Origin of the sequence: Arthrobacter sp. AOP36-C1-22 (genome assembly GCF_052377515.1) — a bacterium.
GTDB lineage: Bacteria > Actinomycetota > Actinomycetes > Actinomycetales > Micrococcaceae > Arthrobacter_H.
In genome coordinates this window covers 1-57,671 of record NZ_JBQSWW010000017.1, presented here as the reverse complement: position 1 = coordinate 57,671, position 57,671 = coordinate 1, and the positions used below count along the sequence as shown (strand labels likewise).

The window sequence follows — 57,671 nt, the reverse complement described above, 5'->3', positions numbered from 1 at the left end:
GTGTTGGTGATCAGGATCGTGAGGACCTGACCGGACCCCAGACCCACCAACTCTATGTGGCGGACCGTGGCATCGCTAAACTGCGGCACCTGGAGCACGGCGACCTGGTTGGTCAGCTGGGACAGGAGCCGGACCGTGCGATCCAGGACTTCGTCCAGGTCGTTGGTCCCCTCCAGCATGCGGTGGATGGCCCGGCTTTCCGCGGTGGAGAGGGGGCGGACGGCGTCGATCTGGTCCACGAAGTAGCGGTAGCCCTGTTCGGTCGGGATCCGCCCCGAGGAGGTGTGCGGGGCGATGATCAGTCCCTCTTCCTCCAGGGCCGACATGTCGTTGCGGATGGTGGCCGCCGACACGCCCAACCGGTGCCGTTCAACCAGGGCCTTGGAGCCGACCGGTTCCCGGGAATGGACATAGTCCTCGACGATCGCCCGCAGGACCTCGAGGCGCCGTGGTACTGACATTCGATCCTCCTGTGGGTCTCGCGGTGGATGGACGGATTGCGGCCTCGTGGCTTAGCACTCGACACGCCTAAGTGCTAAGTCTAATACGAATGACCGCTTGTTAGCATGGTGGCCGCGCGCATCGGCGCCGGCGGCCCGCTCCTCGCGACCGCCCGACCCAGTGAAAGGCCGTGTCAGCATTGGATATCCACCAGTGGGGAGCCCAGAATCTATCGGCACCGAAAGCCCGCCAGCTGCGCCGGGTGCCCGCCGCCCTGGGCCTGTTGCTCGAAGACGTGCAATCCGGCTGGGTCGGTGAAGTCGTGCGGATCGAACGTTCCGGGGGCCTGCGTCTGGTCGTCCTGGAGGATCGTCGGGGCAAGACCCGGTCCTTCCCCACGGGCTTCGGTTTCCTGATCGAAGGCGAGCCGGTCGAGGTCATCGAACCACAGGCCGTGGCGGCCGCCCCCGGGGCCGGAGGCGGCCGGAGCGCCTCCGGTTCGGTGAAGGTCTCCAACCTCAAGGCCCGTACCGCATTGGCCAGCCGGATCTGGGTCGAGGGCAAGCACGACGCCGAACTGGTCGAAAAGGTCTGGGGCCACGACCTGCGGGTGGAAGGGATCGTCGTCGAACCCCTGCATGGTGTCGATGACCTGGCGGGGGCGATCGCCGAGTTCTCCCCGGGGCCCGAGCGCAAGCTGGGGATCCTGGTGGACCACCTGGTCTCCGGGACCAAGGAGGAGAAGATCGCCGCCGAGGCCATGCGGGTTCCGGGGGCCCGGTCCAATGTCCTGATCGTCGGGCACCCCTATGTCGATGTCTGGCAGGCAATCCGCCCGCAGGTGCTGGGCATCACCGCATGGCCGGTCATCCCGCGGGGAACCGATTGGAAGACAGGTATCCTCAAGGGTCTGGGGTGGGCCCATGCCAGCCAAGCCGATGTGGCCCTGGGATGGCGGCGGCTATTGGGCCAGGTGAACAGTTTCACCGACCTGGAACCGAGCCTGCTCGGGCGGGTCGAAGAGGTCATTGACTTCCTGACCACCGGCCGAAACTGACCTCTCGGCGCGCCGTACGTCCCGCGAAGGGGTACCGGAGGCCCCCGGGGGCGATAAACTAGGCAAAATCGTGTTGGACGGGAGGAACGACTTGGTGATGAACGGATCAGGCAAGAAGCCCGGCGAAGGCTCGGCCGACGCCGGACGCTTCGAGGGTTCGTCATCGGCTCCCCTGCCGCTGACACCTTCGGAAGATCGCCAGTGGGCGACGATTGCGCACTTCGGGGGCATCCTGGGATGCATCCCGTCGGGGATCATCTACCTCGTCTATCGGGACCGCGGGGCCTTCACCGCCCAGGAATCCAAGGAGGCGCTGAACTTCACGCTTCCGTTGACGGTGCTGGCCCTGATCTCCAACCTGCTCATGTTCATCCCGGTGGTCGGTGGGGTCTTCGCCATCATCGCCGTCGCGCTGTGGACCTATATCACCGTCAGCGGCGTGGTCGCCGGGATCGAGGTCAACCGCGGTCGTCCCTACCGCTACCCCTTCAACCTCAGACTCATCGATTAGCACTCGCCCCGGTACGGAGTTCGGGCGGGCCCGGGAACCTGGTTCCCGGGCCCGCTTCCGTTCGGGGCAGGGCCCCTAGAAGTCCAGGAGCCGACGCACGATGGCGTCGGCCAGCAGACGGCCATTCAAGGTGGGGATGATCCGGCCGCCCACGGCGGCCGAGCCCTCGATGAGTCCGTCGGAAATCAGCCCGGCCACGGCGTGGCGTCCCGAGGCAGGCAGCTCCGCGACCGGAAGACCGTCGACGATCCGGGTCAGCAGCATCGTCCGCTCGAGCAGACGCGCCTGCTCATCGGGGCTTTCGCGTCCGGCCGCCGGGGAAGTCCCGGCGTCGATGCGCTGCTGGTAGGCCGCAGGATGCTTGACGTTCCACCAGCGCAGACCTCCGACATGAGAATGCGCTCCGGGTCCGGCGCCCCACCAGTCGGCACCCTTCCAGTAGGCCATGTTGTGGCGGCACCGGGTTGCTTCGCTCCGGCTCCAGTTGCTGACCTCATACCAGGAGAACCCGGCGGCGGTGAGCAGTTCCTCGGCCAGCAGATACTTATCGGCGTGGTCGTCGTCATCGATGTCGGCGACTTCGCCGCGACGAATCTGGGCGGCCAGCCGCGTCCCGTCCTCGATGATCAGGGCGTAGGCGGAAATATGATCGGGGTCATAGGTCAGGGCCGTCTCCAGCGAGGCCCGCCAATCCTCCAGTGACTCCCCCGGAACCCCATAGATCAGATCCACGCTGACGGCCAGTCCGGCTTCGCGGGCCCACGCGACCGCCTGGCCGACCCCTTCGGGGCGGTGGGTGCGGTCCAGGGTCTTCAAGACGTGGGGAACGGCCGATTGCATGCCGAAGGACACCCGGGTGAAGCCGGCCTCGGCCAGGGTGCTGAGCGATTCGAACGTCACCGAGTCCGGGTTGGCTTCGGTGGTGATCTCCGCACCGTCCTGCAACCCCCATGTCCCACGGATCGTCTCCAGGACCGAGGCCAGATCCTCGGCCGGCAACAGGGTCGGGGTTCCCCCGCCGAAGAAGACGGTGGAGACCTTCCGGTCGGGCAACCCGCTGGCTCGCAGGACCCCTCCGCCGAACTCCAGCTCGGCGGAGGCCGCGGCCGCGTAGGTGTCCTGGCTGGATCCGGAGCCTAGTTCATGGGCCGTATAGGTGTTGAAGTCGCAGTATCCGCAGCGCACGGCACAGAACGGGATATGCACATAGACACAGAAGTCGCGTTCGGTAGCGCCGTCGATGGTGCTGGCGGGCAGCAGGCCATCGGCCGGCGCCGGATCCCCGAGGGGCAAGGCAGAAGGCATGAAGGCTACTTCTTGGCCTTGTCCGCGGAGCCCTCGGAGGACAAGGCGGCGATGAAGGCTTCCTGCGGCACCTCGACGCGGCCGACCATCTTCATGCGCTTCTTGCCTTCCTTCTGCTTTTCCAGCAGCTTGCGCTTACGCGAGATATCGCCGCCGTAGCATTTGGCCAGGACGTCCTTGCGGATGGCCCGGACGGATTCACGGGCGATGATCCGCGAGCCGATGGCCGCCTGGATGGGGACCTCGAACTGCTGGCGCGGAATGAGTTCGCGCAGCTTGCGGGTCATCATCACCCCGTAGGGGTAGGCCTTGTCCTTATGGGTGATCGCGCTGAATGCGTCCACCGCCTCGCCTTGGAGCAGGATGTCGACCTTGACCAGATCGGCGACCTGTTCGCCTTCGGCCTTCCAGTCGAAGGAGGCATAACCCCGCGTCTTGGATTTGAGGAAATCGAAGAAATCGAACACGATCTCGGCCAGCGGCAACAAGTACCGCAATTCCACCCGGTCCTCGGAGAGATAGTCCATGCCCAGCATCTGACCGCGGCGGGATTGGCACAATTCCATGACCGAGCCGACGAATTCGTTCGGGGTCAGGATCGTGCCGGCCACCATCGGTTCGCGCACTTCCTGGATCTTGCCGGCAGGGAATTCGCTGGGGTTGGTCACGGTGACCACCGACTTGTCCTCGGTCACCACGTCGTAGATGACGTTGGGGGCCGTGGAAATGAGGTCCAGGTTGAACTCGCTCTCCAGACGTTCCCGCGTGATCTCCAGGTGCAGCAGGCCCAGGAAGCCCACCCGGAACCCGAAGCCCAGGGCCACCGAGGTCTCCGGTTCGAAGGTCAGGGCCGCATCGTTGAGCAACAGCTTGTCCAGGGCATCGCGCAGCACCGGGTAATCCGATCCGTCGATCGGGTACAGCCCGGAGAAGACCATGGGCTTGGGGTCCTCGTACCCGCCGAGGGACTCCGGCGCGGGGTTGGCGAAGGAGGTGATGGTATCGCCGACCTTGGACAGGCGGACGTCCTTCACCCCGGTGATCAGATAGCCGACCTCGCCGACGCCCAGACCCTTGCAGGGGGTCGGTTCGGGGGATGACACCCCGATCTCGAGCACCTCGTGGGCGGTGCGCGTGGACATCATCTGGACCTTCTCGCGCGGGCTCAGCTTCCCGTCGACGACGCGGACGTAGGTGACGACGCCACGGTAGGTGTCGTAGACGGAGTCGAAGATCATCGCCCGGGCCGGGGCCTCGGCATCGCCGACCGGGGGCGGGAGTTCGCGGACGATCTTGTCCAGCAGTGCATCGACGCCTTCACCGGTCTTGCCCGATACCTTCAACACGTCTTCGGGATCGCCGCCGATGAGGCCGGCGATTTCGGCGGCATACTTCTCGGGTTGGGCGGCCGGCAGGTCGATCTTATTGAGCACCGGGATGATCGTCAGATCGTTTTCCATGGCCAGGTAGAGGTTGGCCAGAGTCTGGGCCTCTATCCCCTGGGCGGCATCGACCAGCAGGATCGCCCCCTCGCTGGCTGCCAGGGAGCGGGAGACCTCATAGGTGAAGTCGACGTGGCCCGGAGTGTCGATCATGTTCAGTGCGTAGGAGACGCCATCGACTTCCCACGGCATGCGCACGGCCTGGGATTTGATGGTGATGCCGCGCTCGCGCTCGATATCCATCCGGTCCAGGTACTGTGCCTTCATCTCACGCTGGGAGACGATCCCCGTGGATTGCAGCATCCGGTCGGCCAGGGTGGATTTCCCGTGGTCGATATGGGCGATGATGCAGAAGTTCCTGAGGATCGCCGGATCGGTTGCGGCAGGCACCGGTGCGGTGCGGGCCATGGGTGACACGTAGGTGACCTCACTCTGGGGTTCTTGTTGGGATGGATCGAGGGCGCAGTTGCACCACAGCACCTCATTGTTCCACGATTCGGGCCCGAGTCTGACCCCGCAGTGGGTGTGGCGCAGCGCTGTTACCGTGGGCGCATGCAGATCAGCGCCGGTAACATCAGGAAATTGGTTCGGCTCGGTTCCAAGGCCTTCCGGGCTTTTCGCCGTAGCCAGGGATCGACGCCCGGCCCCTCACGGAGCCCCGGAACTTCCCCGGCCGGTTCATCGGGGCCAGAGGGTGGACGCCCCTATCCCGGCGACTACGAGGGCCGATTCACCCCCCGGTATGCCCCACGGCCGGACGGCCATCCGGATCCGGGGGAAATCGTCTGGACCTGGGTCCCCTATGAAGAGGACCCCTCCCGGGGCAAGGATCGTCCGGTGCTGCTGGTGGGCCGTGACGGGGAGTTCCTCCTGGGGCTGATGCTCACCTCCCAGGACCACAACAACCGCCGGCACCGTGATCGGGACTACGTCGACATCGGGACCGGGGCCTGGGACCGGGCCGGCAGGCCCAGCGAGGTCAAGGTCGATCGGGTCATCCGTGTGGACCCGCAGGGCATTCGTCGCGAAGGGGCCGTGCTGGACCGAGGCGCCTTCGAGCGGGTCGGCCGGGCCCTGGGCGGAGCCTGAGGGCGCAGCGTTCCAGCCTGGAGCGTCCCGACGGGCCGACCCGCCGGAAACTGCGTCGAATCGCGGGCATCGGCCTTAGCTGCTAAGATTGCTTGCTGTGTGTCCGCGCAGGTCGACGGGCACTTCTCCCGGGTCGCCATAGGTATCCCCACGCCGCTCAGTCGATGGCTCGGGAGGGATCCCTCACCGACCATTTTCCGCGAAAGCAAGAGAGTTTAAACTAGTGGCAAACATCAAATCCCAGAAGAAGCGCATCCTCACCAACGAGAAGGCCCGCGCCAACAACGCGGCAGTCCGTTCGGATGTGAAGACCGCCATCCGCGCAGTCAAGCAGGCTGTGACCAAGGCTGATAAGGATGCCGCCACGGCAGCGCTGCGCGTTGCAGGCCGCAAGCTGGACAAGGCCGTCTCCAAGGGTGTCCTGCACAAGAACAATGCAGCCAACCACAAGTCGGCCATCTCCAAGAAGGTCAACGCGCTCTAAAGCCCGTTCAAGGTTTCATCGCAAGAAGCCGCTTCCGGTTCTCCGGAGGCGGCTTCTTCGTTTAATGCCCCCGGCCCCGGGGCCCTGGGTTCAGCGCCGGGCAGCCAGGGCGATCCCGGTGACGGCCCGCTCCACCGCATAGCGCGGATCGCGGGAAGCGCCCTTGACCTGGGCATCCGCCTCGGCCACCAGGCGCAGGCAACGCACCAGGTCATCGGAGGAGAAAAAGCGGGCCTGCTCCTGGGCCTGTTGGATCTGCCACGGTGCCATGCCGAACTCCTGGGCCATGGATCCTGCGGAACGGCGTTGCCCGGAGACCTTGGCCACCTGACGCAGTTTCATGGCCAGTGCCGCGACGATGGGGACCGGGTCGGTACCGGTGGCCAGGGCATGGCGCAGGGCCCCCAACGCCGCGGGGCCACGACCCGACAGGGCGGCATCGGCCACCTTGAAGCCGGTGGCTTCCACCCGCCCGCCGAAGTACCGGTCCACGGTCTCCTGATCGACCTCACCCGTGGTGTCCTGGATCAATTGCGAGCAGGCCGCCGCCAATTCGCCCAGATCGGCGCCGACGGCTGCCACGAGGGCACGGGTGGCCTCGGGAAGGATCCTGCGGCGGGCCTCCTTGAATTCGTGGGAGACGAACTCGACCTTCTCGGAGTCCCTCTTCAACGGCTGGCAGTCGATGACCCGGGCCCCGGCGGCCTTGAGTGCATCAAGGACCTTCTTGCCGCGGTTGCCCCCGGAGTGGTGCAGGATCATGACCACGTCCTGGGCCGGGGAGGCCGCGTAGGCGAGCGCGTCGTCGAGGAAGTCCTCGTTCATGGTCGCCAGCGAGGTGGCCTCGATGATCTTGGCCTCACCGAACAGGGAGGGGCTGGCTGCCAGCAGCAGCTCGCCGCGCTGGTAGGTCGACGCATCGAAGGCCGTCACCTCGGCGTCCCCGTCGCGGTGGCGAACCTGCCGGCGGATCGATTCGATGACCCTTCCGGCAAGGTAGGCCTCGGGTCCCTGGAGAAGGACCAGCGGGGCGGGGGCGGCCTGGCGCCAACCGGTGCGGTCCTGTGCACGCGTTCCCGAGGCCCGGGACGGGCCCGAGGTCTTATTGGCCACCCTGATCCACCTTCCATTGGAGTCTGACATTGCATCCTATCGTCCCGAGGGCCGGACAGGTCGTCCGGTGATCACCAGCTCCCCCGTGGGCGTGACGCGCAAACGGATGGTCCCGTTGAGGTCGGTGCGGAACGTGTGCATGCCGGCTTCATGCAACGCCTTGAGGATCGTCGGGGTGGGATGGCCGTAGCTGTTCCCGTCCCCCACCCCGATCAGGGCCACCCGGGCCCCGGATTGGTCGATGACGGCCGTCCCGCCGTTCTTCGCCCCGTGATGGCTGACCTTCAACACGTCCACCTGCAGCTCGGGGTGGGCCCGGAGCACCGCGTCCATGGCCTGCTCCTCCAGGTCCCCGGTGGCCAGCAGAGTGAAGGGCGGATGACCAGGGGCTGCCATCCGGAAGACCACGACCAGGGAGGCATCGTTTTCCTCTTCCCCCCGCGGATCCCCGATGGGCCCGATGACCTCCCAACTGACCGGGCCGGCGGATCCGGTCTGCCCGACCTCGGGAACCGTGGCCTCCAGCCCCTGTGGAAGTCCCGGTAGTTCGGTGCTGTCCGTTCCCGTGGAGTAGAAGGCCTGTTCCACCGTCCTGCCCCGAACCGCCCCCTCCACTCCGCCGGCGTGATCGGCGTGCAGATGGGTGATGAACAAGGCATCAATGGTGTGGACCCCGAGTTCGTCCAGACAATCATCGACGACGTCGGGGTCCAGCCCCGTGTCGATCACGACGGCATGATCGTGGGCGGAGCGCAGGACAAAGGAATCCCCCTGCCCGACGTCGCAGCCCGCGACCTGCCACAGCCCTGGCGGGTCCGGCCACCAGGCTGTTGCCGGAAGCGTGAGTCCTGCCAATAGGCCCAGGCACCCCAACGCGGCGGCCCCGGCGACGGTCCTGCGTCCTGTTCCGGGGGCGGGCCCGGTCCTCGAGGCCCAGCGGCCGCCGGCGAACGGGCGCAGCCAGGCCCAGCGTCCGGGGTGGGGCCCGGCCTCTGCCGCCGGCGTTGAGGCAAGCCACACCGCGACCAGGGCCATTAAGGCCAACAGAACCGCGGCCCCGCGGCCACCGGATCCTTCCGGCCACGGAAGCAATGCGCCGGGCAGGCCATGGACCAGCCGGCCCAACATCCCGATCCAGTCCGCCGGGATCCCGGCCAGCCAGATCAGTGGCTGCGCCCAGGGTCCCGGCACGGCACAGAGCAGCAGTGCCGACATGCCGGCCACGGTGACCAGCGGGACCAAGGGGGCCGCCAGGACGTTCGCCGGAACCGCATAGAGGCTGAAGGCAGGATTCATGCCCAACAGCACCGGGAGGCAGAAGAGCTGGGCACTGGTGCTGATGGCCACCCCGTCGGCCAGCCATCCCGGCATGATGCGTCGGGCCAGCGCCCCCAGCCGGGCACCCATGAGTACTATCCCGGCGGTGGCAAGGACTGAGAGCTGGAAGGCGGGTTCCCGGGCGAACCAGGGATCCCAGGCCAGCACCCCGCAGACACAGACGCAGAGGGCGGTCAGTGCCTGGCGTCCCCTGCCCAGGTAGACGGCCACCGCACCCACGGCCCCCATCACCGCGGCGCGGATGACGCTGGGTTCGGGATGGACCAGGATGACGAACCCGACCAGGGTCACCAGCGAGGCACCCAGGGCTAACCATCGATTCACCCCGCAGAAGCGGCACAACCACAACACACTGCCCAGGATCATCGCCACGTTGGCCCCGCTCACCGCAGTCAAATGAGCCAGCCCAGCGGTTTTCATGGCGCTGTCCAGTTCGGGGCCCTGGGCCGAACGGTCCCCCATCACCATGCCGGGCAGGAGCGCCGGACCGGTGCCGGGAAGCACCGCCGACTCCAGTACGAAGCGTCGTCGCCATTGCTCGGAGACCGGTTCCGGCGAGGGCGTGTCCCGGGTCTGCATGGAAGCGACGGCCCTGAGCCAGTAGCCCTGGCGTTCCCCGGGCTCCGCCGGGCTGAGACGTGCCAGCCCGGAGACGATCCGACCCGGTAGTGGTTCCGCCCCGGGGCCCGCCCGGCCCGCGTCCAAGACCAGGACCGCCTCGGCGGCCCCGGCATGCCAGTTTCCATGGGCCGAGTATTTGAGGATCCGGACATCGACCATGAGCCTCGCCGTCGGTTCCGGACGTTCCTCGGCGGCGTGTTGTCCGACGATCGGTTCCCCCGTATGGGCCGCTCCTCCCGTTTCGATCCGGCGGGGATCCCCGGTGACCACCGCTTCCACCCGCAGGGTGGACGACGTCGCGGCCAGGGCGGCGAAGGTCGGGTCCATTTGGGCCAGGGAGTGGGTCGAGATCGCGGCCGAGACCAGGAAGACCCCCACTGCGGCGGCAGCCACCGGCGTCCACCAATGACGGGACCAGGCCAGCAGTCCCCGGTTGCGCATCAACACCCCGAAGAGAAAGACCAGGAGGAGCCCCAGGGCCACGGTCAGTATCCGCGCCAGGGCAGGGTCATGTCGGACCAGTTCCGAGGCGGCCGCCCACGCCCCGGCCGCTGCCGCGAGGCTGCGCAGGTCCAGGTAACCGTCGTCGACGGGGCCCGAAGCGGTACCGGCGTCGGGACGGGCCCAGCGGGACAGCAGGCGCTGGAGAAAGCCGGCGCCATCGCGGCTCAACATGGCAGCGCCGCCGGGGCCATCAGTTGAACCGGACCAGCGGTTCGAGCCGTTCCATCATGGCCGGACCGATTCCGGACACGGCATCCAATTCCGTCATCGAGGCAAAGGGGCCGTTCGCCGCCCGGAAGTCGATGATCCTCGCGGAGAGGGCCGGGCCGATGCCCGGCAATTCCTGCAGACCGGCGGCATCGGCACTGTTGATGTTGATCGGGCCCGCCTCCCGCGCGCCGGCACCGGCTGCGCCGCCGGGCCCTGCCCCGGGTCCGGCGCCGTTCGGGGGTCTTTCCGTGCCGCCCGCCCCGGGAAGTTCCTTGGTGGTGGGCAGATACAGTTGTTGGCCGTCCACCAGGGGGGCCGCCAGGTTGATCGCCGCGGGGGCCGCACCGCTGGCCAGTCCCCCGGCGGAACGAACGGCATCCTCGGCCCGGGCCCCGGGGGCGAAATGGTAGACCCCGGGCTTCTTCACCGCTCCGGCCACGTGGACCAGGACCGACGCGGTCCCGGTGGCCGCCGCCCCGGAGGCCTGCCCCGGGTCCGACCCGGTGGGGCTGGATCCCTCGGCTGAGGGAGGGTGGCTCGAGGTGGTGCCCGGGCCGGGGGTGCTGGGCGGGGTCGACGCCGGGCCGGTGGCGGCGCTGGGATCCAGGGCCACGGAGTCCAGTTGTTGTCCCGCGCCTTCGGGCGGATGGAAGAGCAGACTGGCAGCGATCCAGATGACGGCGGTGAACAGCAGGCACATGATGGCCCCGCGCCCCAGCCGAAAACGGAAACGTGTCCGGGGAACAGGGCCCGCTGCCGTAGCGGTGCGCTGTTCCCAACGGTGTCGGACCATGTTCCCAGCCTAGGAACCGCGTTCCTCGGCGGCGCCCCGGGGTGGCCGGATGTGGAGAACCCCGGTGGCCCGACGGCTGTGGAGGACCGGGTCAGGCCGGGACGGTGGATCCTGGGGCGTCGTCTTCGGGGGGATCCTGTTCGGACGGCGCCGCGGCATCGACCGGTTCGTCAGGGTTGTCCGGCGGGGCAAGGGCGGCAATGACCACGGCCAGGACCCCGGCGCCGGCATGGGCTGCCAGCACGGTGGGGAGCGGCTCGCACAGGACATCGCCGACACTGGAGCTTTCCAGCTCGGCACACAGTTCGTGGGCCTGATCGGGGTTGCCGAAGTAGTGCACGGCGATCCGGGCCCCGGCCGGCGCGGCAGCGGCCTCCTCGCGGGAGATCTCCACCAGACGGGACATGGCCCGCGGCATGGTGCGCACCTTCTCGTGCACTCCGATGCGCCCGTTCTCGATGGCCAGCAGGGGCTTGACCGCCAACAGGGTGCCGAACATGCTTGCCGCGGCGCCGATCCGCCCGCCCTTGCGTAGCTGTTCCAAGCTGGGGACCACGAAGTACAGCCCATGGTCCTGCGCCCGCCGGACCCCGGCTTCCAGTTCCTGCGCGCCGGCCCCGGCCTCGGCGGCCAACACGGCGTCCATGACGGCCAGTCCCTGGGCCAACCCCACGGTCCTGGTGTCCATCACGGTGACCTCGACCTCGACCTGCTCCGCCGCCCAACAGGCCGCGTCCACGGTTCCGGAGAGACCTTGGGACAGATGGAGCGAGTAGATCCTCTCGAAGCCGGCGGCGGCCAGGGATTCATAGGTGCGTTGGAAGGCGCCGGGGGCGGGACGGGAGGTCTGCACGGAGGCCCCGGTGGCCAAGGCCATTGCCAGTGCCGTCTCGACGTCGTCCAGTCCTTCCGTGTAGATCTGTCCGTCGATCATCACGGGAAGGGGCAGGACGCGCAGATGTTCGGCGTGCTCCTGGGCCCAGGCGGCGGGGATGGCCGAAGCGGTATCGGTCACCACCGCGGTACGCGGACCGCTCCTCCCCCGCGCCCGGTGGCGCCGATCGCGGGGAAGCAACCGTTCGAGGAAGCCGGGGGAACGACCCGGGGGCTGGGCCGTGGGGTCGCCCCGGCGCGGGGCTGAAGGCATGTCCCTACCCTAGGAGACCGGAACGAGGTTCACGAGCTTCGGGGCCCGCACGATCACGGTCCGCAGTTCGCGCCCGTCCAGGGCCCGTTGGATCGGCTCCGAAGCCAGGGCCAGGGCCCGCAGGTCCTCTTCGCTGATATCCGCCGGGACACTGAGGCGATCGCGCACCTTGCCCTTGATCTGCACGATGGCCACGACCGTGTCCTGGACCAACAGGGCCGGATCGACCGTCGGCCAGCCGGCGTTGGCGACCGAGGGGCCATGGCCCAGCTGCTCCCACATGTCCTCGGCGGTATACGGGGAGAACAAGCTCAGGATCACTGCGACGGCTTCGGCGGCCTCGCGCACTGCCGGATCGGAGGAACCGACCCCGGAATCGATGACCTTGCGGGTGGCGTTCACCATTTCCATCAGCTTCGCCACCACCACGTTGAACTTGCCCGAATCCAGCAGTTCGGCGGCTTCGGCGACGGCGCGGTGGGTGACGGTACGCAACCCCTGGTCGCCGGTGGCCGGATCGGCCCCCGGTTCGCTGTCGACATCCTGGGCCAGGCGCCAGGCACGGGCCAGGAACTTCCCGGCGGCGGCCGGGGAGACATCCGCCCAGTCGACGTCGTCCTCCGGGGGCGAGGCGAAGATCATGGTCAGACGCACGGCGTCGACCCCGTACTTGTCGAGCTGTTCGCCCAGGTCCACCCCGTTGCCCAAGGATTTGCTCATGGCCTTGCCGCCGTTGAGGACCTGGCCCTGGTTCAGCAGGGCGGCGAAGGGCTCGGTGGCCTCGATGAGTCCCAGATCGTGGATGACCTTGGTGAAGAACCGCGCGTAGAGCAGGTGCAGGATCGCATGCTCCACCCCGCCGACGTACTGCCCCACCGGCATCCACGCGTTGGCGGTGTCCGGGTCGAAGGGTCCGGCGGTGTAGTCCGGGGACAGGAAGCGCAGGAAATACCACGAGGAGTCCACGAAGGTGTCCATGGTGTCGGTGTCGCGCATTGCGGCACCACCGCAGGAGGGGCAGGTGGTGTTGACCCAGTCGGTGGCAGCAGCCAGCGGGGAGGTGCCTTGCGGGGCCAGTTGTTCCCCGCGCAGGTCATCCGGCAGACGGACCGGCAGTTGGTCGTCCGGGACCGGGACCTCGCCGCAGTCCGGGCAATGGATGATCGGGATGGGGGTCCCCCAGAAACGCTGGCGTGAGAGCAGCCAGTCGCGCAGCCGGTAGTTCACCGTATGCCGGCCGGTTCCCGCGGCTTCGACGATCTCCACGGCGCGGGCGATCGCTGCGTCCTTCTCCAGCCCGTCGAGCTCCCCGGAGTTGACCAGGGTGCCCTCGCCGGTGGTGGCGACCCCGCTGGAGGCCGGGTCCTCTTCTCCGGTGTCCAGGACGACCCGGATGGGCAGGTCGAAGGTCCGGGCGAAGTCCAGGTCGCGCTGGTCGTGGGCGGGCACCGACATGATGGCCCCGGTTCCGTAGTCGGCCAGGACATAGTCGGCGGCCCAGACCGGCAGGCGTTCGCCATTGAGCGGGTTGATGGCATGGCGTCCGAGGAAGACACCGGTCTTGGTGCGTTCGGTGGACTGGCGTTCGATTTCGCTCAGGGCCTTGACCTGGTCCTGGTAGGTGGCCAGCTCCGCGCGGCGCTCCGGGGCGACCAGATCGGCGGCCAGGTCGGCGTCGGCGGCCACGACGAAGAACGTCGCCCCGTGGAGGGTGTCGGGGCGGGTGGTGAAGACCGTCACCTGGTGGTCGGCCGGATCCTCGGCGGTGGGTTCGATGACGAAATCGACATGGGCGCCCTCGGAGCGCCCGATCCAGTTGCGCTGCATGGCCAGGACGCGTTCGGGCCAGTGGCCCTTGAGCCCTTCCATGTCCTCGAGCAGGCGATCGGCATAGTCGGTGATCTTGAAGTACCACTGGTTCAGCGACTTCTTCGTCACGGCGGTTCCGCAGCGTTCGCAGGTGCCGTTGACGACCTGCTCGTTGGCCAACACCGTCTGGTCCTTGGGGCACCAGTTCACCGGGTGGTCCTTGCGGTAGGCCAGTCCCTTGTCGTAGAAGCGGGTGAACAGCCACTGGGTCCAGCGGTAGTACTCCGGATCGGAGGTGTGGATCCGTCGGGACCAGTCGGCGCTGATGGCATAGCGCTTGAAGGACGCCGCCTGGGTTTCGATGTTCTTATACGTCCACTCCGCGGGGTGGGCGTTGCGCTTGATGGCCGCGTTCTCCGCGGGCAGGCCGAAGGAGTCCCAGCCGATCGGGTGCAGGACGTCATAGCCCTGCTGGCGCCAGTAGCGGGCCACCACGTCGCCCATGGCGAAGGCCTCGGCATGGCCCATATGCAGGTCGCCCGAGGGGTAGGGGAACATGTCCAGGACATACCGGCGTTCGGCGCTGCCGTCGTCCTTCGGGGTGAAGACCCCCAGTTCCTCCCACACGGGTTGCCACCGTGCCTCCAGCTCGCTGAAGCTGTAGGTGGTGCCGGTCTCCGGGGTTCCGGGTGCCTCTGTGCTCACGGTGGGTCGCCTTCTGGTAGTGCAGATTCGGTTGGTCATCCAGTCCCGGCCCGCGCCGGGGTCCCCGCGGGGTTCCCACGAGGACCGAACATGAAAATACCCCTTGGCATCCAAGGGGCAGCCGGACGGTTCGGGCCCGGCTAGGAAGGACGTAGGACTGCTGACATGGTCCCAGTATACAGCACGGCGGGGCCGTGGCACCTGGGGTGTCACGGCCCCGCGCTGCAGGTCGTGGAGGGGTTGGCGGGCCTAGAGGACGTCCTCGTCGACCCAGTCGAAGGTCTTGGTGACGGCCTTCTTCCACAAACGCATCTGACGGTCGCGTTCGGTGGGGTCCATTTCGGGTTCCCACCGCTTGTCCTCGGCCCACTTGGCGCGCAGCTCATCACGGTCGGTCCAGAACCCGACGGCCAGTCCGGCGGCGTAGGCGGCGCCCAGGGCCGTGGTCTCGGTGACCTCGGGGCGGACGACCGGGACGCCGAGCATATCGGCCTGGAACTGCATGAGGGTCTCGTTGGCGACCATGCCGCCGTCGACCCGCAGTTCGGTCAGCGGGACTTCGGCGTCGGCGTTGACCGCGTCCAGGACCTCCCGGGTCTGGAACGCCGTGGCTTCCATGGCGGCCCGGGCGATATGGGAGCGGTTGGCGAAACGCGTGAGCCCGACCATGGCGCCGCGGGCGTCGGGACGCCAGTAGGGGGCGAAGAGGCCCGAGAACGCCGGAACGATGTACACCCCGCCGTTGTCCTCGGCCTGCGCGGCCAGGTCCTCGACCTCTGCGGCGGAGGAGATCATGCCGATGTTGTCACGCAGCCATTGCACCAGGGAGCCGGCCACGGCGATCGAGCCCTCCAGTGCATAGACCGGCTTCTCCCCCTCGAGCTGGTAGGCCACGGTGGTGAGCAGCCCGTTGGAGGACTTCACGATCTCCTCGCCCGTGTTGAAGATCAGGAAGCAACCGGTGCCGTAGGTGTTCTTCGCCTCGCCGGCCTTGAAGGCGGTCTGGCCGAAGGTGGCGGCCTGCTGGTCACCGAGGATGCCCGCCACGGGGACCTCGCGCAACAGCTGGTTGGTGTGCACCGTGCCGTAGACCTCCGAGGAGGACTTGATGGTCGGCATCATCGAGACCGGGACCCCGAAATCGGCCAGGATTCCCTCGTCCCAGGCCAGCGTCTTCAGGTCCATGAACAAGGTGCGGGAGGCGTTGGTGACATCGGTGATGTGGACGCCGCCGTCGGTACCGCCGGTCAGGTTCCAGGTCACCCAGGTATCGGTGTTGCCGAACAGCAGGTCCCCTGCTTCGGCGCGTTCGCGGACCCCGTCGACGTTGTCCAGGATCCACTTGATCTTGGTGCCCGAGAAGTAGGGGGCCAACGGCAGGCCCACCCGGTCCTTGTAGCGGTCCCCGCCGCCGTCGGCAGAGAGCTCGTCGACGGTGTCCTGGGTCCGGGTGTCCTGCCAGACGATGGCATTGTAGACGGGCTTGCCGGTGTTCTTGTCCCAGACCACCGTGGTCTCGCGCTGGTTGGTGATGCCCACCGCGGCGATGTCGTGCCGGGTGAGGTTCGCCTTGGACAGGGCGCTGCCGACGACTTCACGGACGTTGGTCCAGATCTCCTCGGCGTCGTGCTCGACCCATCCCGCCTTGGGGAAGATCTGCTCGTGTTCCTTCTGTCCAACGGAGACGATGGCTCCGTCGTGGTCGAAGATGATGGCACGCGAACTCGTGGTGCCCTGGTCGATGGCGATGATGTTCTTGGTCATGGGTTGCTTCCCTTCGAAGTACCGGTGATGGGGCAGATGATGCCGTGACGCGCACCACACGATCGTGTGCTGGCAGTCTAGGACATGGGTCCTGGCCGCGGGGTCGAGGTGCGCACGGAGGCGTTAGAAGAGCAGGCCTCCGGAGACGCCGCCCAAGGCTCCGCCGACCAGGGGGCCGACGACGGGGATCCAGGAGTAGCTCCAGTCGCTGGGTCCCTTGCCCTTGATCGGAAGGAAGGCGTGGGCGATCCGGGGTCCGAGGTCACGGGCCGGGTTGATCGCGTAGCCGGTCGGTCCACCGAGGGAGGCACCGATGCCCACCACGAGGAAGGCCACGGCCAGCGGGCCGAGTCCGTTGGGGGTCAGTCCGAAACCGGCGATGACGAAGACCAGGACGAAGGTCGCGATGATCTCCGTGAGCAGGTTCCAGCCCTTATGCCGGTAGACGGGGCCGGTGGCGAAGACGCCCAGCTTGGCCGCCGGGTCCTCTTCGGCGTCGAAGTGCTGCTTATAGGAAAGGTAGGCCAGGACGGCACCGATGATGGCGCCGATCATCTGGGCGGCGAAGTAGAGCAGCGTGTTCACCAGCGTGATGGCCACGCCCGGGGCATACTCGTGGACGTTGGGGTTGACCAGCAGGCCGACGGTGACGGCGGGGTTGATGTGTGCGCCGGAGACCGCGGCGACCCAGACACCGGCGAAGACGCCGAGCCCCCAGCCGAAGTTGACCATGAGGAAATTGCCGTTATTGCCCTTGGCGCCCCTCAGGACGGCATTGGCGACGACGCCACAGCCGAGAAGCATCAGCACCATGGTGCCGAGTGCTTCCGCACTGAAGACTTGTAGAGACATCGTTGACTCCTACGTTGTGTGGAATGGGGCGGGGCATCAGTTGATGTCCCGCGGTGATCCGGCTCCCGGCGATCGCCGATGCGGAAAAATGGGGGCCCGACCGTGCCCGGTGGCACGGTCGGGCGAGGGTCCCTAGGCGGCTGCCGGGGAGAAGGTGACGCCGTGCTCTTCGGAGAGTACGCGATGGGTCTCTGCGCGTTCGCTGGCCACGCGTGTGGCGTCCCACCCCAGCACGGGGGCCAGGACCTCGGCGCATTCGTCGATGAGCGCGGTGGTGACCAGGCCGCGGAAGGCCAGCGAGGTCCTGCGGATGAACACGTCGACCAGCCGTCCGACCTGCTCGTGGCGGGCCATGTGGGCCAGTTCGTCGACGCTGAGTTCGTCGCAGCTCAGCAGCAGGGCGTCCTGCTCGCCGCTGGCCTCCAGGACCTCGTCGGCACGGGTACCGTAGCGTTCGAGCAGGACGGCCAGTCGGTCGCGGCTTGCCCGTGAAGTCCTGGCGGAGATCCACTGTTCGCGTTCGACGTCGTTGCGCGGGTAGTCCACGCCGCCGCCGATGGCCAGGGCGCTGGTATCCGGCCCGGAGGGGCGTCCCAGTGCCGTGAGCACTTCGCCTCCCAGGTGTTCGGCCAGGGCCCGGAAGGTGGTCCATTTGCCGCCGACCAGGCTGAGCATCGTGGACCCTTGGCCGCCCGATCGCTTTTCGATGCGGTAGTCACGCGAGACGAAGCCGGGCTGGGTGTCGTCGTGGCGGGGCAGCGGGCGGATGCCTGAGAAGCGGTAGACGATCTCCTGCCGCGAGACGGCGACCTCGGGGAAAACATGGTTGATCAGATCGAAGAAGTAGTCCACTTCCTCTTCGGTGCAGCGTGCCGGCTCGCCCGGGTCCGCGTCGATGTCGGTGGTGCCCACCAGGACCCGGTCCCCCATCGGGTAGATCAACACGATGCGTCCGTCGCTGTGCTCGAAGAAGATCTCCCGGCCGCCGCAGGCGGCGAGCAGTTCGGGGCTGTCCAGGACGATATGCGAGCCCTTGGTCCCTCCCATGAACCGGCTGTCCTGACCCAGGGCGTGGTTGGTCTCATCGACCCAGGCGCCGGTGGCGTTGACGATCACCGGGGCCGTGAACTCGAATTCCTCGCCGGTGAGTTCGTCGCGCAACGTCGCCACGCCGTCGTGCTCGTTGACCAGGGAGACGTAGTTGGAGGCCCGTGAGTCCGGGTTGGCGCGCAGGCCGTCCTGGAGCACATCGAGGGTGAGGCGTTCGGGGTTGTGCACGGAGGCGTCGAAGTAGGTGGCCGCGTACTTCACGTCCTGGCGCAGTGCCGGCAGATCGTGCAGGGCCCGGCGACGGCCGTGGAACCGGTGGCGTTCGGTCAGCCGTCCGGAGCCGGCGAAGGCGTCATACATCATCAGGCCGGCCTTGATCAGCAGGGCCCCGCGTTCCTGCGGCTTGCCGTTGCGGTGGGTCAGGAAGCGGGCCGGGGCGCTGAGGATCCCCGAGAAGGTGGAGAAGATCGGGATGGTGGTGCGCAGCGGCTTGACGTAGTGCGGGGCGATGGCCAGCAGCGTGTTGCGTTCCTGCACCGATTCGTGGACGAGGCGGAACTCGCCGTTTTCCAGGTACCGGATTCCGCCGTGGATCATATGCGAGGAGGCGCCGGAGGCCCCCTGGCAGTAGTCCCCGCGCTCCACCAGCGCGACGTCGATGCCCTGCAGGGCCAGGTAGCGGAAGGTGGCGACGCCATTGATTCCTCCTCCGACGATGAGGACCTGGGCACGGGGCCTCTCCGACAACCGGGAAACGGCAGGACGGGCTGCTTGCGTGGATGACACTTAGATCTGTCCTTTGCTGCGAAATGGAACTGTTGGCCCCTGAACGGGCAACCGCCCAGTAGTCTGTCCAGTGGAGAACGTTGCCGTCAATCGGAATGCACAAACGTGCAGGAAGCGGAGGAATCATGCCGTACGACCCGCTGGAGGAGGATCCGGAGAACGGATCCGGTGACCCGAACGTTCATGGCGTACGACACACGTCCGGTGACCGGCGCGAACGCGATGCGCTGCGGGCGGCCCAGCTGTACTACGTCCAGGAACTGACCATGGAGGCCATTGCCCGGGACCTGGGGGTCTCCCGGTCCACCGTGTCCCGCTTGCTGTCACTGGCCAAGCGCAATGGCCTGGTCAAGATCGAGTTGAATCCCCCGCGCGGCCGGGCCACGTCGTTGGTCAGGGCCCTGGAAACCAGATACGGGGTCAGGGCCCATGTGGTGCCCACCGACGGTTCTCTCAGTGAGGCCGAGGTCCTCGAACGCGTGGCCGCCCACGGGGCCCATGTGGTCCAACCGCTGATCTCTTCGGGAATGACCGTCGGGCTGGCCTGGGGGTCCACGCTGACCGCGTTGAGCCGGCACCTGGTGCATAAACCCACCCATGACACGGTCTTCGTCCAACTCAACGGCGCCGCCAACCCGCAGACCACGGGCATCTCCTATGCCAGCGAGATCCTCTTCAGGTTCGGGGCGGCCTTCACCGCCCGGGTGGAACAGTTCCCGGTCCCCGCCTTCTTCGACCGGGCCGAGACCCGGGCCGCCATGTGGCAGGAACGATCTGTCCGCCGCGTGCTGGACACCCAGTCAGAGTGCCGTTTGGCGGTCTTCGGGCTGGGCTCCATCGACGCCGCGGTCCCCAGCCAGATCTACCGCGGAGGCTATGTCAGCGCCCGGGAAGCCGCCGCCTTGCGTGAACAAGGGGTGGTCGGGGACGTGGCCACCGTCTTCTACCGTCGCGATGGCAGTGACGACTCGATCTCGATGAACGACCGCTCCACCGGTCCCCCGCTCGACGCCCTGCGCCGGGTTCCGCAACGGCTGGCGATCGTCGCCGGCCGGGGCAAGCTCGAAGCCGTCCGCGGCGCACTGGAGGGCCGACTGATGACCGATCTGGTGATCGACGAGGGGACCGCCTGGCGGTTGCTTAAATGAGCACCGGCGGCCGATAGGCTCATCCCATGGACATCCCTTCCGACTACCGCGCCCCCTGGGTCACCCGCCACCGACACCTGGGCTCGGACCTGGCGGTCAGGACCTACCCCTCCCGGGGCCCCTCGCAGGGGATCATCCTGGCGATCCATGGGTTCCGTGGGGACCACCACGGACTGGACCTGCTGGTGCGCAACCTTCCCGGCTACACCGTCATCGTTCCCGACCTGCCCGGGTTCGGTGATTCCACGGCCTACCCCGACGCCCGCCACGACGCGGCCACCCAGGCGGGGGTCATCGAAACCGTGCGCGCCGAGCTGGGGATCCCGGCCTCGGCCGTCCTGCTGGGGCACTCCTTCGGAACGATCGTCGCCTCCCGCTACCTGGCCGAACATCCCGGCAGGTTCGCCTCGCTGGTGCTGATCAACCCCATCTGCGAACCGGCGCTGGAGGGCAGCCAGGCCGTCTTCTCCCGGGTCGCGGCCGGCTACTACGCCGCCGGTCGGATGTTGCCCGAACGCCTGGGCCTGGCGGTGCTGCGCAACCGGCTGATCGTCGATGTCATGTCGGCCGCGATGGGCACCTCCGGGGATCCGCGGACCCAGGCCTATGTGGTGGACCAGCACCGGCGCTATTTCAGCCGCTTCGCCACCCGGGCCAGCCTGCAGGAGGCCTTCGCCTCCTCGATCACCGATACGGTCCGTGACGTCGCCGCCGAGGTGGAGGAGCCGACCCTGCTGATCGTCGGCGCCCTCGACGACCTCGGCTCCATCGAGGGGCAGTATTCCTTGGCGGCCAGGTTCCCGCAGGCCAGGGTCGAGGTCATCGCCGGGGTGGGGCACCTGATCCACTACGAACGCCCGCGGACCGCGGCCAGGATGATCACCGGTTTCCTGACCGGCAAGAACTAGAGCAGGCCCTGCGGGTCGACGCGTACCGCGACCACCGGATCGCGGTTGGCCGAGGACCTGGCCTTGACCCGGCGCAGTTCAGCGCAGAGCGGTCCGCCCTGGCCGTAGGAGAAGAACAGCAGCCACCGGTGGACCCCGTCCTCTTCGATCACCGGTCCGGTGAGCCTGACCGATTCGGGAAGCTCGAGTGCTTCGGCAAAGGCGTCGGCCGCCAGGGCGGGACCCGAGAGGGAGGCCGTGCGCACCGCGGGGGGCAGCTCCAGTTCACGCCGCAGGTTCAGCTCGCGTTCGGCATAGCCGGCGGCATCCCAGCGCACCAGGGCGCGGACCGGATCGGACTCCCCCGCCGCGATGACCACCACGCCACCATCCCGTGATGACCTGCCCAGGGAGGCGGCCGCGAGCCAGCGGTGGAGCACTTCCTCCCCGGTGCGCAGTTCATCGCGGGCGAGCATGCGGTCCCCGTCCAACAGCAGCACCGCGGCGTAGCCGCCCTCGGCCACCGGCTCGGCCCCCGGGGTGGCGACCACCAGCGACGGGGATCCCGGGACACGACGGCGGGGCAGGCCGCCGGTGGCGCTGACGACCGGGACCTTGGGGAAGGCCCGGCCCAGTTCCTCCGCCGTGCGGTCGGCCCCGATGGCCGCGGCCCGCAGACGCCGCCCCCCACAGGTGGGGCAGGTCCAGTTCGGGGCCTGTTCCCCGCACCACCGGCAGCCGGGGACGGCGGAGGAATGATCCAGACCCAGAGGGCCGGAACAGGCGGGGCACCGCACCGGTTCGCGGCAGCGTTCACAGCGCACGGCCGGCAGGAAGCCGGTCCGGGCCACCTGTACCAGCACCGGACCGTGCTCCAGCGCCTTCGACGCCGTCGACCAGGCCAGCTTCGGCAGCCGGGCGGCATGCAGGACCGGGTCACGTTCCTGCTCGAAGGAATCGGAGCTGGCCACCACCCGGGGCGCCTGGGCCCGCAACAGGGCCCGCGGGGCCGTCAGTTCGGCGGCCCACCCGGTCAACACGAGGCGCTGGGCCTCGGCGCTGCGCGAGGTCCCGGCCATCAGCAGGGCGCAGCCGGCCAGTTGGCACCGCAGCAGCAGGGTTTCGCGGGCGTGCTGGTAGGGGGCCCGTGGTTCGGCGTGGCTGGAATCCTGGTCCTCCCACAGCACCACCAGTCCCAGGTCGTGGACCGGGGCGTAGGCCGCCGACCGGGTCCCCACCGCCACCGATGCCTGGCCGCGGGAGATCCGCAGGAATTCCCGGTAGCGCGGGGTGGCCCCGTCCTCGGCGCTGAGCCGGGCGACGACCGCCGGGCCCAGCAGGGCGGTCAAGGTCTCGGCGGCCCGATCCAGGTCGCGGGCATCGGGGACGACGACCAGGGCCCCCCGCCCCGAATCCAGGCAGGCTCCCACCGCTTCGCCGAGCAGGGCAGGCCAGCCCCCCGGCTGGTTGGGCATCACGCTGAGCACGGCCCGGGGGGCGCCGCCGCCGGCCAGCGACTCCAGGAACCCTGCTCCACCGTCGTACTCCGGCACCGACGACGGCGTCACGCGCGGGCCCTCGTCGGTGGGGGCCGCCGGGAGTGCGGCCCGTGGGGCATCGGAGGCGTCGGCGGCACTGGTCTCGGTTTCGACGCGGGCCATCCGCGGGGGGATGGCGGAGCGGACGACATCGGGAAGGGTTCCGGCGTAGCGGTCCGCGACGGCCCGGCATAGCCGCAGGACCTCGGGGCGCAGGACGACCTCGTCGGAGACGATCTTCCCCAGTGGCTGCAAGCTCACCCCGGGGTCGGTTTCGGCCAGTCGTTCCACGAGATATCCGGTCAGTTCCTGCCCGCCGAAACGGGCCCGGATGCGTACCCCGGGGATGGCCCGGGCCTCCAGTTCCGCGGGCACCAGGTAGTCGTAGAGCCGGTCCAGATGCGGGACCTGGGTGTCGAGCAGGACCCGGGCCACGGGCAGCGAGGCCGCCGGGGTGACCCCGGTGGGCAGGGGCCGGCGCACGTCGAAGCCCTGCAGCAGCGTGGGCTGCTCGGGCTCTGCGGCTGACCGGTCCACGAGGCCCTCCTAGAGGTTGAAGTAGTGGCGCAGCGCCTCGACGCGGTTGGTCTGCTCCCAGGTGAAGCCCGGTTCCTCGCGGCCGAAGTGGCCGTGGGCGGCGGTGCGCTGATAGACGGGACGCTTCAGATCCAGATCCTCGATGATCCCCAGCGGGCGCAGATCGAAGACCTCCTCGATGGCGCTGGCGATCTTCAGCGGATCCACGGTTTCGGTGCCGAAGGTCTCCACGTACAGCCCCACGGGCCGGGCCACGCCGATGGCGTAGGCGACCTGGATTTCCGCGCGGCGGGCCAGCCCGGCGGCCACCACGTTCTTGGCGATCCACCGCATCGCGTAGGCGGCCGAACGGTCGACCTTGGAGGGGTCCTTGCCGGAGAAGGCCCCGCCGCCGTGCCGGGCGAAGCCGCCGTAGGTATCGACGATGATCTTGCGTCCGGTCAGCCCGGCATCGCCGACCGGGCCACCGATGATGAATGGGCCGGAGGGGTTGAGGATGATCCGGGTGTTGGAGATGTCCAGATCGGTTCCGGCCAGCACCGGGCGCACCACCAGTTCGTGCAGATCGGTGCGCAGCGCCTCGAGTTCGAGTTCGCGGGCATGCTGGGAGGAGACGACGATGGTCTCCACCGAGACCGGGACGTCCCCGTCGTAGCCGATGGTGACCTGGGTCTTGCCGTCGGGACGCAGAAGCGGCTGGGCCCCGGTCTTGCGGACCTCGGTGAGTTTTTCGGATAGCCGTTGGGCCAGCCAGATGGGGGTGGGCATCAACACGGGGGTCTCGTCGGAGGCATAGCCGAACATGATGCCCTGGTCCCCGGCGCCCTGGGCGTCCCGGGGATCCTGGCCGGTGCCTTCGCGTTGTTCCCAGGAGTTGAACACGCCGTCGGCGATCTCCTGGGATTGCTGGCCGATGGAGACCGAGACGCCGCAGCGGGCCCCGTCGAATCCGTTGGCCGAGGAGTCGTAGCCGATGTCCAGGATGGTCTTGCGCACCAGATGCGGGATCTCGACGTATCCGGCCGTGGTGACTTCACCGGCGACGTGCACCAGACCGGTGGTGACCAGCGTTTCCACGGCGACGCGGGAATTCGGGTCCTGGGCGAGCATCTCATCGAGGATGGCATCGCTGATCTGGTCGCAGATCTTGTCTGGGTGGCCTTCAGTGACGGATTCGGAACTGAACAGGCGCAGGGAGGGGTTCTGGGAAGTCACCCGATCACTCTACCGGTTCAGGAGGGTCCCCACCGTCGCGATGAGTCCGCGGGCCACCTCGTCCTTGCTCCCGTCGATCCGGGTGGGTTCGGCGCCGTCGGAGGCCAGGATGGTGACCGTGTTGTCTTCGGTGCCGAAGCCCAACGTGGCGGAGACCTCATTGACGACCAGCAGGTCACAGCCCTTGCGCACGAGTTTGGCGTGGCCGTATTCCAGCACGGAGTTTTCGGTGTCGCCGGTTTCGGCGGCGAAGCCGACGATCAGGGCCGGGCCCTCCTCGGGGTGGTCCCGGCGGTGTTCGACCAGTGAGGCCAGGATGTCGGGGTTGCGCACCAGCGTCAGGCCGGGGGCCCCGTCCTCGCCGGTCTTCTTGATCTTGGTGCCGGCGTAGTCGGCGGGACGGAAATCGGCGACGGCGGCGGCCATGATGACCGCATCGGCCCCCTGGCAGGCCTCGGCGACGGCGTCCCGTAGTTCCAGCGCGGTGGAGGCGGTGGTCAGCTCGACGCCGGCGGGGACCTCGGTCTCCAGATGGGCGGCGACCAGTCGCACGGTGGCGCCGGCGGCCAGGGCGGCCCGGGCGATGGCCGTACCTTGCCTGCCGGAGGAGCGGTTGCCCAGGAAGCGGACGGGGTCCAGTGGTTCCCGGGTGCCCCCGGCGGTGACGACGACGGTGCGGCCCGCCAGGGGTCCCTCCCCCGTCGTCGGCTCCTCCATGGGGGTCCGTGGGCCCGTGGCCCCGGAGGGGATCAGGAAACGTTGGGCGACGTCGAAGATCTGCGACGCCTCGGGCAGGCGTCCGGCACCGGTGTCCTTGCCGGTCAAACGGCCCACGGCGGGGTCGATGACGGTGATCCCGCGCGAACGCAGGGTGGCGACATTGGTGGTGGTGGCGGGGTTCTCCCACATCCCGGTGTGCATGGCCGGGGCCACCACGATCGGGGCGGTGGAGGCCAGCACCGTATTGGTCAGCAGGTCGTTGGCCATCCCGGCGGCCAGGCAGGCCAGCAGATCGGCCGTCGCCGGGGCGATGACGATCAGATCGGCGTCCTGGCCGAGGAGGACATGGTTCACGTCCTCCACGGCCTCGAACACACTGGTGCGCACCGGGCGCCCCGAGAGGGCCTCCCACGTGGCCTTGCCGACGAACCGGAGCGAGGCTTCGGTGGGGACGACGTCGACCCGGTGGCCCGATTCCGTGAACAGGCGCAGCAGCCCCGCCACCTTATAGGCGGCGATCCCGCCGCCTACTCCGAGGACGATGCGCTGCTGGGCCTTCACGGGGTGGCGCTACTGCGCGTCGTCGGCGTCGAGCGGCTTGACCTGCAGCAGGCCCTCGTTGATTTCGCGCAGGGCGATGGAGAGCGGCTTTTCGTTCAACTGTGTGTCGACCAGCGGGCCGACGTACTCGAAGAGGCCCTCATGCAGCTGCGAGTAGTAGGCGTTGATCTGCCGGGCCCGCTTGGCCGAGTTGATCACCAAGGCGTACTTGGAATCCGTGGTGGTCAGCAGCTCGTCGATCGGCGGATTGATGATGCCTTCGGTGTTCGTAGACACGAAGCCTCCAAATTCTGTGTGGTGTTCGTCGGTGCCGGTCGGCCCCGACTACCGCTGGTGCGGAGTCAGGCCCATCTGGGAAACCAGCTCGTCGGCTGCACGCCGAATATCGTCGTTCACGATGGTGACGTCGAATTCGGATTCGGCAGCGAGTTCCAGTTTAGCGGTATCGAGCCGTCTTTGCTGTTCCTCCTCCGATTCGGTGCCGCGTCCGATGAGCCGGCGGACCAGTTCCTCCCAGCTGGGCGGGGCCAGGAACACGAATTTCGCCTCCGGCAACGACTCCTTCACCTGGCGGGCACCCTGCAGGTCTATCTCCAACAGGACCCGGCGTCCGGCGGCCACGGCTTCGGCGACCTTGGTGCGGATCGTCCCGTAGCGGTTGCGTCCGTGGACCACCGCCCATTCGAGCATGTCCCCGGCCCCGACCAGTTCGTCGAAGGCGTCCGGGCCCACGAAGAAATAGTGGATTCCATCCTGCTCCCCCGGCCGGGGGTCGCGTGTCGTCGCCGAAACGGAGAGCCACACCTCCGGGTAGTGGTCACGGATGTAGGTGGAAACGGTCCCCTTGCCCACTGCTGTGGGGCCGGCGAGGACGGTGACTGGCGGGTGGCTGGAAGCCGGCATGGTGTCCTTTGTTACTTTTTTGCGTGTGGCGGCGTGTCGTCGAAGTGGGACCGCAGCGCCGCCTGCTGTTTACGTCCCAGGCCGCGCAACCGGCGATTCGCCGAGATGCCGATGCGTTCCATCAGCGCCGCGGCCCTGACCGAACCGATCCCGGGAACCGACTCCAACAGATCCGCAACGCGGAGGCGTCCGACCGCCTCATCGCTGCGGGCCAGCTCGAGCAGCTCCGCAATGGGCAACTCGCCGCGGCCGAAGCTGTTCTTCACCTCGGCTCGGCGGGTCCGCGAGACCAGGGCCTTGGCCCTCGCCTTCGCACGGTCTTCCTCCGATAATGACTTCAAAACCATAGCGTAATCCCCTGCCGACTAGGAATCGGTCGTCACCGGGAACCGAACGTGCCTAGTGACGATGTGATCCGAACCTAGCGAACCCTGGGACCAGGCGCAATGGTCGCAGGCCTGCCGACTCAACCGCGCAAGGAGTCCTGGACGTCGATGGCGGCCCTGCGCAGCGTCGCGATATCGGGTCCATGGCGCAGGATGTCGCGGCTGGAGGTGGGCACCAGTTGGTCCCAGACCGCGCCGAACACCGCCCGCAAATCCTCCGGCGTGGCTCCTTGTGCCCCCAGCCCCGGGGCCAGGATCGGGGCCTGGCTGGCCGCCAGATCGATCCCCAGTTCCTCCAGGGCCGGGCCGACGGTCGCCCCGATCACCAACCCGGTGGAGCCCAGCTGCGCCCCCTGGTTCTCCCGGGCCGTGGCCTCGACGATCCCCCGCGCCACCGAGGCGGCCCCGCCGACATGCTGGACGCTGGCCCCCTCGGGGTTGGAGGTCAGCGCCAGGACGAAGATCCCGCGGCCGCTGGCGGCGGCGGCCTCCAGGGCCGGACGCAGCGACCCGAACCCCAGATAGGGGCTCAGCGTCACCGCATCAGCGGCCAGGGGGGACCCATCGCGCAGCCAGGCGTCCGCATAGGCGGCCATGGTGGAGCCGATATCCCCGCGTTTGGCATCGGCCAGGGACAGCAGCCCGGCCTGCGAACATGCAGCCAGGGTCCGTTCCAGGGCGGCCATTCCGGCCGACCCGTGGCGTTCGAACAGGGCGACCTGGGGTTTGACCATGGCGACTTCTCCGGCCAGGGCCTCCACCACCGAGAGGGCAAATCGTTCCACCCCGGCCGCATCGTCGGTCAACGCCCAGTCGGCCAGCAACCCCGGATGCGGGTCGATCCCCACGCAGAGCGGACCGTGCACGGCCATGGCCCGGGCCAGCCGGGAGCCGAAAGGCTCCCGGCCGGCGTCGTGCGGTGCACTCACGGCTCAGGCCCCCTGGCGGGAGTCGTTGAGCCGTTCGGCGTGCTCCTGCAGGGAGGTGACCGACCATTCGAACTGGCGCATCGCCTGGATCGCCTGAATGGCCGCCCCGAAGGAGGCCACCGTGGTGATTACCGGGGTGCCGACCGAGGTCGCGGCCGCCCGGATCTCGTACCCGTCTCCGCGGGCATCGCCTCCCGAGGGGGTGTTCAGGATCATGTCGATCTTGCCGTCGGTGATCAGATCCGCGATCGTGGCTTCCCCGTCCTCGGTGCCTTCGCGGACCTTGCGGACCACGGTGGCGGTGATGCCGTTGCGGCGCAGGACCTCGGCGGTCCCGCCGGTGGAGACGATCTCGAAGCCCAGATCGGCCAGGTGCTTCACCGGCAGCACGATGGAGCGCTTATCCCGGTTGGCCACCGAGACGAAGACCCGTCCGTGGGTGGGCAACGGCGAATTCGCGGCCGCCTGGCTCTTGGCGAAGGCGGTGTCGAAGTACTTGTCGATGCCCATGACCTCGCCGGTGGAGCGCATTTCCGGGCCCAGCAGCGAGTCGACGACCCGGCCTTCGGGGGTGCGGAAGCGGGCGAAGGGCAGTACGGCCTCCTTCACCGAGACCGGGGCGTCGTCGGGAAGATGCGATCCGTCGCCGCTGGCCGGCAGCAGGTGGTGGACCTCGCGCAGGTGCTTGATCGAGACCCCCGTCCCGATCAGGGCGGCCCCCTTGGCCAACTGCACGCCGGTGGCCTTGGAGACGAACGGCACCGTGCGGGAGGCCCGTGGGTTGGCTTCGATGACGTAGAGGACGTCGGAGGCCAGGGCGAACTGGATGTTGATCAGCCCCCGGACCCCCACCCCGCGGGCGATGGCCAGCGTGGCTTCGGCCACCCGGGCCTGGACCTCGGTGCCCAGGGTGATCGGGGGCAGCACGCAGGCGGAGTCACCGGAGTGGATGCCGGCCTCCTCCACGTGTTCCATGATGCCGCCCACGTAGATGTCGGTGCCGTCGTAGAGGGCGTCGACATCGATTTCGATGGCATCCTCCAGGAAACGGTCCACCAGCACCGGGTGGTCGATGGTGATCTCGGTGGCGTGTTCGATGTACCGGGCGAGGTTCGGCTCGTCGTAGACGATTTCCATGCCGCGGCCGCCCAGCACGTAGGAGGGCCTGACCAGGACCGGGTAGCCGATCTCGTCGGCGATGCGCTTGGCATCCTCGAAGGAGACTGCGGTGCCGTTCTTCGGGGCGATGAGCCCTCCGGCGTCCAGGACCTGCTGGAAGGCACCCCGGTGTTCGGCCAGGTCGATCGCCTCCGGCGAGGTGCCCAGGATCGGGACCCCGGCGTCGGCCAGTTCCTGGGCCAGCTTCAGCGGGGTCTGCCCGCCGAGCTGGACGAAGACGCCCAGCACCCCGCCGGTCGCCTCCTCGGCGTGGATGACCTCCAGCACGTCCTCCAGGGTCAGCGGCTCGAAGTACAGCCGCGTGGAGACGTCGTAGTCGGTGGAGACCGTTTCGGGGTTGCAGTTGATCATGACCGTCTCGTGTCCGGCCTCCCGCAACGCCATGGTGGCGTGGACGCAGGAGTAGTCGAACTCGATTCCCTGGCCGATCCGGTTCGGTCCCGAGCCCAGGATGATGATCGAGGGCTTCTCATGCACCTCGACCTCGGACTCCTCGTCGTAGGAGGAGTAGTGGTACGGGGTGTAGGCGGCGAATTCGGCAGCACAGGTATCGACCGTCTTATAGACGGGGCGCACGCCCAGGGCATGACGCACCCCGCGGACCACTGCCTCGGGGGTGTGGGTCAGCGCGCCGATCTGCTCGTCGGAGAAACCGTGGCGTTTGGCCAGACGCAGCACGTCCTCGGTGAGGGAGCCGGCCTCCCGGATCTGTTCGGCGATCTCGTTGATGAGCACCAGCTGGTCCAGGTACCAGGGGTCGATCCCGGTGGCCTCGTAGGTTTCCTCGATGCTCGCCCCGCCCAGCAGTGCCTGCTGGACCATGGCCAGCCGGCCGGTGGTGCCGACCCGGCTGCGTTCGAGCAGGCCGGGCACGTCCATCGCGTTCGGTGTGGTGAACTGCAGCTGGGCGTCGCGCTGTTCCAGCGAACGCAGCGCCTTCTGCAGGGCCTCGGTGAAGTTGCGGCCGATGGCCATGGCCTCCCCGACGGACTTCATGGTGGTGGTCAGGGTCGGATCCGCCGCCGGGAACTTCTCGAAGGCGAACCGCGGGACCTTCACCACGACGTAGTCCAGCGCCGGTTCGAAGCTGGCCGGGGTCTTGCGGGTGATGTCGTTGGGGATCTCGTCCAGGGTGTAGCCGAGGGAGAGCTTGGTGGCGATCTTGGCGATCGCGAAACCGGTGGCCTTCGAGGCCAGCGCGGAGGAACGGGAGACGCGCGGGTTCATTTCGATGACGACCACCCGGCCGGTGTCGGGTTCGATCGCGAACTGGATGTTGCAGCCGCCGGTGTCCACCCCGACCTCGCGGATGACCGCGATCGAGATGGTGCGCAGCTTCTGGTATTCGCGATCGGTCAACGTCATGGCCGGGGCGACGGTGATGGAGTCACCGGTGTGCACGCCCACGGGGTCGAAGTTCTCGATGGAGCAGACGACGACGACGTTGTCGTTGGCGTCGCGCATCATTTCCAGCTCATACTCCTTCCAGCCCAGGATGGACTCCTCCAGGAGCACCTCGGAGGTTGGTGAGTACTGGATGCCGGCACCGGCGATACGGCGCAGGTCCTGCGCGTTATAGGCCATCCCCGAGCCCAGGCCGCCCATGGTGAAGGACGGGCGGACGACGACGGGGTAGTTCAGTTCCTCGACGGCGGCAAAAGCTTCGTCCATGGAGTGCACGATGATGGACTTCGCCGACTCGGCACCACAGCGTTCGACGACACCCTTGAACTTCTCGCGGTCCTCGCCGAGTTCGATGGCCTCGATGTTCGCGCCGATGAGTTCGACGTTATAGCGCTGCAGTGCCCCCGACTTATCCAGGGCGATGGCAGTGTTCAGGGCGGTCTGTCCGCCCAAGGTCGGCAGGATGGCGTCGGGGCGTTCCTTGGCGATGATCTTTTCCACCACCTCGGGGGTGATGGGTTCGATGTAGGTCGCGTCGGCGAACTCCGGGTCGGTCATGATGGTGGCCGGGTTCGAGTTGACCAGGATGACCCGCAGGCCTTCCTCGCGCAGCACGCGCAGGGCCTGGGTTCCGGAGTAGTCGAATTCGGCGGCCTGTCCGATGACGATCGGGCCCGACCCGATGACCAGGACTGACTTGAGGTCTTCGCGCTTGGGCATTAGTTCTCTTCCTTGGAGTTCGTGGACTGGGCGCCGTTGGCGGCCATCAGGTCAAAAAAACGGTCAAAGAGGTAGGCGGAATCGTGGGGTCCGGCCGCCGCCTCGGGGTGGTATTGGACGGAGAACGCCGGAAGGTCGAGGCAGTGCAGCCCCTCCACGACGTCGTCGTTCAAGGAGACATGGGACACTTCGACGCGACCGTATTTCTGCTCGGGGGCCTGGAAGGCGCCCCCGCGGGGCGCGTCGACCGCGAAGCCGTGGTTTTGGCTGGTGATCTCCACCTTCCCGGTGGACAGGTCCATGACCGGCTGGTTGATGCCGCGGTGCCCGTAGCGCAGCTTATAGGTCCCGAAGCCCAGCGCCCGGCCCAGGATCTGGTTGCCGAAGCAGATGCCGAAGTACGGGATCCGTGCGTCGAGCACCCGGCGCAGCGTTTCGACCTGGTTGGTGGCGGTGGCCGGGTCACCGGGGCCGTTGGAGATGAACACGCCATCGGGATTCAACGCGGTGATGTCCTCGAAGCTGCTGGTCGCGGGGATCACGTGCACGCGCAGTCCCCGCTCGGCCAGCCGTTCGGGGGTGGTGGATTTGATGCCCAGGTCGATGGCGGCAATGGTGAACCGCGGTTCGCCCTGCCAACCGTAGTCGGCAGGTTCGACGGTGTAGGCGGTTTTCACGCTGACCTCCTCGGCCAGCTGGGAGCCCTCCATCGATTCCTGTTCGGCGACCCGGGCGATAAGTTCTGCATCGGTGGCGCCGGCGTCGGCCCCGGAGAAGATGCCCGCCTTCATGGCCCCGCGTTCGCGCAGGTGCCGGGTGATGGCCCGGGTGTCGACCCCCTGGATGCCCACGATGCCCTGGCGGATGAGTTCATCGTCCAGCGTGCCTTCGGAACGCCAGTTGGAGGGGCGGCGGGCCGCGTCACGGACGATGTAGCCGGCAGCCCAGATGCGATCGGATTCGTTGTCTTCGGCGTTGATTCCCGTATTGCCGATATGGGGTGCCGTCTGGACGATGAGCTGGCGGGCGTAGGAGGGGTCGGTGAGGGTCTCCTGGTAGCCGGTCATGCCGGTGGTGAAGACTGCCTCTCCCACGGTGGTGCCGCCGGCGCCATAGGCGCGGCCGCGGAAGATCCGGCCGTCCTCCAGGACCAGTACTGCCGGTTCGGGGGTGGTGTTGACGCTCATGGCTTGTCCTTCTTCGGTGCTGTGCGGTCATCGGTGGGCGCGGGGGCGCCGTGTTCGGGGATCAATGTTTCTGCTGCGGAGACCAGGGTGGCCATATCCTCGGCGGCGCGGGGTCGGAAGCCGGTGTCGACGTCGTGCTCTCCCAGTCGCCAGCCCAGGACCAGAAGGCCACCGGATTCGACGAATTTGCCGGCCATTCCGGATTCCCTGCGGACCGATTCCAGGTCGGCGGCGGGGATGAACACCTCGGGGGCTCCGCTGCGGGAGAACAGGACGCCCTCGGGGTGCAGGGAGAGTTCGGCGTTGGATTTCATGCCCAGACCGTGGACGCTGATGCGGTCCAACCAGTCCCCCGCCGTGGTGGTGCACACGTATTGGCCGACGGCTTCGGCCAGCGGCTCACCCAATGCTGCCGGGGTTGCCACGGGGGCGGTGATATCTGCTTGGCGGCCTTGGCGGTGACGCCAGCCGAGGCGCATCAGCAGGATCGCGACGGCGGCGATCACGACCAGGCCGATGAGGTAGGGGACGTATTCGCTCATGCTGGGACTCCGGTATAGGGCCGAGGGGTGGCCAAGGCGCCGTCCAGGACGGTGGGGTGGCCGTGGAAGAACGTGGCGCGCACGCTGCCGGGCAGTTCCATCCCAGCGAACGGCGAATTCCTGCCCTTGGTGGACATGGTGGTGGGGTCCACCGTCCAGCGTGCTGCCGGGTCCACGAGGATCAGGTTGGCCGGTTCCCCGAGCGCCAGCGGCCGGCCTTGGTCGACCAGCCGGCCGATCAGTGCCGGGGTGGTCGAGGTGATGCGGGCGACATCCGCCCACGTCATCATCCCGGTTTCCACCAGGGTGTGTTGGACGACCGAGAGCGCCGTTTCCAGCCCGGTCATCCCCATGGCTGCCTGCGCCCATTCGCAATCCTTGGCCTCCGAGGGGTGCGGGGCGTGGTCGGTGCCGATGATGTCGATGGTCCCGTCGGCCAGACCGGCCCGCAACGCCATGACATCGGCTTCGCGGCGCAGCGGCGGGTTGACCTTGTAGACGGGGTCGTAGCTGCGCACCATTTCGTCGGTGAGCAGCAGGTGGTGCGGGGTCGCTTCGGCGGTGACATTGATGCCCAGGGATTTGGCCCAGCGGATGATTTCCACCGACCCGGCGGTGGAGACGTGGCAGACGTGGAGCCGGGACCCGACATGCTGGGCCAGGAGGACGTCGCGGGCGATGATCGATTCCTCGGCCACCGCCGGCCAGCCGGCCAGACCCAGGACGGCGGAGACCTCCCCTTCGTTCATTTGGGCGCCCTCGGTCAGCCGGGGTTCCTGGGCATGCTGGGCAATCACCCCGTCGAAGGCCTTCACGTATTCCAGTGCCCGGCGCATCAGCACCGGATCCCAAACACAGATCCCGTCATCGGAGAAGACCCTGACGCGGGCCCTCGAATCGGCCATGGCCCCGATCTCTGAAAGTCGTTCCCCGGCGAGCCCGACGGTCACGGCGCCGACGGGGCGGACGTCGACCCAGCCGCTGCGCTGACCCAGATTATGGACTTGTTCCACGACGCCCGCGGTATCGGCCACCGGAGTGGAATTGGCCATGGCGTGCACCGCAGTGAATCCGCCGCGGGCCGCCGCCCGCGTGCCGGTTTCGACGGTTTCTGCGTCTTCGCGGCCGGGTTCGCGCAGATGGGTGTGCAGGTCGACCATGCCCGGCAGGGCGATCAGGCCGGTTGCTTCGATGACTTCTGCTGTGTTTGCTGCGTCGTGGGTTCCCGCGTCGGCGCCGAGGGCGGCGATGCGGCCGTCGACCAGCAGCAGATCGGAGGCTTCCCCGCCGACGAGGCTCGCCCCACGGATGAGGTAGGTGGTGGTGCTCATGTGATTCTCGATTCTCAGAGGGAGCCCGGTTGCTGCGGGTCCGCAGAAAGCAGGAGGTACAGGACGGCCATGCGCACGGCGACTCCGTTGCTGACCTGTTCCAGCACGGTGGAGCGGGGTGAGTCGGCGGCGGCGGAGGAGATCTCCAACCCGCGGTTCATCGGTCCGGGGTGCAGGATGATCGTCTCGCGGCCGGGCTGGGCATCCAGTGCCGCCAGCCGGGCGTCGTCGAACCCCCAGATGCGGGAGTATTCGCGGGTGCTGGGGAAGAAGGAAGCGTGCTGGCGTTCGGCCTGGAGCCGGAGCATCATCACCGCATCCGCCCCCGCGGCCAGGGTGGCGTCGAGGTCGTAACTGATGGTGCACGGCCAGGCGGCGGCGCCGACCGGCAGCAGGGTGGGTGGTGCGACCAGGGTGACCTCGGCCCCCAGGGTGCGCAGCAGCCACAGGTTCGAGCGGGCCACCCGCGAATGCAGGATGTCTCCGACGATGACCACCCGCATCCCGGTCAGGTCCGTGCCGGTGGATTCCACGCCCTGGACCTTCGCCCAATGGTTGCGCAGCGTGAAGGCATCCAGCAGGGCCTGGGTGGGGTGTTCGTGGGTTCCGTCTCCGGCGTTGACCACGGGGGCATCGATCCAGCCGGCGGCTGCCAACCGGGCCGGGGCGCCGGAGGAACCGTGGCGGATGACCACCCCATCGGCACCAATGGCTTTCAACGTCTGTGCGGTGTCCTTCAGGGATTCTCCCTTGGAGACCGAGGAACCCTTGGCGGAGAAGTTGATGACATCGGCCGAGAGCCGTTTGGCGGCGGCTTCGAAGGAGATCCGGGTGCGGGTGGAGTCCTCGAAGAACAGGTTCACGATGGTGCGTCCGCGCAAAGCGGGCAACTTCTTGACCTCACGGGTGCCCACGGCGGCCATGTCCTCGGCGATGTCCAGGACCCGGATGGCGTCGGCGCGGGCCAGGTCGGCGGTGGAGAGCAGATGCCTCATGCGCGGGACTCGATGACGACGTCGTTCACTGGTTCACCGTTGGCGCTGTCCAATTCACCCAGGCGGACCCTCACCTTTTCGGAGGAGGCGGTGGGCAGGTTCTTGCCCACATGGTCGGCACGGATCGGTAGTTCGCGGTGGCCCCGGTCCACCAGCACTGCCAGGCGCACGATCCGTGGTCGGCCCAGATCGGAGAGGGCGTCCAGGGCTGCGCGGATGGTTCGCCCCGAGTAGAGCACGTCGTCGACCAGGACCACGACCTTGCCGTCGATGCCGCCGGCCGGCAGTTTCGTGGGCAGTGGCGTGCGGGTGGTGGAATGGCGCAGATCGTCCCGGTACATGGTGATATCGAGTTGACCGGTGATCGCTGCTGGATTGGTGCTCGGTTCGGCACGGGCAATGCGTTCGGCGAGTCGCTGCGCCAAGGGGAAGCCGCGGGTGGGGATGCCGAGCAAGACCAGGTCCTCGGTGCCCTTATTGGCTTCAATGATTTCATGGGCGATGCGGGTGAGCGCACGCGAGATGTCGGCTTCTGAAAGTACTATGCGAACGCTGGTGGGACCGGTGGGCCCGGTCTTGTCGGTGGCGCCGTAGTTTTCCATGATGCCGCCTCCTTCCCCGCCTCACTGGACGGAATTTAAAGGGTGACTGCTCGACCAAAATTACCACAGGACGACGACTGTCCCTTGCTCCCCCTTGAGTAGTGACTGGATGTGACCCGTGGCTTTCGTCACCTTCCGAGCCCGCCGGTTCGACCGTTTGACGGGGTTGCTGAAATCAACGACCGCGAAGGGAAGAATATCGCCGACATCGAGGGTCTTGAACTCGGCGTTGACCTCCCTTCTTCGAATTATCAGGTACGCGACCCCAGGCGTATAGTTCAAACACTGACTTGTTGACGACGTTGCCTAGTTCACCTGATGTTGCTTGGTAGCGCTTATGGGGGGAAACATCATGTTGCCTAGTGCAGCCCAAAATCACTCTGCCAGCACCATCAATCTCTTGGGCCTAGACCTGACCCCGGTGGCATTCTGGGTGCTAATCTGCTTCGTCCTAGTCTTGGCCGGATGCTTTACCTGGTTCGGTTATTCACTCAGACGCGGACAAAAGAAAGCTCGCCAAAGGATTCGCCAGCTAGAGACGATCCTTTCCCCGCTGAGTGACGAGAACCTCGTTGCCATGCGCCAGTCTGCTGTGGACACTGCCCGTGCCCTCCGAGAATCCTCTCGGGCAGCGCCGGAGGCTTGGATGGAATTCGACGAATCGCTCGTCGAATCCCCCGATCGGCGCCGCCTTTTCAACACAGTAGACGCCGAATATTTCTTCGACACCGAAACGCTGGCCGGCGAAGTACTGCACAACCGCATCCAGAAATTCCTCCCTTCAGCCCTGACTGCTTTGGGCGTGTTGGGAACCTTCGTGGGGTTGGTTGCGGGTCTGTGGGGGCTAGACCTGGGAAGTGACGCCGACAGTACGGAATTAAGGTCCGGTGTCGGAGATCTGATCTCCGGAGCCTCCTTGGCCTTCGTCACCTCGATTCTTGGGGTATCTCTCAGCCTGGCGGCAAATATGTGGGGTAATCATGTCGCCAATCAGGTGTCCCAGGACGTCAAGAAGATCCAGGAACGGATCGATCATCTTTTTAGCCGGCATACGGCTGAACGGTCTCTCATAGAGATCGAGCGCAATTCTGTGGACTCGAATACTGCTTTACAGGAGCTTCACGAAAAGATCGGTGTCGAGCTGCAACGAGCCGTAACCGGCCTTTCCCAAGATATGCAGGCGGCGGTAACAGCTGCCCTCGAATCGTCCGTCACTCCGGCCATGGCACAGATCAGCGAATCGGCATCGAAGCAGTCAAGCGAGGTCTTCGAGCACCTGGTGGGAAAGTTCGCGTCCTCCTTTGAGGACATCGGCAATCGCCAGGCACAGCAAATGGGGGAAGCCGCCACCAACGTCGGGGAATCCTTGGGGGCCATGAGCGGTGAATTCAGCACGATGATGGAACGGCTTTCGTCCAAGGTTGACGGCATCATGGAAAAAACCGGGGAACAGTCCGAGGCTGCCCAGAAGCGTTTGGAGGAGTTGATGCTGGCCATGTCGCAGCAACGAACCCATACCGAAGAGGTGATCGCCATTCTTGCTGAAACTGTTGATGCGGCCGGTCTGACGATGAAAACTTCCTCGCAACACTTGCAAAGTGCGTCACAAGATCTTGAAAAATCGGCGAAAGCCTTCACCGACGCCTCTTCGACTATCGGTGAGCGGACGGCGGCCTCAGCCGAGCTGCTGGATTCCTCCACCGAAAAACTGGTTCAAACGGTGGACCGTCAGCAAGGTATCGCCGATACCTTTGCCCAGCAGCACGAACAGCTGGAACGACTGCACGCTCACCTGCAGGAGGCTGGCCGGTCATTGACCGAGGCGGCGGCAACGTCGCGAGACGGGTTCACCGCCCTCGAGCAGCACCAAAACTCGTATCTGAAGGGCCTTCACGCAGAATTCGAAGACCTCACGAACGGCCTGTCGACTCGATTGGAAGCAACACAGAACTCCATGCGTGGGTGGCTTAATGAGTATTCGACCGCCGTATCTGAGCACACGCAAAAACGTTTCGAGGAATGGAACACCCAGAGCCACGCCTACGCAGCCAAGATGCTCAATATCGCACAAGCTCTGGAAAACACTCTGGAGGACATCGACGAGTTGAAGGGGCGTGTGAAGAATGGCGTTCACACGGCGTAGACCGCGAAACGGATCGGAGCAGGAGGGCGAGTCATTTTGGATTTCGTTCTCCGACCTGATGTCGGCCTTGGTCATGATCTTCATCCTGGCGGTGGTGGTCTTGGTGCTCCAGCTATCGGAAAAGCAACACGAGTTGACCGTGCAGCAAGACAAGGTCCAAGTTCAGCAAGATCGTTTCAACGACCAGGTCTCCACGCTCAGGGAAGCGGAAGTGGTCCGAAAGGACATGCTGGAGGAGATGCAAAAAACCCTCAAAGATCGAGGCATTGACGTTCTCATCACTGAGAACAATTCGGTGTTGAGCATTCCCAGCGAGAAACTCGGATTTGCTGCGGCCTCCTACGACATCGATGACGAATTCAAGGGGGTGGCATTGTCCATCGGATCCGTCATCTCGAAGAGCATTCAGACCGATGACCGCATGAAGTTCCTCGACACGGTCTTCGTCGAGGGCCATACCGATAATGTTCAGTTCAGGGGTCTGGAAGGTACGGGAAACTGGGGCCTTTCCACCTTCCGGGCGATTTCGTTGTGGTCGCTGTGGAATAAGGAACTGCCGCCCGCGTTGAATTTGGAAAAACTCCAGAACCAGAGCAGCCAGCTGCTCTTCTCTGTTTCGGGCTATGGCCAAAGTCGACCGGTCGCCTCTCAGCAGGACAATGATGAAAATCGTGCCGCCAACCGGCGCATCGATATTCGTTTCACTATTGTTCGGCCCGATGCCGACGATCTGCTCAATATCAGCAAAAGTCTCGACAAGGCTGGCAAGTAGATGTTTGGGCCTGCCCCGACGCCGGAACTGTTCAGCCCTTCATCGCGGTCGGCAGTAGCCGAGGACTGGGAACAGCTACTCATCCGGGCCACCAACGTATCGCGCAGTGCCAATGCAGGGGTCGGGATCGCCCGTGTCCTAGTCCGCGCCAGAGAGATCCTAATGCGCGGCGACGGGGACGAAATTGCAGCCGCCCTGACCGAGAGGAAGATGGGGCGGGCATTCATTTCCTTGTGGAATGACGAACCTCGTATGGCAACTTCCACGTTGCGGACGGCCCCGTTGGAAATGCTCAGCAATTCGCCGCACCGGCTCTCTCGTATGGCCACGGCAGGGCTGCTGATGATTCATCTGCGCTATTTCACCCGGTTGGACCACTGGCAACCCGGCCTGCTGACGGCATTGAGCAGCTTGATCACCAGCGCTGTTGCCCAGCTTGAATCTAAACCAACACGTCGCGACGCCATTGAGTACGTCCGTAGCCATGCTGATCTGGTCCTCGACCCCTCGGGACCGGAAACCGTCGCCCGGGCCCTGATCCGGAACGGGAGAAAACTGGAGGATTTCCTGGACGAGGCTGGGCTGCCCGGCTTCGACGGTGGTGACTACGGTGAACAAATCCGCTTGTGGTACTACATCCAGCAGATCCACGAGGCAGACCCCACCGCCGATCATGACTTCCTGACCGAGTTGACGCGGCCATCGGTGTATAAGGCCCCGGTACAGGATGGATATTTCGGACATAAGATCCTTCAGGCCATGGCCGATAAGGTCCAGAAACCTGGCCCAGCCTGGCTCGATACCATCCTGACCATCGCCAAGGATCCCCGACTGGAACACACCAGGGACTGGTTCGAATGGTGGAAACCCCTCCCCCAGTCGTGCATCGACCGCGTCAAATCGTGGCTTAGTGCCCAGGACCTGGGCCTGTTCCTGGCAGCCGTTGAAGAATACGGGATCCGTTCCGGCCAAGAAGATCTCCAACGCATGTTCCCCGGACGGAAGGCCTTCCTCGAGGGACTTCTCGGGCTGGGCCTGATCAAAGAGACCCGGCTGATCCTCGGCAATCAAGCGCACCAGTACGTTCATGAGCGACTGGGGAAGTCGCTGCGCTCGGATATTGCCATGCTGAAACAGGACTCGCAAAAATCCATCATCTTCGTGGATTGCGGCGATTTCCATCTGGTGGAAGGCTCGCACGTATTCAAGCTTTGGGTATATGTCGGAAAACCCGCTGGCTCCCTAAGCGACCGTCGGAAGGCCAGCTTTACGCCGGATTTTCTGCGTACTGTAGTACCAAGCGATTTCCATAAACTGAATGGTGATTCAGACAACTACATCGCTATCAGCCATCATGGCTCCGAGAGTGGTTTCTGGCAGAACAAGGCCATGGACTTCCTGATTCACCACGATATTTGGTTGCCCGAAAAGCAACTTCTCGATGCCCACACCTACAGAAACTATGCCGTGCGGTTCGGCATCAGACGCCCAGCCAAATCGTGACTCGTAGGGAGCCGAAAAAAGGAGGACCAGATGGGCTTGCTCGATAGAATCAGGCGACGCAAGAGTGGGACGGATTCCGGCCCCACGAAGGTGGCTTCACAAGTCCCGGCCGGCCTTGAGGTCCAGATGGATGAGTCCGGGGCGGCATGGACGACGAACCAAGAGAGCCTGGCGATCCTGGAAGCCGGTGGCGGTACCGCCACGCTCGCAGACCAGTTCATTGTCTTGTCCATGCTGGAAGAAGCGGGTATTGCCCTCCGGCTCCCGGGAATGGGATTTTCGGTTTCGACGGAAGACATCGCCCGACTCGGTGAAGATGTCGCAGAAGTTCTTGCCCTGCCTCCGACTTTTTCTGAACAATTCAGTGTTGACCGGCGAAGCAACACCACCTCCGCAGCCTTTGGGATCTCGGTGCGGGCCTTGCGGGGAGAGCACCCGGAGCCCTATACCCGGGCTGGTGCCTTTCTCCAGGTTGGCGACAATCGATACAGGCTGACCAGCCCGGTGCTGCATGCTCTTGAGGCCATCGAAACCCACCAGGCCCTGGGCTCAAACGATCGAGGTGAGATCGCCAACGTCCGGCTGATCGCTCAATTACAGAAAGCGCAACGTGAGGCCAGTAACTTCCGTCCCAACAATCTCGACGACGCCATCGATGACGCTCCATCGGAAGGTGTCGCCTTTCCACTGGATCTTGGTTATTTCCAACGTTTCCAAACGAGTACGCCGGAAAAGGTAGGACTCACCGTGGAAGAGCTGGGCGATGGCTCTCTGGCATTGACCCCAAATCTCGGGACTGGTCATGGCGCCGGTGAGCTGAACCAGCGGCGCCACCAGCTTGCCTTGGACCGCGATGAGAATGTCGTCAGGATCGACAACGATCTCATTCTGCTGGAAAAGCAACAGATGGACGGGGTTCGGGAGATTTATCGACTCCCCCGCATCCCGGCAGAACGTGTCGGTGATTTCTATGAGGCACCCGGTAGCTTCATCGATCCTGAAAAAGTCGACATGGAGGGCGTCTTCAGCGTTCGGGTCAAAGGCATCGGTGTCATGGCGCCGGTGTCCTTCAACCAGGCAGCGGAGTCCGGTATTCAATGGATCGATGACGCCGATGAGGTACTGGAACCGGAAATATTGGCGGAACTGGCTGAAACCGAGGACGAACTCACTGATGTTGAGGAATCAGTTGAACGGGCTCGCTCCGGCAACTCCTTGGTAGCGGCGTGTGGTGAACATCTGATCGACATCAGTGACGCCACGCGAGTAGATGCATCGCTCTCCCGGGCACGTCAAAAATTCCTTGAACCAGTCTCACCCCTACAGGGAAAGAGCGAAGACGCCGTCCAAGTAGGATTCATCATCAATGAAGCCGACTCGCTCAGCGGGCGGCTGCGAGCTGCCGCCTTGGATGCAGACCTTCCACGACCGATCGCCTATTCGGGGCTTCGCAGGGAACCCTTCCCGCATCAACGCCAGGGCATCGAGTGGATGGTGCGTCTCATGTCAGCGGCCCTCACGGGAAAACGCGACGACCCCTCTCGGGTTCAAGGGGCCATCCTGGCCGACGATATGGGACTGGGAAAGACGTTCATGACCTTGGTTGCCGTCCGGGAAATGATGGAACTGGAACAACGCAGGGGTAGCCGGCCACGGCCCACATTAGCGGTTTTGCCACTTTCTCTCATCGACAATTGGAAGGATGAAATATCGGAGACCTTTACCCGATCTCCCTTCAACGACGTGGCGGTGCTCCAAGCCAGTGAGGACCTGAACCGGTTCAAATACCGCGGAGCACAGCGAGAGAGCGCGGCGAGTGCCTCTCTGCTCGATGCCGACGGAATGCTTTCCGAGGAAGACCTGACGCTTTCCCTCGCCGTGGGCCCGCAGGCTGGCGAAGACCGGCTGGACCAGCCCGGCCGACTGGTCATCACCACCTACGAGACTCTGGCGTCCTACCAGCTTTCACTGGGGCAGGTTGAATGGGGTGCAGTGATCTTCGACGAAGCGCAGAAAACGAAGAATCCGGAGACGCTGGCAGCCCGGGCAGCGAAGGGGCTCAAGGCCTCATTCAAGCTGATCTGTACCGGAACCCCCGTGGAAAATCGGCTGAAGGATCTCTGGTCGCTGATGGATACCGCACAACCGGGACTGCTGGGTACGTGGCCGGAATTCAACCGTGAATGGGTACGCTCGGTGGAGGAATCCAGCGCCCAAGCTCAGCTGAACAAGGGACGCGGGCTCGCCGAGCACGTCCGCCCGTTCATGCTCCGGCGGATCAAGGAAGACCATCTCCACAACCTGCCTCCGAAGACGATCCATAGTGGCCTGCCAGGTGACGGCGTCGACTATCTACCCGAACTCCATCGGCATATGCCGGAGGAGCAGGCACATAAGTATCTCCAAGCACTGAGCAGCCACTCGGCCCGGATAGGGAAAAAGGGAGCGGCGTTAAAGACTCTCCACGGGCTGAAAGCGGTTAGTCTTCATCCGGTCGACCGCCATATCCGCCCCGTTCACGGCGAGGTGTCCCCCGAAGCCGCAGCACGCGTACAGGCGAGCTTCGGCATCCTGGATCAGGTGCAAGAAAACCGTGAGAAGGCCATCGTCTTCCTCATCGACAAAATGCTCCAACGCCTCATGGCCCGCTGGCTTCAAGAACGCTATGGCGTGCGGGTCCACATCATCAATGGAGACACCCAGGCCCTGGCCGGTGGCAAGTCCCCCTCACGTAAACAACTCATCGCGGACTTCCAAGGACGGGAGGGGTTCGGCGTCATCATCATGTCGCCGGTTGCTGCCGGGACCGGACTGACCGTCACTGCCGCGAACCACGCCATCCACTTGGAGAGGCATTGGAACCCGGCCAAGGAAGCACAAGCCACGGACCGGATCTACCGGATCGGCCAACAGCGCCCGGTACATGTCTATCTACCCCTGGCCATCCACCCTGACGAATCGATCCGCTCCTTCGATGCGAACTTGAACCAGCTACTGCGGCGGAAAACCGATCTCAAGGACGCCGTGGTGGTGCCGGAAGCCGTATCGGAAAAGGAGATGATCTCCGCCCTGGGGTTGGAATGAACCGCTAACGGAATAGTGAACCGATCATCAATCGAACCGGCTCACCTCGGGCTGATGTTGTTGCTCAATCATGGCCATGGCGGAGCCGACAAGCGCATCGAAGCGAGCGAGGAGCTCGCGGGGCGGCCGCCCGATATCGATGGGATATTCGGTGATGAATATCGTCGCCCCGATGACCTTGCGACTACGCGGTAACCCGGGGCCCGCATAGAGCAGCCATGCGGGGATACAGCCCAAAACAGTTGAGTACGCCAACATTTGATAGTAGTCGGCGTTTGCATAACTGCCCCCGGTGGTGGCCGCCTTGTACTTGGCATCGAAAATCAGCGCAGGCCGGTCCTCGATGTGGTGAAGGATGTCGGGACGCATCACGATCCGTGGAGCTCCGTCAGTCCTTGGGCCGTCAAGGTGGCAGGAATATTGGGCGGTGGTGCGACCTGGATACCGGTGCAGGGCCTCAGTCAAAGCCGTGGTCGTGAAGTCCTCGAAAACCCTTGCCATGTCCACGGCAAAAGACGCCACGGAGAATCTGCCCGGTGCCGTCTCAGCCACCATGTTGCGCAGGATAATTTCCGCAATACGCAGCGCTGGAAGGTACTTCTGGTTCATGCGGCCCAGTGTCCACGATGGTGAATGCCGGGTATTAGTGAGCACCGCGACGTCGGCAAGACGATGATCGAGGTGCATCAATCTCCGACGGATTTCGGCAGGTATTCGAGGGACAGCCAACATGCGCCGGGCCGCTGCGCGCAGAATCCGGTTCTCCACGATGTCGATGGTGAAGTCGTCGTGGGTCACTTCAATGGGAAAGGACTGTCCAGGGCGCTGAGTCAGCTGGTCGGACATGCGGATGCGGCCCCGCACGGTGCGCAGCGTTTCCTCAAGGGTTACGTACCCCTGCAGGACACCTCGTTGGGTGGCCCGCTCGGCCAAGCGTGCCAGGGTCTCACCGAAGACCGACCACAAATCCGCTGTCTCGGTTGCGTCCACATTCTCGGGGCGGAACCCAGGATCATGGGCGTAGCCGAGGAGGAAAAGCAGTTGGGCGATCGGGACTTTGTCCTTCGGCCTGACTTCAACCAATAGGTCGTCGATTTGCACGGCACCGACGAGCCCAGAGGGTACCAATTCCCAATATCGCGAAGTTCCGGCAATCTGCCCCGGAACAGGTCCGACTGCCGGCTTTGCGGTGACCAGGCCAGTGGCGTCTAGCGTTGCACGCACGTTGTCGTCCAGTTGTAGAACCGGACCGGTAGTTCCCAATTCGTCGAGGACAACATGCTGAAGCCCGGAAACCTCAGGACTACTCCTCGTCGTCAACGTTCACGTCCAGGTCTTCTAGACTGCGACCGATCGACGTCAACAGGGCATCCAGGCCAAAGGCAGCATGGACGTCGTCTCGTGAGAGTTCACCAAAGTGGTATTCCTCCAACAGTGGAAGCAACTCGTATTTCCATACTCGCCGCAACCCGGCCGCATCTGCAGCATCATCCCTCATGAAGTGGGAAGGGCCGATGGCCAGATCACGTTTGGCCGCACCCAGTTTTTCATTGAGGCTATCCAGCAGCTCAGCGGTGAGCGGGGAACGCTGCTGCGCGATCAGGTACCGGCCCAGCACGTCCCTGATCATCCCGTCCTGGGGATGAAGTTCCACGAACGCGAAACGACGCCGAATAGCCGCATCGACCATGGCGATGGAGCGGTCTGCCGTATTCATCGTTCCGATGATGTAGAGATTCGGCGGAAGGATGAAGTTCTCGGTCGGGCTGTATTGAAGCCGGATACTATCCGTCCGGTATTCGAGCAGAAAATACAGTTCGCCAAAGATTTTGGCGAGGTTGCCGCGGTTCATCTCGTCGATGATGAGGAAGAACGGCTTATCCTCGTTTCCTGGCTCGCCGGCCACACGGGCCAGTCGGCGTAGCGGCCCGTCCTGCAGCTCAAATCCCACCTGCCCATTGGCTGAGGCGGGGCGGTAGCCCTCGAAGAAATCCTCGTAGGAGTACGAAGGATGGAACTGCACGATTTGAACATCGGCGGTACGTTCCCTGCCGGTCAAGTGGCGCGCCAATTCCTTGGCAATATAGGTCTTGCCGGTACCCGGGGGACCATAGAGCACGATCTGGCGCCTGGACTGTAGAAGGTCAACCAGTTCCTGCAAGTCGTCCCGGTCCATGTGGAGCCTGGAACTCAAATCCTCCGTCGCTGCGTCGAGTTGCAGTGCCTCCTGCGACCTGGACACCGAAGGTTTGGCTACTACGGGTTCATCGCCAGCCGGCTGATCCTTGTCGAACCACGAGGCGATATCTCGCGATGCGGCGCTGGCGTCGGTGACGGCATGGCTTTCTTGGAGGCCGGCGGCGAGTTGCGCGGGAAGGTTTTCGTTGACTATCAAGGTCACATTCCAACTCACCGTCCGGAGGAACTTCGCACCTTCGAGGGTGCCGAGATCAGGATCCCCTGTGACTTGCCCGACCAGCAGCACCTCCTCCCATGGAACCACCACGTAGTCGCCCAAGGACATCTGGGTGATAAAGCGGTGGATGGAGCCCGCGGCATCGCGCATCGACGTGGCGGATTCTCCGTCCATCGAACCGCGCAGGGCGGCGTGAATCTCTTCGAAGGAAGCACCGACGGATTCAGCGTCCAAGCCGAGGGAAGGCAGGCTCACTACTTCTTGATCTTGCCAGAATTCGGCTAGGGCACGGCCATTTTGCGTTTGCGGCACAATCCAAGCGCGGCTGGTTGCCGCCTCGCCCCCGGCCCACTGGGTGATATATGGATCCGCATACCATTCAGGGTATCGGCCTGATTCGCGAGTATGGACGACCAGGATTTCGTGCAGGTCCTTGGCCAGCTCGATTTCTCCGTTACCCCTGACACGCTCAAGGACGGAGGAAAATGCATCTCTGATCTTGCGCCGATGCCCCTGGACGACGACGGGAAGGAGATAGTTGGGCCACACGAGATAGTTGATGGTGTGTCGGATCTCCGGCTGGTCTTCAGGGACTGCCAGCGTGAAAGCCATCCATTCCCACGGAGTGGACAGCGCCAGTTCCAAATCGATCCGAGAGGCCCGGGAAACATGCTCCGCAAAGCGTCCGAGCCAGCCGATGTGCACAGCGGCGCGGAGGTTGAAAGCCGCTCCCCCATTGAATGACCCCCGACATTGCAGGCCTTCACGGAAGCTGACAGGGAGCTCACGGGGTCCGTCTGGTGACTGGCGGAGCAGGCCCTCGACCCGCTCGATCTTTGTGGCCGGCCGCAGGTTGGAGAGCCCCACGCATTGTAGAAAGGTCAATTCGGCGGCCAGAAGGTGCACGACCTGATCGCCGCTGGCAACTTGGGCACGGAGCCTCTCGCTAAAGGTACCGGTTACGGGGTCGTGGGTATTGCGAAGCTCTGCAAATTGCTGCGCCGCCTCCGTACTCCAGACGGTGCTGTGTCCACCCAAAGGAGACGGTTGCCCGTGAAGGGCCGGTTCCAGGATGAGCCACGCGGAATCTTCCGTTTCCTGCGACTTACCGGCCCGACGCTGATAGTGCTCAGTGATTGGAGCAACCTTGTCACCTCGCCATGTGCGCAAACCGGCGGCAACGTCCCCGGGCCACGTTGGGGTCGGGTCTTCCTTCATGAGCCGCCAGATCAGTGACTGCGCGTCCAGGCGGTCACGCAGCGGAAGACCCTGACTACTGGCCTCCTCGAGGAGACGATCGAGGACATTCAGAAATTGCTGGAACCGCTTCGTGAAGTATTTCGGCCCCAGAGGAACCTCACCAACGAGTTTGAGGAAGCCATCGGCAAGTCGGACCTGGTAGGGAGCATACTGTTCGGGGGTTCTGGCGAATAATAGCAATGCCCCCAGCCCGACGGTACCGCCAGCGGACAGCTTCGTCGGATTTAGTGCCCTGAGATCGTCGACAAATTGATCCAGCGAAGCTGGCGATGCCTCGTCGGCCCAGATCTGCAGAAAGATCTCTTCAAGCTGGTGCGGATGATCCTTGGCTACTTGGGCGAGGCCCATGGTCGTGTATTGGTTCACCAGACCGGCACGCCCCAAGCACTTGCGCAGCGTTTCAAACCAAACCGGGTCGTGAGCAAGGAGCTGGTTCCTTGCGATGTGTGCCTGCTCAGCGAAAGCCAATTTATAGTCGCGTTCGTCGGAGTCCAGGTCAGTATGCTCCAGTGAGACCCGGGCGAATTCCATCACCGGTGTCCAAAGATTCTCCTGTTCACTCATGTATTCCCCCCAAGAGTCGGCTGGGTTCCCCGGCCCATGTGATGACCAGTTCATCGCGGGCACGCGATGCGGCGACATAAAGTAATGAGCGTTCCCGCATGACGGCGTCTTCTTGCTCCGCTTCCGGCAGCTTTCCGAAATCCCACGTGGCCGGCAGCTCGCCGTCGCCCACCCCCATCACAATGACGTTCTGGAACTCCATGCCCTTCGCGGAGTGCATCGTCATCAACAACGGTTGGTCTGGGTGGGGGCGTTTGGTCCGGGCCGTAACGACTTGTGTTTGAATATCGCGCTCCAGGAGCCCGGTGTGTATGGACTTCAACGCTTTTTCGCTGCGTGCCAAGATGCCGATGGCATTGCCTTCCACCTTCTTTTCCTGCCACCGCTGCAGGTGTTCGACCGCCGCGTCCAGCTCACTGTGCAGATCGGTCGCGCCGACCTGTAGCGGCTCCGGTCCGGTGCGCACCGAATGATACTCGGCGGTGTTTTCCTCCCCGCCTTCCAGGTCGAGGTAGTCCTGGCCGGACAGGATGGAAATGGCGTAGGCGAGGTTCTCAGCGGTCGTACGGTAGTTCAGCCGCAGCCGGCGGGCCCTGCCACGGATCTTGATGCCGAACTGGTTCAGGGAGATCTTCTGACCGTAGATCCGCTGGTGCGAGTCCTCGGCAATGAAAAGGTCATCGGGGCCTTCGGATGCCAAGGCACGCAATAACTGCCAGTGACCGGCATGGAGATCCTGGGCCTCATCCACCAGTACGGAATCTGCAGGAAGGGGTTGGCCGCCGGCGGCACGGTGTTCGAGGATTGCTGCCGCAACCACCGTCTGCTCCGGATAGGTGAGCTGATCGTCCAACTCGTTCTCACGGCGGAATGCCTCGACGATCTTCCACAGACCCATGCGGGCCTTGCGGTTCAACGCCGTCCCCCGGCCCGGGCGAGGTACCTTCACATAATCGGCCAACGACGTGATCCGGCCGGCCAGCACCACCGCCAGATACTCCTGGGCCAGGAAGGCGGGCTCGATCAAATGGTTGGCCAACCCATGCTCCACCGAGGCGGCCGCCTGCTTCCAGCTGTACGCTTCCCGACCGGAAAGCTTCGTCATCGCGTTACGGCCGCTGCCGAAAACCGTCTGATGGGCGGAGTCCTTCTCGACGACGGAAGCCTCGGCAAGAATCCGGTAGGCGATCTGGTCGATTCCTAAGATCGCTATGCCGGGCTCTCCCAAGGGCACGATCTCGAGCTCGGGGGCCAGTTTGCCCATATTCGTCGACAGTGACTCCGCCAGGGTGCGGGTGAACGTAGTTAGCAGTATCCGCTGCTCGGGGTCCTTCTGCGCCAAATGGCGGGCACGGTGCAGCAGTACGACCGTCTTACCGGTACCGGCACCGCCGGAGAGGCGGTAGGCGCCGTTGGTTTCCTTGGTGACGTATTGACGTTGTTCGGGGTGGAGGAAGATCCGCCATTGGTCGATGTCCGTACTTTCGACGGCATCGCGAAGTTCCTGTGGATTTTCCCCCACGTAGGCAAAGCCCAGCGGGGCGGTCTTCAGCCCACGGACCACGGCGATATCTTCACCGTCATCGGCTACCTCCATGGGAGCGGCAGATAGACCCAGTTCGCTGCGAACGGTGGACAGGTCGTCGCCTTGGGCCAGCCCGAGCAGGACGAGGCCCTGCACTTCCGGGCAGGAGTTCACCACCGCGCTGAAGCCGGAAGCGCTGCCGGCGGCCAGCGCCGCTTCCGCGTTCTCACCATCGATGCCGGCCTGCATGGACAGCCATGCTGCAGTCCACCCATGGGACAGAGGGTTGCTCCACGGAGGTGGGCTGGGTAGCGGCACCTTCGGCGCGTCGTCCACAGGGGACCCGGCCTCGGAATCCTGACTGGTGGAACGGTCGTGGGGACGACGCCGTTTCGGTGTCGGTTCTTCGGCGGCTGGTTTCGGTGCACCGCGGTTGATGATCTCCGGCACCCCGAGGGCGCTGTTGAAGGTCATGATGCTGGATTCAGCGATGGCGTTGGCCTTGTCGTGTGGCCAGGTCCCGATGTAAACGTAGTGGGTCTCCCCCGGCACCTCCATGCGGAAGAGGACCGCACGCCACATGTCGTTGACCTTGCCGGTGCGGGCCCGGCGATCGCGGGCTCCCTTCATGGGTTCGATATGCAGTCCGGGAGCGGTGTCGTTGTCCTGGAGCTTCCGCAGGAAGTCGAAGACTTGCTTCTTGATCGACCCGTCCAGCTTGTCTTTGGTGGACACCATTGTCACGAATGCCATGGCTAGGATCCTTTCCCTGCGGGGTTCTTGGTGTTCGTCGCTTCTGAGGGGGCCGTGCTCAGGAAGTCCGCAATGCGTTCGGCAGCCTCGTCATCCGTGCCACCGATCACTTGCCAGCCCGCGGCTGTCAGTGCGTCTACGCCCTCGGTATCGGCGAGAACGGCGATGCCTTCGGAGTCCCAGGACAGGATAGTGGGCCATCCGTTGATTTCCTCCCCCACCATTGGCGTTGGGGTGATGTCGAGCCGTGCCAGGGTATTGAAGAAGCCGAGTTCATCGTCGTCGAGTGCTTGTTCCAGAACGGCAGCCCAGCCGGCATTGATGCGACCCGTCGGCTGGTCATGCGCACCCAGTGGGCTCGAACCAACGGAGACGCTGGGGACTCCTGTTGTTTGACCGACAGAGGGCAACTGCAAAAGAGTCGTAATTTCTGCCGCGCTGCGTGTCGTGAGGATGGCCGCCCCGTGGGTTTTGAAACCCAACAGATTCGAAACCAGGAGCCAGTGTCTCCAGGCGTCGGCATGTGCTTCATCGTAGAGAGCCGGTTCATGATCGTCGAGACAGAGAATGGCCCGGGTACCCCCGGGATGGTCGGGCCGGCCTGAGAGAATGATGGAGACAAAGTCACGTTCTCGTGTCCACCAGAACGTCGCGGCGTCCTGGTTTCCACCCAGAAGTGAGAAGACAGCGTCTGGGGTCATGACCTTCAGGAGCTGGCCCGAGAGGTCCTTCGCTGCCTCCAGCGGCCGAGGTTTGGCCTCCAGCATGAACAGGGGGACCGTATCGGCAAACCGGTTCCAGGCCTCCACCTGGGGGTCATTGATCCATTCCCACAGCAAGGCCATGGCGCCGACGGAGATGGCGCGCAGCAGTGCCGGCGACAGTGAGTGCTTCTTCATCATGGCGTCGACGAATTTTGGTTCAAACCACGGCGGCAAGGCGTGGTCCGCTCCCCCGGCAGTGAAATCGTCGAGATCCCGGGAGGTAATGGCCCAGGGCATGATGCCATGCTCGCGCAGGCGGTGGCGTTTGACCGCATCATCGGCGGTGCGGTTATGGGCAGGACTGGCGTGGAACTGGCGACCATCGGTGTAGATGGCGATTCCCTCGCCACCACCCTGCTGCCTGAGCACGAAGTCCGGCCGGGTACCGTGCATGTCTACTTGTTCCTCGAGGAACCAGTAGAAGTTCTGCGATGGCAGCTGGAACTGCAAGGTGCGTCGTCCCTGCACATCCTTTTGCTGGACCTTCGCTCCGAGGGTTTGGAGATGTTCGATCAGGACGTGCCGGAAGCGGACTTCCAGATGTGATTCCCCGTTCGCGTGCTGCTCTGGCTTCTCCTTAGTGACCGTCCAATCTGAGAAGACTGGTTCGAAGGACTCATCGGTGGGTGCCTGGGTGTGTTGCGTCCCGGCCAGTAGTGTTCCCAAAAGTCGTTCGGCGGCAGAGCGCGATACCTGGTCCTCGGTACCATAGTCGGCGTGCGGCAGCAGGCAGTGATGGCAGGCCAGCCGGCCGGTCTTTTGGCACTCGCAATCCCGTACTTTCGCCCAGGCAGCACGGAGTAGGGCATGCACGTTTTCGGGTTGGGTGAACTCGGCTAGATAGCCGGTGCCTCCTGGGACGGTGTCGTGCAGCAGCAGCGCGGTTGCAGGACTCTCGACACCGGCGGCTGTGGGATCGGTATCCGGCACGGCGATGACGCCCAGGTGGCCGGGTGTGCCGCCGAGGGATTCCTGCAGGCCCAAGAGCAGCGCGGCCTTCAGGGTGGCTAGCGCGAAATCGTCGCTGACCGTCAGGTCCATCGGCACGTGCAGCAGGATGGCCTGGGTCTTCAGTTCATACGCCAGTGCGACGGTCTGGACGTGCTCTTCCTTGCTCTTGCGGTGTTTGCACCAGAATCGGTGTTCGTCGGGTGAGTTCTGTTTGGCTGATCTGTCCTGCTGGCCGCAGACGTCACAGAGGTGGAACAGCGGGGCCTCAACCTCATGTCCGGCTATCGAGGTTGTCGGTCCTTGTCTTCCCCGCTCCCCCAGGTTGAGCCAGCGGATGTCGACGTTGGAGAAGTATTCGATGCCGAATTCGAAATCCTCCACGAACCAGCGGTCGGTCACGTTGTGTTGGTCGATGTCTGCTGCCGGCACGATATGGAAGCTGGTCCGATGGCGATCATCCTGGCGGTCGCCGATGACGGATTCGTCCCGGCGGATCTCCGCGGAGACCTTGCGTAGGACGGCGACATTGAGGACCTGCCCGGTGTCGTTGATGTCGGTCGCATGGCAGCGCAGGCACGTGGGTGCCAGTGCCGCGAAATCCTTGTTGACCCAACCGCAGGCAGGGCACACCTGCCATTTTTCAAGATCGCGTTGTTGGGCTCCCATGTCCACGGCGTCGACCTTGATTTCCAGACCACCGGCATAGAACGTGGATCCCGGGGCGAACTCGCGCAACGCCGCTGCGGCACCGCGTTGATAGCTGCGGACTTCCGCTTCGAACTCCTGGGTTTCCTCGTTGCGCCAGGACAGGCCGACGTCCAGTTGAACGGTATCGCCGATCAAGGTGTAGTTGGGGAAGAGTCCGTAGGATTCCATGAGGGAAATCCAGTAGGTTCCCAACAGTTGCTCATCACGCTGCTTCCTCATGCGCTTGAGCGTTCCGATGGCGGCACTCACCGCATGGCGGGCCTCACGGACGGTGCTGCTGTCCTCGTCATTGAGCCTGGCTGCTTCTTCCGCATCCGTCTTCAGCTCGGGGATCACCGTCTGGTCCAATTCCGTGATTCGACGGCTGATCTCTTCGAGGTCTTCATTCCACTGCCTGGACGCCTGGGCCAGCTTCACTGCCAGTGGCGCGGTGTTTTCGCCGTCCCCCAGCACCCAGTGTCGCAGCCGTTGGCATCCCGCGGTACTGATCAGTTCGCCGCCTGCCGCGTCTGTGAATTGCTGCAGGAAAGCCTGCAGGTGTTCCTCCCCGCGGATCTCTGTCTCGCCGATGAGGGCTCCCAAAAAGGTGTCGGTCCCCAGGCTGCCCAGCGCATCGCGTGCCATGTCCGGATGAGGCGCGGCCTTGTCCTGGGCCAGACGGTCGGCCAGGTAGGCCAGGAACTGGCGGGCCAGGATTTCTTCTGCGTCCAAGTATGTTGCCGGCGGGCGAACCTCCCCGCCGATGACCGACAGTGGGTCGTTGAGCTTGGGCAGGTGTTGGCCGCGTCCTCGGACAAAGGCCATGGCCAGCGAATTGCCGGTCAAGCGTCCTGCCCGGCCCACCCGCTGGACATAGCTGGCGACGGAGTTTGGCATGGATGAGAGCATCACGGTGGACAGGTCACCGATATCGATGCCCATTTCCAAGGTAGGGGTTGCCACCAGGACGTTGGGGGCATCCGGTTTTCCGGCCCCGGACTTGAAGTCGGTCTCGACCTGGACACGCGTCTTGTCGTCGAGCAGCGAGGAATGCTCATGGGCGACCACGCGCTTACCATTCGTGGAGGCATAGAGATCGCGGTAGAAGTTGGATTTCTTTACCGGGGAGGGGGCCAGACTGCCTGGGCAGCGGACCATCAGGCAGGGAGCGCCCTCGAGTTGGCGGACCACGGTGTCGGTTCCAAAGGTGAGCCCTTCGCAGACCGAACATTTGAGGGTATGTTTCCCCGCTTCGAGGGCTTTGGTGTCGGGAATGGAGCGCAGTAGCCGGTCCGGGCTGAGTGAGTAGATGTCGGCACCCGTTTCACTGCGGGTGACATCGAGCAGGTTTTCGCCGACCATCTCGTCGAAGAGGGCCTTGGCCAGATATCCGGCGTCCTCATGGGCCACGTCAAGGCAGCGGACGGTCCAGCGGGAATACCAGGTACTGCGCCCTAGCACGGCGTCGAAGTTGGTTTCGCCGGCAGAGCCGCCGATCTTGGGGAACACGGGGGCCGGTCGGCCGGAGGGGAATGCGGGCATCCCTTCACCGCGGGCACGGCCGCCCCAGATGTTCCACCGGTGGCCATCCCGGCGAATGTACCTATTCAACCAAGGATGGGCGATGCCTCCCTGCAATCGGATACGGACCAGGATTCCGCGCAGCCAGGCCATGAGTTGGGCGTCAGTGATTTCGCTGCGTTCGAACATGGGTACCTGGACGCGGCTTTCCAGCACGCGCCGTGCCAGCGCGATCATCTGCATGTCATTGCCAGCCTGGGTTTCCACCGTCACCGAACCAGTCAGCTCCAAGGTTCGACCCAATCGTGACTGCAGGCCGAATTCCAGGGCTGCGTCGAAAGACAGCCGTTTGCGGACGAGATCGCGGGCCCGACGACGTTTGCCGGCATCCGCGGCCGCTGCCGCCTTCGGGTCCCAGAACACCCGGAACTCATCGCGATCGGTGAGCTCCGGCGGGACCAACTCGTAGCGGCGTGAGGCATCTGCTGTCCCATCCCCCACCCGCATGGTTGCTTCAATGAGTTCCGTGAGACTGGTGATTTCCCCTGCGCGCAGCGCATTATGCAATACGGTGCGGAGCGAAAAGGTCCGCGAGCGGGCCTGCACGAACCCTGCACGGTGTGCAGCATCCTGGACGGAGTCGGTGAAGACCAGTGCCTTCTTTTCGTCGTCGTTGAGTTCCTCGGCGCCGAAGAGGTTGGAAATGGCCACCGATAGCAAGGTGGCGATGGCACTCCCGATGAAGCGAATGGCATCGGGGGCGTGGCAGGCGGGGCAGACGTCCTTGGCGCTCAGGTCGCCTGCTTCGAGCCCCGGGTGGGTGAGTACCGGAATGATCAGGCCCTTTTCGAAGTCCGCTTCGTCCTCCTCGGGAATGTCACTGGCCAGGGTGTGATTGGCCGTGTGGAGGTAGCGCAGTCCTTCGACCTCGGGCTCATCAACGCCGGCTTGGCGTTGCAGGAAGGCGGCCTCGGCTTCGTTGGCCCCCGAGAGCAATGCCCGGAAGTCCGTGCTGTTCTGCATGGATGCTTGGCGGACCTGATCTGGGTCCATGATCAGTTCGGTGCCCGTTGGAGCCATGAGGCCTCCCCAGCCGTTACGCCCGCAGTGACGGCAGAAGATGGCGGGGAGGTGGACCCGGTGGTGGTCCAGGTCTGCTTCATCGGTGCCGTCATCACTCCAGCGGAAATCGTGCGTCAGGTCCAGTGCTGCGTCGATGCGGGAGAGCTCACGCACCCAGAGGTGGGTTTCGACGGTGAGGGCTGCGCGCCCGGCAATCGCCCGCACATGGGAGTACAGGGACAGCACGTGGCCCAGGAAAGTCTCGGCATCCTCACCCGTGATGCCTTCGGGCAGCACACGTTGCGGGAAAACTACGTCCGCGAGGTCGACGAGTGCGACGGCGTTGCTGGCCGTCTCGATGAGTTTCTTGCTGAGCGGGTGCAGGCGCAGCGCCGCCAACAGGGAATCGATATTCTTCGGAGTGCGCTGACCAGCAGACCAGCAGACCGGTGGACGTCCATTCTCATCAAAGAGAGCGTCGACGACCCGCTCCAGGGTGGCTTCCGTGGATGCCGTGCTTTCGATCGCGTCGTTGGTGACCTTGATCGTCAGGGCGATGTCCTCAAGACCCCGGGGCGCGAAGAGGGATGTTCCCCCCACTGCAGGCTCGGTAGCCGCCGAGGTTCCCCAGGCGCACCACTCATCGGCACTGAGGCGCGATTCGGTCACCACTGAATCAGTATCGAATCGCTCACCGAAGACCGTGTGGGCGAACTTAAGCATCGGATGCGCGTCATCGTCCGTTTCCCCATGTTCTGGACTGACAGACGTGGTTCCGAGGGTGGCGGAGGTGGCGACCGGGGTCATCCGGCCCAGGGGTCTAGCCCTGTCGGTTTCCGCGGGGCCATGGGAAACGGTGGATAGATCCGCGGGCCAATGGGACTTAAGTGTGAGACCAAGTCGGCGCAGGAGCATCGCAACGTCGGTTCCCTGGGCACCGTCGTAGGTGTGGAACTCATCGAGCACGATGTACTGCAAACTGGTTGCCGACTGCTGCCAGATAGGCGCGTCATCATGACGCAGGAGGAGCATGTCCAGCATCTTGTAGTTGGTCAGCAGGATATCCGGCGGATTATCGCGGAAAGTGTGTCGATCGTTGATGAGCCCTCGGGGCGAGATCACGGTGCGTCGTGACCCGTCCTTCTGTCCGGTGTAGATGCCAGCCCGAATGCCAGCCAGGTCGGGATGCTGCAGCATCTCGGTCAAACGTTGGGCCTGGTCATTGGCGAGGGCGTTCATCGGGTACAAGATCAGTGCCTTGACGCCTCGGATGCCGGCCTTTTGCGCACGGAGGACATGGTCGATGATCGGGTACAGGAAAGCTTCGGTTTTACCCGAGCCGGTTCCCGTGGTGACCAAGGTCGGTTGAGGCCGCCTAAATAACTCGCCATTTTTGCCTTTGCTGCTCAGCCGTTTGAAGGCAGCAGCCTGGTGCCCATAAGGGGTGAAGTCCGAGGTGTAGGAGTCGAGAACGTCCGTAGCATCGCCTTCTGCAGCGGCAAACGGCAGCCGCAGGCGCACATAGGGCCCCTTGAACATCCCGTTTTGGGGGTCTTCCAAAAAGCTGCCAATGGCTTCCTGGGCACCGCCCTCGCTCAAGGCGAATGTCGTCGACAGGTAGTCACTCAATCCTTCAACAAGCCGGCGTGCCTGCTTGGTGGGCAGCAGCTCGGAAGAAGCCTGGCTCTTGCTACTTTCCACCGTCACTGGGCGGCCCCTTGCCATTCGGAAGCAGCTGCAGGCAGCTCCTCGATGTCATTCGCGCTGGACGTTTCGGAGCGAAGCAGCGGTTCAAACTTGGCGTAGGCAGCTCGCATGTCTTCTTCCCGGTCGAAGCTTCGGAACGGGAACTCGAAGGTGTACTCCACTTCGCTCTGTGGATGCGTCCACTGCAAGTCTGCAGCGGTCATGCCAGTCTCACCGAGCTTGCGGTATTGCCTGTTCATGTCGCTTGGAACTTTCCGGCCGTTGGAGTCGTAAAGATCGTTCTGCTCATATCCACGAAGCACTGGGAACTGAGTTCGATATATGGTGCATAACTCATCGGTCGTTAGTCCTAAACTGAGCGCTGCCAATGCATCCAGCTCGACTTGAAGCATCCGACGCTCTTCAGCTTTACGAGCAGGCTTTTCCGGTGACCATTCGCCTAGTTCCGAATCGTTCCAAAGCTTCGCATACGCATTCGTCAAACAACAAAGTTTCCCAGCTCTATTAACAATCGCAGTCCGAATGTCGAGAGAAGCCTGAAAAGGAAGAGTCTCGACGAAAGAGGCTGTCAAATTTGCTACGCCACTTGCCTTGACTAGAAAGTCCAAGGGAATACTTGACCAAATTCCAAACAGCATTAATTGTTCACTACTCCATGAATGCGCCTTGGCAAAAGCGGACAGCGTTCCGTGCGTATGTGCAGCGCCCCGAGGAATAATAGTGGGGATAAAAGGTACGTACACCCGTTGTTGAAGCCATTAGTCGCCAACCGACACGAAATACGGAACGTGCTGGAATGATTTCGTCGTCGTACTTCCATGTCGTGTAGTCCCGGTCGTAGCGCTTTCTGTCGCCTTGGGGCTGGTAGCTGGTGCGCGGGATGAAATCGGCGGGGAGGGCCTCAAGATCGATTTCTGTCCAGTCTTTGTTGCTCCTCATTGTGGGGTTAGGTTCCTTGGCGAACGGATTGGCCACCGTGAAGTGGGGCCCTTGGAGTATAACGTCGTCCCAGGTCGAGTTCACCTTCGAACCGACCTCGAAATAGCCCTTCTTTCGGTCAGATGTCTCGTTCCAACCCGACGAATACTGAAGGCACAATTCACGGACCCGTGGCGCTTTGCTGAGCTTCTCCAAAACACGGGCACTTGCCTTAT

The 57,671-nt window shown here is 64.8% G+C and carries 40 protein-coding genes (1 of these 40 running past the window's edge); 10 read left to right on the top strand and 30 right to left on the bottom strand.

What is annotated here, in order from left to right; all coding sequences use genetic code 11:
- Positions 1 to 461: the beginning of a heat-inducible transcriptional repressor HrcA gene (gene hrcA, locus ACT3S6_RS10660; RefSeq protein WP_444554924.1), read on the bottom strand. 553 nt of this gene lie to the left of the window's left edge; 461 of the gene's 1,014 nt are visible here — the first part of the coding sequence; its start codon is at positions 459 to 461; its stop codon lies off the left edge, out of view.
- Positions 462 to 640: 179 nt separating this feature from the next.
- Between hrcA and ACT3S6_RS10655 the strand changes: the two genes are divergently transcribed.
- Together ACT3S6_RS10655 and ACT3S6_RS10650 are read left to right on the top strand one after the other, a co-directional pair.
- A complete protein-coding gene (locus ACT3S6_RS10655; protein ID WP_444554943.1) occupies positions 641 to 1,498 on the top strand; it encodes a DUF3097 family protein in 858 nt (285 codons plus the stop codon).
- 97 nt (positions 1,499 to 1,595) lie between these two features.
- Positions 1,596 to 2,009, top strand: coding sequence for a DUF4870 domain-containing protein (locus tag ACT3S6_RS10650; protein ID WP_444554942.1), 414 nt, complete (start codon positions 1,596 to 1,598; stop codon positions 2,007 to 2,009).
- A 75-nt stretch (positions 2,010 to 2,084) separates the two neighbouring features.
- Here the strand turns inward: ACT3S6_RS10650 and hemW are convergent, their stop codons facing one another.
- Both hemW and lepA read right to left on the bottom strand, forming a co-directional pair.
- Positions 2,085 to 3,314 (bottom strand): radical SAM family heme chaperone HemW, encoded by a 1,230-nt coding sequence (hemW, locus tag ACT3S6_RS10645; RefSeq protein ID WP_444554923.1) that lies wholly within the window; start codon positions 3,312 to 3,314, stop codon positions 2,085 to 2,087.
- Between the two features lie 5 nt (positions 3,315 to 3,319).
- The gene (gene lepA, locus ACT3S6_RS10640) at positions 3,320 to 5,173 is read right to left on the bottom strand and encodes a translation elongation factor 4 (RefSeq protein ID WP_444554922.1); all 1,854 of its coding nucleotides are present in this window, start codon (positions 5,171 to 5,173) and stop codon (positions 3,320 to 3,322) included.
- A gap of 135 nt (positions 5,174 to 5,308) precedes the next feature.
- Between lepA and ACT3S6_RS10635 the strand changes: the two genes are divergently transcribed.
- Both ACT3S6_RS10635 and rpsT read left to right on the top strand, forming a co-directional pair.
- A complete protein-coding gene (locus ACT3S6_RS10635) occupies positions 5,309 to 5,845 on the top strand; it encodes a type II toxin-antitoxin system PemK/MazF family toxin (RefSeq protein WP_444554921.1) in 537 nt (178 codons plus the stop codon).
- A 223-nt stretch (positions 5,846 to 6,068) separates the two neighbouring features.
- Positions 6,069 to 6,329 (top strand): 30S ribosomal protein S20, encoded by a 261-nt coding sequence (gene rpsT / locus ACT3S6_RS10630; RefSeq protein WP_444554920.1) that lies wholly within the window; start codon positions 6,069 to 6,071, stop codon positions 6,327 to 6,329.
- A gap of 90 nt (positions 6,330 to 6,419) precedes the next feature.
- Here rpsT and holA read toward each other — a convergent pair whose 3' ends face one another.
- The 8 genes from holA to ACT3S6_RS10590 all read right to left on the bottom strand — a co-directional run bounded on the left by holA (position 6,420) and on the right by ACT3S6_RS10590 (position 19,021).
- Complete coding sequence (gene holA / locus ACT3S6_RS10625; RefSeq protein WP_444554919.1) at positions 6,420 to 7,472, bottom strand: DNA polymerase III subunit delta; 1,053 nt, start codon at positions 7,470 to 7,472, stop codon at positions 6,420 to 6,422.
- 6 nt (positions 7,473 to 7,478) lie between these two features.
- Entirely contained in the window at positions 7,479 to 10,076 is a 2,598-nt protein-coding gene (locus tag ACT3S6_RS10620; RefSeq protein ID WP_444554918.1) for a ComEC/Rec2 family competence protein, read from the bottom strand.
- Between the two features lie 19 nt (positions 10,077 to 10,095).
- Entirely contained in the window at positions 10,096 to 10,908 is an 813-nt protein-coding gene (locus ACT3S6_RS10615) for a helix-hairpin-helix domain-containing protein (protein ID WP_444554917.1), read from the bottom strand.
- Positions 10,909 to 10,999: 91 nt separating this feature from the next.
- Complete coding sequence (locus ACT3S6_RS10610; protein ID WP_444554916.1) at positions 11,000 to 12,055, bottom strand: DegV family protein; 1,056 nt, start codon at positions 12,053 to 12,055, stop codon at positions 11,000 to 11,002.
- A 9-nt stretch (positions 12,056 to 12,064) separates the two neighbouring features.
- The gene (gene leuS, locus ACT3S6_RS10605) at positions 12,065 to 14,608 is read right to left on the bottom strand and encodes a leucine--tRNA ligase (RefSeq protein WP_444554915.1); all 2,544 of its coding nucleotides are present in this window, start codon (positions 14,606 to 14,608) and stop codon (positions 12,065 to 12,067) included.
- Positions 14,609 to 14,818: 210 nt separating this feature from the next.
- On the bottom strand, positions 14,819 to 16,333 hold the full coding sequence (glpK, locus tag ACT3S6_RS10600; RefSeq protein WP_444554914.1) for a glycerol kinase GlpK: 1,515 nt from the start codon (positions 16,331 to 16,333) through the stop codon (positions 14,819 to 14,821).
- A gap of 123 nt (positions 16,334 to 16,456) precedes the next feature.
- On the bottom strand, positions 16,457 to 17,185 hold the full coding sequence (locus ACT3S6_RS10595) for an MIP/aquaporin family protein (RefSeq protein WP_444554913.1): 729 nt from the start codon (positions 17,183 to 17,185) through the stop codon (positions 16,457 to 16,459).
- A gap of 132 nt (positions 17,186 to 17,317) precedes the next feature.
- A complete protein-coding gene (locus ACT3S6_RS10590) occupies positions 17,318 to 19,021 on the bottom strand; it encodes an FAD-dependent oxidoreductase (protein WP_444554912.1) in 1,704 nt (567 codons plus the stop codon).
- Between the two features lie 125 nt (positions 19,022 to 19,146).
- Here ACT3S6_RS10590 and ACT3S6_RS10585 point away from each other — a divergent pair, with 125 nt between their 5' ends.
- Together ACT3S6_RS10585 and ACT3S6_RS10580 are read left to right on the top strand one after the other, a co-directional pair.
- Positions 19,147 to 20,169 carry a sugar-binding transcriptional regulator gene (locus ACT3S6_RS10585; RefSeq protein ID WP_444554911.1) on the top strand — a complete coding sequence of 341 codons (1,023 nt, stop codon included), beginning with the start codon at positions 19,147 to 19,149 and terminating at the stop codon, positions 20,167 to 20,169.
- A gap of 26 nt (positions 20,170 to 20,195) precedes the next feature.
- The gene (locus ACT3S6_RS10580; RefSeq protein ID WP_444554910.1) at positions 20,196 to 21,077 is read left to right on the top strand and encodes an alpha/beta fold hydrolase; all 882 of its coding nucleotides are present in this window, start codon (positions 20,196 to 20,198) and stop codon (positions 21,075 to 21,077) included.
- Here the strand turns inward: ACT3S6_RS10580 and ACT3S6_RS10575 are convergent.
- From ACT3S6_RS10575 to pyrR, 13 genes are all read right to left on the bottom strand, one after another.
- The gene (locus ACT3S6_RS10575; protein ID WP_444554909.1) at positions 21,074 to 23,131 is read right to left on the bottom strand and encodes a primosomal protein N'; all 2,058 of its coding nucleotides are present in this window, start codon (positions 23,129 to 23,131) and stop codon (positions 21,074 to 21,076) included. The two genes, ACT3S6_RS10580 and ACT3S6_RS10575, sit on opposite strands and share 4 nt — an antisense overlap.
- A 9-nt stretch (positions 23,132 to 23,140) precedes the next feature.
- A complete protein-coding gene (metK, locus tag ACT3S6_RS10570) occupies positions 23,141 to 24,346 on the bottom strand; it encodes a methionine adenosyltransferase (protein WP_444554908.1) in 1,206 nt (401 codons plus the stop codon).
- A 9-nt stretch (positions 24,347 to 24,355) separates the two neighbouring features.
- A complete protein-coding gene (gene coaBC, locus ACT3S6_RS10565) occupies positions 24,356 to 25,627 on the bottom strand; it encodes a bifunctional phosphopantothenoylcysteine decarboxylase/phosphopantothenate--cysteine ligase CoaBC (protein ID WP_444554907.1) in 1,272 nt (423 codons plus the stop codon).
- A 9-nt stretch (positions 25,628 to 25,636) separates the two neighbouring features.
- Positions 25,637 to 25,903: a DNA-directed RNA polymerase subunit omega gene (gene rpoZ, locus ACT3S6_RS10560; RefSeq protein WP_444554906.1), complete on the bottom strand. Its 267-nt coding sequence runs from the start codon at positions 25,901 to 25,903 to the stop codon at positions 25,637 to 25,639.
- Between the two features lie 48 nt (positions 25,904 to 25,951).
- Positions 25,952 to 26,530 (bottom strand): guanylate kinase, encoded by a 579-nt coding sequence (gmk, locus tag ACT3S6_RS10555; RefSeq protein ID WP_444554905.1) that lies wholly within the window; start codon positions 26,528 to 26,530, stop codon positions 25,952 to 25,954.
- A gap of 11 nt (positions 26,531 to 26,541) precedes the next feature.
- Positions 26,542 to 26,877 (bottom strand): integration host factor, actinobacterial type, encoded by a 336-nt coding sequence (gene mihF / locus ACT3S6_RS10550; protein WP_444554904.1) that lies wholly within the window; start codon positions 26,875 to 26,877, stop codon positions 26,542 to 26,544.
- A 119-nt stretch (positions 26,878 to 26,996) separates the two neighbouring features.
- On the bottom strand, positions 26,997 to 27,845 hold the full coding sequence (gene pyrF / locus ACT3S6_RS10545; RefSeq protein WP_444554903.1) for an orotidine-5'-phosphate decarboxylase: 849 nt from the start codon (positions 27,843 to 27,845) through the stop codon (positions 26,997 to 26,999).
- A 3-nt stretch (positions 27,846 to 27,848) separates the two neighbouring features.
- A complete protein-coding gene (gene carB, locus ACT3S6_RS10540) occupies positions 27,849 to 31,148 on the bottom strand; it encodes a carbamoyl-phosphate synthase large subunit (RefSeq protein WP_444554902.1) in 3,300 nt (1,099 codons plus the stop codon).
- Complete coding sequence (gene carA / locus ACT3S6_RS10535; RefSeq protein WP_443348408.1) at positions 31,148 to 32,335, bottom strand: glutamine-hydrolyzing carbamoyl-phosphate synthase small subunit; 1,188 nt, start codon at positions 32,333 to 32,335, stop codon at positions 31,148 to 31,150. The genes carB and carA overlap by 1 nt, the downstream gene beginning before the upstream one ends.
- Complete coding sequence (locus tag ACT3S6_RS10530) at positions 32,332 to 32,877, bottom strand: PH-like domain-containing protein (protein ID WP_443348406.1); 546 nt, start codon at positions 32,875 to 32,877, stop codon at positions 32,332 to 32,334. The genes carA and ACT3S6_RS10530 overlap by 4 nt, the downstream gene beginning before the upstream one ends.
- Positions 32,874 to 34,208, bottom strand: a complete 1,335-nt coding sequence (locus ACT3S6_RS10525) for a dihydroorotase (protein ID WP_443348405.1) — start codon at positions 34,206 to 34,208, stop codon at positions 32,874 to 32,876. The genes ACT3S6_RS10530 and ACT3S6_RS10525 overlap by 4 nt, the downstream gene beginning before the upstream one ends.
- A 14-nt stretch (positions 34,209 to 34,222) precedes the next feature.
- Complete coding sequence (locus ACT3S6_RS10520) at positions 34,223 to 35,203, bottom strand: aspartate carbamoyltransferase catalytic subunit (RefSeq protein ID WP_443348402.1); 981 nt, start codon at positions 35,201 to 35,203, stop codon at positions 34,223 to 34,225.
- Entirely contained in the window at positions 35,200 to 35,805 is a 606-nt protein-coding gene (gene pyrR / locus ACT3S6_RS10515; RefSeq protein WP_443348400.1) for a bifunctional pyr operon transcriptional regulator/uracil phosphoribosyltransferase PyrR, read from the bottom strand. Before pyrR ends, ACT3S6_RS10520 begins: the two co-directional genes overlap by 4 nt.
- 337 nt (positions 35,806 to 36,142) lie before the next feature.
- On the opposite strand from pyrR, the gene zorA reads away from it, so the two are divergent.
- The 4 genes from zorA to ACT3S6_RS10495 all read left to right on the top strand — a co-directional run bounded on the left by zorA (position 36,143) and on the right by ACT3S6_RS10495 (position 43,307).
- Positions 36,143 to 37,948, top strand: coding sequence for an anti-phage ZorAB system protein ZorA (zorA, locus tag ACT3S6_RS10510; RefSeq protein WP_443381865.1), 1,806 nt, complete (start codon positions 36,143 to 36,145; stop codon positions 37,946 to 37,948).
- 73 nt (positions 37,949 to 38,021) lie between these two features.
- On the top strand, positions 38,022 to 38,720 hold the full coding sequence (locus tag ACT3S6_RS10505; RefSeq protein WP_444554901.1) for an OmpA/MotB family protein: 699 nt from the start codon (positions 38,022 to 38,024) through the stop codon (positions 38,718 to 38,720).
- Positions 38,721 to 40,223, top strand: a complete 1,503-nt coding sequence (locus tag ACT3S6_RS10500; protein WP_444554900.1) for an EH signature domain-containing protein — start codon at positions 38,721 to 38,723, stop codon at positions 40,221 to 40,223.
- Positions 40,224 to 40,253: 30 nt separating this feature from the next.
- Entirely contained in the window at positions 40,254 to 43,307 is a 3,054-nt protein-coding gene (locus tag ACT3S6_RS10495) for a DEAD/DEAH box helicase (protein ID WP_443381859.1), read from the top strand.
- A gap of 27 nt (positions 43,308 to 43,334) precedes the next feature.
- On the opposite strand, the gene ACT3S6_RS10490 is transcribed toward ACT3S6_RS10495, so the two are convergent.
- The 6 genes from ACT3S6_RS10490 to ACT3S6_RS10465 form a co-directional block, all read right to left on the bottom strand.
- Positions 43,335 to 44,570: an McrC family protein gene (locus ACT3S6_RS10490; RefSeq protein WP_444554899.1), complete on the bottom strand. Its 1,236-nt coding sequence runs from the start codon at positions 44,568 to 44,570 to the stop codon at positions 43,335 to 43,337.
- 40 nt (positions 44,571 to 44,610) lie between these two features.
- The gene (locus ACT3S6_RS10485) at positions 44,611 to 47,547 is read right to left on the bottom strand and encodes an McrB family protein (RefSeq protein WP_443381857.1); all 2,937 of its coding nucleotides are present in this window, start codon (positions 47,545 to 47,547) and stop codon (positions 44,611 to 44,613) included.
- On the bottom strand, positions 47,540 to 49,825 hold the full coding sequence (locus ACT3S6_RS10480; protein WP_443381855.1) for a 3'-5' exonuclease: 2,286 nt from the start codon (positions 49,823 to 49,825) through the stop codon (positions 47,540 to 47,542). Before ACT3S6_RS10480 ends, ACT3S6_RS10485 begins: the two co-directional genes overlap by 8 nt.
- A gap of 2 nt (positions 49,826 to 49,827) precedes the next feature.
- The gene (locus ACT3S6_RS10475) at positions 49,828 to 56,511 is read right to left on the bottom strand and encodes a DEAD/DEAH box helicase (protein WP_444554898.1); all 6,684 of its coding nucleotides are present in this window, start codon (positions 56,509 to 56,511) and stop codon (positions 49,828 to 49,830) included.
- Positions 56,512 to 56,513: 2 nt separating this feature from the next.
- Positions 56,514 to 57,155, bottom strand: coding sequence for a hypothetical protein (locus ACT3S6_RS10470; protein ID WP_444554897.1), 642 nt, complete (start codon positions 57,153 to 57,155; stop codon positions 56,514 to 56,516).
- 10 nt (positions 57,156 to 57,165) lie between these two features.
- Positions 57,166 to 57,671, bottom strand: a 506-nt coding sequence (locus ACT3S6_RS10465) for a hypothetical protein (protein ID WP_444554896.1), incomplete at its 5' end; no start/stop codon positions are given.

Bases quoted from the DNA above. Each gene is read 5' to 3' on its own strand.
- carB (WP_444554902.1), bottom strand. From the start codon at position 31,148: ATGCCCAAGCGCGAAGACCTCAAGTCAGTCCTGGTCATCGGGTCGGGC.
- ACT3S6_RS10615 (WP_444554917.1), bottom strand. From the start codon at position 10,908: ATGGTCCGACACCGTTGGGAACAGCGCACCGCTACGGCAGCGGGCCCT.
- ACT3S6_RS10470 (WP_444554897.1), bottom strand. From the start codon at position 57,155: ATGCTGTTTGGAATTTGGTCAAGTATTCCCTTGGACTTTCTAGTCAAG.
- ACT3S6_RS10485 (WP_443381857.1), bottom strand. From the start codon at position 47,547: ATGAGTGAACAGGAGAATCTTTGGACACCGGTGATGGAATTCGCCCGG.
- ACT3S6_RS10525 (WP_443348405.1), bottom strand. From the start codon at position 34,208: ATGAGCACCACCACCTACCTCATCCGTGGGGCGAGCCTCGTCGGCGGG.
- gmk (WP_444554905.1), bottom strand. From the start codon at position 26,530: ATGCCGGCTTCCAGCCACCCGCCAGTCACCGTCCTCGCCGGCCCCACA.
- ACT3S6_RS10520 (WP_443348402.1), bottom strand. From the start codon at position 35,203: ATGAGGCATCTGCTCTCCACCGCCGACCTGGCCCGCGCCGACGCCATC.
- holA (WP_444554919.1), bottom strand. From the start codon at position 7,472: ATGTCAGACTCCAATGGAAGGTGGATCAGGGTGGCCAATAAGACCTCG.
- ACT3S6_RS10580 (WP_444554910.1), top strand. From the start codon at position 20,196: ATGGACATCCCTTCCGACTACCGCGCCCCCTGGGTCACCCGCCACCGA.
- ACT3S6_RS10595 (WP_444554913.1), bottom strand. From the start codon at position 17,185: ATGTCTCTACAAGTCTTCAGTGCGGAAGCACTCGGCACCATGGTGCTG.
- ACT3S6_RS10500 (WP_444554900.1), top strand. From the start codon at position 38,721: ATGTTTGGGCCTGCCCCGACGCCGGAACTGTTCAGCCCTTCATCGCGG.
- ACT3S6_RS10585 (WP_444554911.1), top strand. From the start codon at position 19,147: ATGCCGTACGACCCGCTGGAGGAGGATCCGGAGAACGGATCCGGTGAC.
- zorA (WP_443381865.1), top strand. From the start codon at position 36,143: ATGGGGGGAAACATCATGTTGCCTAGTGCAGCCCAAAATCACTCTGCC.
- ACT3S6_RS10480 (WP_443381855.1), bottom strand. From the start codon at position 49,825: ATGGCATTCGTGACAATGGTGTCCACCAAAGACAAGCTGGACGGGTCG.
- hemW (WP_444554923.1), bottom strand. From the start codon at position 3,314: ATGCCTTCTGCCTTGCCCCTCGGGGATCCGGCGCCGGCCGATGGCCTG.
- ACT3S6_RS10505 (WP_444554901.1), top strand. From the start codon at position 38,022: ATGATCTTCATCCTGGCGGTGGTGGTCTTGGTGCTCCAGCTATCGGAA.
- ACT3S6_RS10610 (WP_444554916.1), bottom strand. From the start codon at position 12,055: ATGCCTTCAGCCCCGCGCCGGGGCGACCCCACGGCCCAGCCCCCGGGT.
- ACT3S6_RS10650 (WP_444554942.1), top strand. From the start codon at position 1,596: ATGAACGGATCAGGCAAGAAGCCCGGCGAAGGCTCGGCCGACGCCGGA.
- leuS (WP_444554915.1), bottom strand. From the start codon at position 14,608: ATGACCAACCGAATCTGCACTACCAGAAGGCGACCCACCGTGAGCACA.
- carA (WP_443348408.1), bottom strand. From the start codon at position 32,335: ATGAGCGTCAACACCACCCCCGAACCGGCAGTACTGGTCCTGGAGGAC.
- ACT3S6_RS10530 (WP_443348406.1), bottom strand. From the start codon at position 32,877: ATGAGCGAATACGTCCCCTACCTCATCGGCCTGGTCGTGATCGCCGCC.
- ACT3S6_RS10635 (WP_444554921.1), top strand. From the start codon at position 5,309: ATGCAGATCAGCGCCGGTAACATCAGGAAATTGGTTCGGCTCGGTTCC.
- glpK (WP_444554914.1), bottom strand. From the start codon at position 16,333: ATGACCAAGAACATCATCGCCATCGACCAGGGCACCACGAGTTCGCGT.
- ACT3S6_RS10620 (WP_444554918.1), bottom strand. From the start codon at position 10,076: ATGTTGAGCCGCGATGGCGCCGGCTTTCTCCAGCGCCTGCTGTCCCGC.
- mihF (WP_444554904.1), bottom strand. From the start codon at position 26,877: ATGGTTTTGAAGTCATTATCGGAGGAAGACCGTGCGAAGGCGAGGGCC.
- ACT3S6_RS10495 (WP_443381859.1), top strand. From the start codon at position 40,254: ATGGGCTTGCTCGATAGAATCAGGCGACGCAAGAGTGGGACGGATTCC.
- pyrR (WP_443348400.1), bottom strand. From the start codon at position 35,805: ATGGAAAACTACGGCGCCACCGACAAGACCGGGCCCACCGGTCCCACC.